Origin of the sequence: Prochlorococcus marinus str. MIT 0918, assembly GCF_027359415.1 — a bacterium.
Classification (GTDB): domain Bacteria; phylum Cyanobacteriota; class Cyanobacteriia; order PCC-6307; family Cyanobiaceae; genus Prochlorococcus_E; species Prochlorococcus_E marinus_C.
Genome location: NZ_CP114780.1, coordinates 167,304 through 224,974, shown reverse-complemented (window position 1 = coordinate 224,974; position 57,671 = coordinate 167,304). Strand labels below are relative to the sequence as shown.

Annotated in this window: 49 protein-coding genes (2 of these 49 cut by a window edge); 30 read left to right on the top strand and 19 right to left on the bottom strand. The window is 34.4% G+C overall.

The window, feature by feature from the left end:
* The 3 genes from thrB to O5636_RS01280 all read left to right on the top strand — a co-directional run.
* On the top strand, positions 1–654 hold the 3' portion of the coding sequence (gene thrB, locus O5636_RS01290) for a homoserine kinase (RefSeq protein WP_269622822.1). The gene continues 291 nt to the left of window position 1, outside the view; only the last 654 of its 945 coding nucleotides appear in the window; its start codon lies beyond the left edge, outside the window; it ends in the stop codon at positions 652–654.
* Between the two features lie 62 nt (positions 655–716).
* On the top strand, positions 717–2,282 hold the full coding sequence (locus O5636_RS01285) for an NAD(P)H-quinone oxidoreductase subunit 4 (protein ID WP_269622821.1): 1,566 nt from the start codon (positions 717–719) through the stop codon (positions 2,280–2,282).
* Positions 2,283–2,289: 7 nt separating this feature from the next.
* On the top strand, positions 2,290–4,428 hold the full coding sequence (locus O5636_RS01280) for a M3 family metallopeptidase (RefSeq protein ID WP_269622820.1): 2,139 nt from the start codon (positions 2,290–2,292) through the stop codon (positions 4,426–4,428).
* Here the strand turns inward: O5636_RS01280 and O5636_RS01275 are convergent.
* The 5 genes from O5636_RS01275 to O5636_RS01255 all read right to left on the bottom strand — a co-directional run bounded on the left by O5636_RS01275 (position 4,387) and on the right by O5636_RS01255 (position 11,194).
* Positions 4,387–5,013: an esterase/lipase family protein gene (locus O5636_RS01275; RefSeq protein ID WP_269622819.1), complete on the bottom strand. Its 627-nt coding sequence runs from the start codon at positions 5,011–5,013 to the stop codon at positions 4,387–4,389. The genes O5636_RS01280 and O5636_RS01275 overlap by 42 nt on opposite strands.
* A 6-nt stretch (positions 5,014–5,019) precedes the next feature.
* Positions 5,020–5,388, bottom strand: coding sequence for a dihydroneopterin aldolase (folB, locus tag O5636_RS01270; protein ID WP_269622818.1), 369 nt, complete (start codon positions 5,386–5,388; stop codon positions 5,020–5,022).
* A 17-nt stretch (positions 5,389–5,405) separates the two neighbouring features.
* On the bottom strand, positions 5,406–6,716 hold the full coding sequence (locus O5636_RS01265) for a glutamate-5-semialdehyde dehydrogenase (RefSeq protein ID WP_269622817.1): 1,311 nt from the start codon (positions 6,714–6,716) through the stop codon (positions 5,406–5,408).
* 110 nt (positions 6,717–6,826) lie between these two features.
* Entirely contained in the window at positions 6,827–7,207 is a 381-nt protein-coding gene (locus tag O5636_RS01260) for a hypothetical protein (protein WP_269622816.1), read from the bottom strand.
* A 3-nt stretch (positions 7,208–7,210) separates the two neighbouring features.
* Complete coding sequence (locus tag O5636_RS01255) at positions 7,211–11,194, bottom strand: translocation/assembly module TamB (protein ID WP_269622815.1); 3,984 nt, start codon at positions 11,192–11,194, stop codon at positions 7,211–7,213.
* Positions 11,195–11,264: 70 nt separating this feature from the next.
* Between O5636_RS01255 and O5636_RS01250 the strand changes: the two genes are divergently transcribed.
* The 8 genes from O5636_RS01250 (at position 11,265) to clpB (ending at position 21,698) form a co-directional block, all read left to right on the top strand.
* Positions 11,265–11,855 (top strand): Ycf51 family protein, encoded by a 591-nt coding sequence (locus O5636_RS01250; RefSeq protein ID WP_332299710.1) that lies wholly within the window; start codon positions 11,265–11,267, stop codon positions 11,853–11,855.
* A gap of 201 nt (positions 11,856–12,056) precedes the next feature.
* A complete protein-coding gene (locus O5636_RS01245) occupies positions 12,057–12,326 on the top strand; it encodes a hypothetical protein (RefSeq protein WP_269622814.1) in 270 nt (89 codons plus the stop codon).
* Positions 12,327–12,336: 10 nt separating this feature from the next.
* Entirely contained in the window at positions 12,337–13,917 is a 1,581-nt protein-coding gene (locus tag O5636_RS01240; protein WP_269622813.1) for a CocE/NonD family hydrolase, read from the top strand.
* 56 nt (positions 13,918–13,973) lie between these two features.
* Positions 13,974–16,271 (top strand): 1,4-alpha-glucan branching protein GlgB, encoded by a 2,298-nt coding sequence (gene glgB, locus O5636_RS01235; protein ID WP_269622812.1) that lies wholly within the window; start codon positions 13,974–13,976, stop codon positions 16,269–16,271.
* A gap of 129 nt (positions 16,272–16,400) precedes the next feature.
* Positions 16,401–17,456, top strand: coding sequence for a uroporphyrinogen decarboxylase (gene hemE, locus O5636_RS01230; RefSeq protein ID WP_269622811.1), 1,056 nt, complete (start codon positions 16,401–16,403; stop codon positions 17,454–17,456).
* Positions 17,453–18,460, top strand: a complete 1,008-nt coding sequence (locus tag O5636_RS01225; RefSeq protein WP_269622810.1) for an NAD-dependent epimerase/dehydratase family protein — start codon at positions 17,453–17,455, stop codon at positions 18,458–18,460. Before hemE ends, O5636_RS01225 begins: the two co-directional genes overlap by 4 nt.
* 21 nt (positions 18,461–18,481) lie before the next feature.
* The gene (petE, locus tag O5636_RS01220) at positions 18,482–18,841 is read left to right on the top strand and encodes a plastocyanin (RefSeq protein WP_269622809.1); all 360 of its coding nucleotides are present in this window, start codon (positions 18,482–18,484) and stop codon (positions 18,839–18,841) included.
* A 262-nt stretch (positions 18,842–19,103) separates the two neighbouring features.
* Positions 19,104–21,698 (top strand): ATP-dependent chaperone ClpB, encoded by a 2,595-nt coding sequence (clpB, locus tag O5636_RS01215; RefSeq protein ID WP_269622808.1) that lies wholly within the window; start codon positions 19,104–19,106, stop codon positions 21,696–21,698.
* 18 nt (positions 21,699–21,716) lie between these two features.
* On the opposite strand, the gene O5636_RS01210 is transcribed toward clpB, so the two are convergent.
* Positions 21,717–22,478, bottom strand: a complete 762-nt coding sequence (locus tag O5636_RS01210; RefSeq protein WP_269622807.1) for a response regulator transcription factor — start codon at positions 22,476–22,478, stop codon at positions 21,717–21,719.
* A gap of 74 nt (positions 22,479–22,552) precedes the next feature.
* Between O5636_RS01210 and O5636_RS01205 the strand changes: the two genes are divergently transcribed.
* Positions 22,553–22,825, top strand: a complete 273-nt coding sequence (locus O5636_RS01205; RefSeq protein ID WP_269622806.1) for a DUF6761 family protein — start codon at positions 22,553–22,555, stop codon at positions 22,823–22,825.
* 6 nt (positions 22,826–22,831) lie between these two features.
* Here O5636_RS01205 and grxD read toward each other — a convergent pair whose 3' ends face one another.
* The 4 genes from grxD to O5636_RS01185 are packed head-to-tail and all read right to left on the bottom strand — an operon-like array spanning position 22,832 to position 24,717.
* Complete coding sequence (gene grxD / locus O5636_RS01200) at positions 22,832–23,155, bottom strand: Grx4 family monothiol glutaredoxin (RefSeq protein WP_269622805.1); 324 nt, start codon at positions 23,153–23,155, stop codon at positions 22,832–22,834.
* 21 nt (positions 23,156–23,176) lie between these two features.
* A complete protein-coding gene (locus O5636_RS01195) occupies positions 23,177–23,410 on the bottom strand; it encodes a BolA family protein (RefSeq protein WP_269622804.1) in 234 nt (77 codons plus the stop codon).
* A gap of 39 nt (positions 23,411–23,449) precedes the next feature.
* Positions 23,450–23,998, bottom strand: coding sequence for a hypothetical protein (locus O5636_RS01190; protein ID WP_269622803.1), 549 nt, complete (start codon positions 23,996–23,998; stop codon positions 23,450–23,452).
* Positions 23,999–24,030: 32 nt separating this feature from the next.
* Positions 24,031–24,717 carry a lysophospholipid acyltransferase family protein gene (locus O5636_RS01185; protein ID WP_269622802.1) on the bottom strand — a complete coding sequence of 229 codons (687 nt, stop codon included), beginning with the start codon at positions 24,715–24,717 and terminating at the stop codon, positions 24,031–24,033.
* Positions 24,718–24,867: 150 nt separating this feature from the next.
* Between O5636_RS01185 and O5636_RS01180 the strand changes: the two genes are divergently transcribed.
* The 8 genes from O5636_RS01180 (at position 24,868) to O5636_RS01145 (ending at position 39,029) form a co-directional block, all read left to right on the top strand.
* Entirely contained in the window at positions 24,868–25,608 is a 741-nt protein-coding gene (locus O5636_RS01180) for a pyridoxine 5'-phosphate synthase (RefSeq protein WP_269622801.1), read from the top strand.
* A gap of 24 nt (positions 25,609–25,632) precedes the next feature.
* A complete protein-coding gene (locus tag O5636_RS01175) occupies positions 25,633–28,932 on the top strand; it encodes an exodeoxyribonuclease V subunit gamma (RefSeq protein ID WP_269622800.1) in 3,300 nt (1,099 codons plus the stop codon).
* Between the two features lies 1 nt (position 28,933).
* A complete protein-coding gene (locus O5636_RS01170; RefSeq protein WP_269622799.1) occupies positions 28,934–29,470 on the top strand; it encodes a methyltransferase family protein in 537 nt (178 codons plus the stop codon).
* Positions 29,471–29,473: 3 nt separating this feature from the next.
* Positions 29,474–33,268 carry a UvrD-helicase domain-containing protein gene (locus tag O5636_RS01165; protein WP_269622798.1) on the top strand — a complete coding sequence of 1,265 codons (3,795 nt, stop codon included), beginning with the start codon at positions 29,474–29,476 and terminating at the stop codon, positions 33,266–33,268.
* Positions 33,265–34,950 carry an exodeoxyribonuclease V subunit alpha gene (gene recD / locus O5636_RS01160; RefSeq protein WP_269622797.1) on the top strand — a complete coding sequence of 562 codons (1,686 nt, stop codon included), beginning with the start codon at positions 33,265–33,267 and terminating at the stop codon, positions 34,948–34,950. The genes O5636_RS01165 and recD overlap by 4 nt, the downstream gene beginning before the upstream one ends.
* A 153-nt stretch (positions 34,951–35,103) precedes the next feature.
* Positions 35,104–36,921 carry a DEAD/DEAH box helicase gene (locus tag O5636_RS01155; protein ID WP_269622796.1) on the top strand — a complete coding sequence of 606 codons (1,818 nt, stop codon included), beginning with the start codon at positions 35,104–35,106 and terminating at the stop codon, positions 36,919–36,921.
* 13 nt (positions 36,922–36,934) lie between these two features.
* A complete protein-coding gene (locus O5636_RS01150; protein WP_269622795.1) occupies positions 36,935–37,219 on the top strand; it encodes a hypothetical protein in 285 nt (94 codons plus the stop codon).
* 25 nt (positions 37,220–37,244) lie between these two features.
* Positions 37,245–39,029 carry an ABC transporter ATP-binding protein gene (locus O5636_RS01145; protein WP_269622794.1) on the top strand — a complete coding sequence of 595 codons (1,785 nt, stop codon included), beginning with the start codon at positions 37,245–37,247 and terminating at the stop codon, positions 39,027–39,029.
* 46 nt (positions 39,030–39,075) lie between these two features.
* On the opposite strand, the gene psbP is transcribed toward O5636_RS01145, so the two are convergent.
* Entirely contained in the window at positions 39,076–39,633 is a 558-nt protein-coding gene (gene psbP, locus O5636_RS01140; protein ID WP_269622793.1) for a photosystem II reaction center PsbP, read from the bottom strand.
* Between the two features lie 117 nt (positions 39,634–39,750).
* On the opposite strand from psbP, the gene recR reads away from it, so the two are divergent.
* On the top strand, positions 39,751–40,350 hold the full coding sequence (gene recR, locus O5636_RS01135) for a recombination mediator RecR (protein ID WP_269623602.1): 600 nt from the start codon (positions 39,751–39,753) through the stop codon (positions 40,348–40,350).
* Between the two features lie 19 nt (positions 40,351–40,369).
* Entirely contained in the window at positions 40,370–41,293 is a 924-nt protein-coding gene (gene lipA / locus O5636_RS01130) for a lipoyl synthase (protein ID WP_269622792.1), read from the top strand.
* Between the two features lie 7 nt (positions 41,294–41,300).
* On the opposite strand, the gene O5636_RS01125 is transcribed toward lipA, so the two are convergent.
* Genes O5636_RS01125 through lysA form a run of 6 tightly spaced genes read right to left on the bottom strand, consistent with a single transcriptional unit; the run spans position 41,301 to position 46,870 of the window.
* Positions 41,301–41,807, bottom strand: a complete 507-nt coding sequence (locus O5636_RS01125; RefSeq protein ID WP_269622791.1) for a hypothetical protein — start codon at positions 41,805–41,807, stop codon at positions 41,301–41,303.
* Positions 41,804–42,769, bottom strand: coding sequence for a rhodanese-related sulfurtransferase (locus tag O5636_RS01120; protein WP_269622790.1), 966 nt, complete (start codon positions 42,767–42,769; stop codon positions 41,804–41,806). Before O5636_RS01120 ends, O5636_RS01125 begins: the two co-directional genes overlap by 4 nt.
* The gene (gene bioB / locus O5636_RS01115; protein ID WP_269622789.1) at positions 42,759–43,760 is read right to left on the bottom strand and encodes a biotin synthase BioB; all 1,002 of its coding nucleotides are present in this window, start codon (positions 43,758–43,760) and stop codon (positions 42,759–42,761) included. Before bioB ends, O5636_RS01120 begins: the two co-directional genes overlap by 11 nt.
* 17 nt (positions 43,761–43,777) lie before the next feature.
* Positions 43,778–44,572: an isoprenyl transferase gene (locus O5636_RS01110; protein ID WP_269622788.1), complete on the bottom strand. Its 795-nt coding sequence runs from the start codon at positions 44,570–44,572 to the stop codon at positions 43,778–43,780.
* Positions 44,573–44,584: 12 nt separating this feature from the next.
* Positions 44,585–45,475, bottom strand: coding sequence for a diadenylate cyclase CdaA (gene cdaA / locus O5636_RS01105; RefSeq protein ID WP_269622787.1), 891 nt, complete (start codon positions 45,473–45,475; stop codon positions 44,585–44,587).
* Between the two features lie 24 nt (positions 45,476–45,499).
* Positions 45,500–46,870, bottom strand: a complete 1,371-nt coding sequence (gene lysA / locus O5636_RS01100) for a diaminopimelate decarboxylase (RefSeq protein ID WP_269622786.1) — start codon at positions 46,868–46,870, stop codon at positions 45,500–45,502.
* 91 nt (positions 46,871–46,961) lie between these two features.
* Between lysA and O5636_RS01095 the strand changes: the two genes are divergently transcribed.
* From O5636_RS01095 to O5636_RS01075, 5 genes are all read left to right on the top strand, one after another.
* On the top strand, positions 46,962–47,399 hold the full coding sequence (locus tag O5636_RS01095; RefSeq protein WP_269622785.1) for a GNAT family N-acetyltransferase: 438 nt from the start codon (positions 46,962–46,964) through the stop codon (positions 47,397–47,399).
* A 182-nt stretch (positions 47,400–47,581) separates the two neighbouring features.
* A complete protein-coding gene (locus O5636_RS01090; protein WP_269622784.1) occupies positions 47,582–50,155 on the top strand; it encodes an ATP-dependent Clp protease ATP-binding subunit in 2,574 nt (857 codons plus the stop codon).
* 20 nt (positions 50,156–50,175) lie between these two features.
* Positions 50,176–51,291, top strand: coding sequence for an iron-containing alcohol dehydrogenase family protein (locus O5636_RS01085; protein WP_269622783.1), 1,116 nt, complete (start codon positions 50,176–50,178; stop codon positions 51,289–51,291).
* Positions 51,291–52,196, top strand: a complete 906-nt coding sequence (locus O5636_RS01080; protein ID WP_269622782.1) for an alpha/beta fold hydrolase — start codon at positions 51,291–51,293, stop codon at positions 52,194–52,196. Before O5636_RS01085 ends, O5636_RS01080 begins: the two co-directional genes overlap by 1 nt.
* 2 nt (positions 52,197–52,198) lie before the next feature.
* Positions 52,199–52,834, top strand: coding sequence for a hypothetical protein (locus tag O5636_RS01075; protein WP_269622781.1), 636 nt, complete (start codon positions 52,199–52,201; stop codon positions 52,832–52,834).
* 2 nt (positions 52,835–52,836) lie between these two features.
* On the opposite strand, the gene O5636_RS01070 is transcribed toward O5636_RS01075, so the two are convergent.
* Positions 52,837–53,721, bottom strand: a complete 885-nt coding sequence (locus tag O5636_RS01070) for a phosphatidate cytidylyltransferase (protein WP_269622780.1) — start codon at positions 53,719–53,721, stop codon at positions 52,837–52,839.
* Positions 53,721–55,118: an aminotransferase class I/II-fold pyridoxal phosphate-dependent enzyme gene (locus tag O5636_RS01065; protein ID WP_269622779.1), complete on the bottom strand. Its 1,398-nt coding sequence runs from the start codon at positions 55,116–55,118 to the stop codon at positions 53,721–53,723. The genes O5636_RS01070 and O5636_RS01065 overlap by 1 nt, the downstream gene beginning before the upstream one ends.
* A gap of 100 nt (positions 55,119–55,218) precedes the next feature.
* Between O5636_RS01065 and O5636_RS01060 the strand changes: the two genes are divergently transcribed.
* The 3 genes in view from O5636_RS01060 to O5636_RS01050 are tightly spaced (at most 57 nt apart) and all read left to right on the top strand, a layout consistent with a single transcriptional unit that may run on beyond the window.
* Positions 55,219–56,865, top strand: a complete 1,647-nt coding sequence (locus tag O5636_RS01060) for an ABC1 kinase family protein (RefSeq protein ID WP_269623601.1) — start codon at positions 55,219–55,221, stop codon at positions 56,863–56,865.
* Between the two features lie 57 nt (positions 56,866–56,922).
* On the top strand, positions 56,923–57,633 hold the full coding sequence (locus O5636_RS01055) for a pseudouridine synthase (protein ID WP_269622778.1): 711 nt from the start codon (positions 56,923–56,925) through the stop codon (positions 57,631–57,633).
* A gap of 33 nt (positions 57,634–57,666) precedes the next feature.
* Positions 57,667–57,671 carry the 5' portion of a helix-turn-helix domain-containing protein gene (locus O5636_RS01050; protein WP_269622777.1) on the top strand. The gene runs 529 nt beyond the window's last position, so 5 of the gene's 534 nt are visible here — the first part of the coding sequence; its start codon is at positions 57,667–57,669; the stop codon falls past the right edge of the window.

Genomic DNA, 57,671 nt, shown 5'->3' with positions numbered 1-57,671 from the left:
CCTGCAAGGGGTTTAGGTAGTAGTGCTACAGCAATTGTCGCTGGTCTTGTAGGAGCAAATGCTCTAATTGATGCCCCTCTTAGTAAGGAAAAACTTCTTGAACTAGCCATAGATATTGAAGGTCACCCAGATAATGTCGTGCCTTCTCTACTAGGAGGGTTATGTTTTACTGCGAAAGCCGCATCCCAAAGATGGAGAATAGTTAGATGCGATTGGGATGATTCAATCAAAGCTGTCGTAGCAATACCATCTCTTCGGCTAAGCACCAGCGAGGCAAGAAGAGTCATGCCCAAAACTGTTCCTATAAGTGATGCTGTAATCAATTTAGGATCACTTACCTTGCTATTGAATGGACTCAGGACAGGAAGAGAAGACTTGATAACTGATGGAATGCATGACCGACTTCATGAACCATATCGATGGAAATTAATCAAAGGAGGTCCACAAGTATGCGAAGCAGCTATTTCTGCAGGTGCATTTGGATGTGCGATTAGTGGTGCAGGACCAAGCATCCTTGCATTATGCAAAGAAGAAAACGGGAAAAGGATTAGTCAGGCCATGGTTAAAGCTTGGGAGAAGGAAGGAGTTGCAAGTAGAGCTCCTTTATTGAATCTACAAACCACAGGATCCACTTGGTCCCCTGTCATGAAATAAGTAGTTTTACTTACTAAAAGATGCTTAGACTGATAAAGTTCATTTTCATCATCTTCTAGATTATGGACGCAACTTCAATTACAACTGCAGCGTCCAGTAATAACTTCCCTTGGCTTTCTCTAATAGTATTACTTCCTTCAGTTGGTGCACTAATAATTCCATTTCTTCCTCAAAATCAAGATGAAAACCCCTATTTATTCAGAAATTTAGCAATAGGCTTTCTAGCTTCTGATTTCATAATAATATTATTCGTTCTAAGTAATTTCTTTGATAAGCAAACAAGTCATCTACAGTTAACCGAAAGGATAAGCTGGCTACCTTCTATTGGATTAGAGTGGTCTTTAGCAGTTGATGGAATTTCAGCACCATTATTAGCACTAAGTGGTTTAATAACACTTTTATCAGCAACAGCTAGTTGGAATATAATAAATAAACCTAAGCTTTATTTTGCATTATTATTAATTCAAGCATCAGCTCAATCATTAGTATTTCTTTCTCAAGACTTTCTTCTTTTCTTTTTAGCTTGGGAATTAGAACTTGTACCTGTTTATTTATTAATTGCAATTTGGGGGGGTAAAAAAAGGCTTTACGCAGCCACGAAATTTATTCTTTATACAGCACTAGCTTCTTTATTAATTCTTATTAGTGGACTTGCATTAGCATTGTCAGGTAGTGAATTTTCATTAAATCTTTCTGAGTTAACAGCTCGCTCTCCTTCTGGAACATTTGGATTACTTTGTTATTTAGGTTTCTTAATTGGCTTTGGAGTAAAGCTTCCTATTTTCCCACTTCACACATGGTTACCTGATGCTCATGGTGAAGCAAATGCTCCAGTATCAATGCTATTAGCAGGCATTCTTTTGAAAATGGGTGGTTATGCATTAATAAGGTTTAATGTACAAATGTTCCCTCAGATTCATATTCAATTAGCTCCTGCATTAATAATAATAGGAATAGTAAATATAATTTATGGTGCATTAAATGCATTTGCTCAAGATAATGTCAAAAGAAGAATAGCCTGTAGCTCAGTAAGTCATATGGGTTTTGTACTCTTAGGAATAGGAGCAATCAATACTCTGGGAATCAATGGTGCAATGCTACAGATGATTAGCCATGGTTTAATTGCTGCAGCAATGTTTTTTATTACTGGATCATTTTACGAAAGGACCAATACTCTCTCTATTCCAAATATGGGAGGCCTAGCCAAGGCTCTTCCAATAACCTTCGCATTATTTCTTACAAGTTCACTTGCGTCATTAGCTCTACCAGGCATGAGTGGTTTTGTAAGTGAAATAACTATTTTTCTAGGAATAACTAATCAAGACATATTCACTTCAACATTTAGATCTATCTCAATATTAATTGCTGCTATTGGTCTCGTACTTACTCCAATATACCTTCTATCAATGTGTAGACGTGTATTCTTTGGGCCAAGAATTCCTGCATTAGCAATAGTAGATGAAATGAACACCAGGGAATTATTTATAGCCTTGAGTCTTCTAGTGCCTACATTATTTATAGGTTTTTGGCCTAGAATAGCAACAGATCTTTTCGAAACAACAACTAATGCACTTTCTAATTATTTAACCTCTCAAAGTCTTATGGCTATTACTAACTCAATACTTTAAGTATCAAATGAAAAAAGCTAAATCTCATCCAGCAATTCTAATTGGAAAAGGATTACCTGAATTTGAAAACATAAGTCCTAAAGACATTGAGAAATATATTCCTATTCTATTAAAAAATTTAAATATAGATTTAAATCATTTAGAAATTAAGTTTATAGAATTTATAAATACTAATAAACCTTTAAGTTGGGACGAGATAATTACTCCAATAAGTGAAATAGAAGAAAAGCTTAGATGGAGTTGGGGAGCTGTATGTCATTTAAATGGAGTATGTAATTCAACAGAATTAAGAAAGGCATATTCTTCTCAACAACCCAGTATCGTTCGTTTTAACAACCGACTTGGACAAAGTGAAGCAATTTTTAAAGTACTTTCAAAACTTTCTCTTTCTCAAAGCAGCCAAAGCTCATTAAATAAAACACAACAAAGAATTATAAATTCAGAGTTATTATCTATGAAACATCGAGGTGTAGGTCTTATAGGAAGAGACAAAGAAACCTTTAATAGCAATAGTGAACGTTTGGCAGAATTGTCTACTGTTTTCAGCAACAATGTTTTAGATGCTACAAAAAAATGGACCCTACTTTTAACAAAACCTGATGAAATTGATGGTTTACCTAAACGTAGTCTTGAGGCTATGTCAAAAGCCGCCAAAGAAGCTGCAAAGTCAACAGGCGACTCTATTGAAAGCAACCCTGATAAAGGGCCTTGGCTACTAGGTTTAGACATACCAACTTATATATCTTTTATGACATATTCAAATAACAGGTCTTTGCGTGAAACCCTATATAAAGCCTTTATAAGCAGAGCAAGCTCTGGAGAAATTAGTAATAATAATATTATCGAGCAAATTCTTATTCTAAGAAAACAACAAGCACAATTACTTGGATATAACAACTGGGCCGAGGTAAGCCTTGCCAACAAAATGGCTAAAAATGTTACTGAAGTTGAAAAATTACTAGAAGAGCTTAGGAAGGCTGCAATGCCTACTGCAAAAATGGAACTAAATAGGCTACAGAGTTTTGCTGCAAAAAACACTGCAGATAATGATTTCCAGCTATCTCCCTGGGATATAAGTTTCTGGTCAGAAAAACTTAGAAAAAAGATTTATAATCTTGATCAAGAATCACTTAGACCTTGGTTTCCTTTACCACAAGTACTTGATGGATTGTTTAAACTTTGTGAAAGGTTATTTGAAATTACGATAAGTCCTCAAACTGATTCATATCCTACATGGAATAAAGATGTCAAATTATTCAATGTTTTAGATAAAGACAACTGCCATATTGCCTCATTTTATTTAGATCCATATATACGACCAGCTAGTAAACGAGGAGGGGCTTGGATGGATGAATGTCTAATTAAACAAAGATTAAAAAACGGGGATCTTGTTTTACCTGTAGCTTATTTAATTTGCAATCAAACGCCTCCCGTTGGGGCTTCGCCAAGTCTTATGAGTTTCGAAGAAGTGAAAACACTTTTCCACGAATTTGGTCATGGTCTGCAACATATGCTTACTACTGTTGAATACCCAAAAGCAGCTGGTATTAACAATGTTGAATGGGATGCTGTAGAGCTTCCTAGTCAATTTATGGAAAATTGGTGCCTTGATAAAAAAACAATAAAGAATATCGCAAGACATTGGGAAACAAAAGCTCCTCTACCAGATAATGAACTTGAAAAACTAAGAAAAAACCAAACTTTTAATACAGGTCTAGCTACCCTTAGACAAATACATTTTGCACTTACAGATATAAAATTGCATAGTGAATGGGATAAAAGTATTGGGACGAAACCTGATGAATTAAGAAGGGATATAGCCAAAACAACAACTGTTATGGAGCCTATACCTGAAGATAATTTATTATGTTCATTTAGCCATATCTTTGCAGGTGGATATTCAGCAGGTTATTACTCCTACAAATGGGCAGAGGTTTTAAGTTCAGATGCCTACTCAATGTTTGAAGAAGCTGGTTTAGACAATGAAGAAGAAGTCCAAGCTATTGGGAAAAAGTTTAGGGATACAATTCTTAGCCTTGGAGGCAGTAGATCACCAGAAGAAATATATAAAGATTTTAGAGGCAGGAGCTCAAGTACAGAAGCATTAATTAGGCATTGTGGGCTTACAGGGAGTGCCAACAAATAAATCATTTATAAGTATTCTAATCGCTTTTGGATGTTTAATTAAAGCTTTATGATTGAAAACAGGAATAGAGATAGAAGGGCCTACTGGTAAAACTCCTGAAAGCCCTGGGATCACCATAAGATCCCAAAAACAGTAATAACTCCTACAATTAATACATTTAAGGTTTCGAGAGTTATCATTTAACGATTTAATAAATTGGCTCATTAATTTCATTTCTGCTATTCCAGGGAAAAATGAAGTTGGTACAAACTGAGCTGTAAGTGTTCCATTATGAGGAGTACCAACACTAAAGAAACGAGAAGTTCTCTCAAACCCCCTTAATTCTTGGAGCCAAACTCTACTAATCAATCCTCCCATAGAAAAACCAAGTATATCTATAACCAAATCTGAACCAAATTGGCTATTGATTTTTTTATCCAATTCAATAGCTAACTGTCTAATAGATACTCTCCCAAGGTCATGTGGTAAATGTGGCGCAAATAAAAAAGAAGGATCTTGATTTAGTTGAAGTACTAAAGCATGAAAAAGATCAGGAGTGTTCCATAAACCATGAACCATTACCAATGGGCGCTTTAATATTGACACGATTATCTAATCACACTTGAAATTTCTTGTCCTTCTTATTGAAACGCTTCCACTAAAACCATGAATAGGTGGAAAACACTTTTGCAATGTAATTTGGATTGGGACAGAGCCATATATATTTTCAATCTGATTCAAAATCTGTTCGCTAAAGTATTCAATTGTCATGCAATTAATATCTAACGCTAATTGCTGAATTTTTTGAACTGCAAGGCTATAGTCAACAGTATTTATAAGATTGTCTCCTTTTACTGCATTTTCAACATCAATCCAAATAATAAAGTCAAGTAAAAACCTTTGTCCTAAAAGACGTTCTTCTTCTAAGACACCGACGTGTGCCCAAAGGTTAAGGCCATCTACTTGAATAGAACTCTCCAAATTTAAACAATTCAAGCTTACAAGTCCCGATGAGAAAAAGATTTTTTTGCATCAGAATAATCAGCCGCTATATGGCCTTCTCCTTCCAAAAAATATCTATAAGTAATTAAACCTTCTAATCCAACTGGCCCTCTAGGGGGTAATATTTGAGTGCTAATACCAACTTCGGCGCCAAAGCCATAACGAAAACCATCAGCAAATCGTGTAGAGCAATTATGATAAACACCTGAGCTGTCAACTGATAATAAAAACTTAGTCGCTGTTTCCTTATTTCTTGTCGCAATAGCATCTGTGTGTTTGGAACTATAACAACGTATATGAGATAAAGCTTCATCAAGAGATGAAACAACTTTTATTGATAGCTTTAATTCAAGATATTCAGTAGACCAGTCGTTATCTTCAGCTTTATGTTTAACACCAAGTTCTAAGGAATGTGTATCACCAAGCAGAAGAACACCTAACTTTTCAAACGCTGGTATTCCATTCTTTAGGAATGAGGGTGCAATATCTTTATGTAAAAGTAATGTCTCTATAGCATTACACGCAGCTGGGTATTGACACTTACTATCAATTGCTATTTTCAAAGCCTGGTCTATATCTGCCTCTGAATCTACATAAAGATGACAAATCCCATCTGCATGGCCTAAAACTGGTATACGAGTGTTTTCTTGAATAAATTTAACCAACTCATTACTCCCCCTAGGAATAATTAAATCAACAAGATGATCTAAACGAAGTAAGCTTAAACTCTCTTCTCGGGTAGTTAATAAACATATAGACTCTGAACAAACATCAGTATTAACTAACCCTTCTTTTAAGGCATTTACAATGACCTTATTTGTAAGTTGCGCCTCACTACCTCCTTTAAGAATAACTCCATTTCCAGAGCGAATAGCAAGAGAAACAATCTGCATTACTGCATCTGGCCTCGATTCAAAAATAACCCCTAGCACTCCTAAGGGAACAGTGATTCTTTGTAATATAAGCCCTGAATCCAATTCACGATGTAGTTGTCTTAAACCAACGGGGTCCGGTAATAACGCAACTTGTCTTACACCTTCAATAGATTCTTTCAACTTGTCATGATTTAGTTTTAATCTTGCCAATAATGCTGGAGCAAGACCAGCATGTTCAGATCTGCGTAGATCGTCTATATTTGCATCTACAATCTCTTGAGCTCTCGCACTCAAGGCATCAGCCATTGAGTTTAAAGCTTTCTTTCTTTGTTCATTGCTACATCTTGAAAGAGCTATTGAAGCATTCTTCACCTCAAATGCACGCTTAAGTAAATCACTTGTAGGACTAGGGACTGAAGTTTGATTGTTCATTAGATTCTTACTTGTTTGTATTTTCCTTAAAAAAAAGCATATAACATATAATAATTATAAAAACTTTTAAAGATATTCATAATAATCAGGAGTTAAAGATTTTTTCAACCTTATAAAAAGAAAATTGAAACATCTTCTATTAATGCAAAAGACTTTTTCTTGAAAATCACTACCTTCCTTTTAAGTCGTATTTCCAACCAATCTGCTAAAGGGACTTCATCCCACCCTGCCCAAACTGAACAAGATTGGATTTTTCTTCTCTTATGATCAATTTCACCAGGAAATGCTAGGGAGATAAAATCAACAGAGGATTCTTTATCGATCAAATCGACTGCTTCACATGCCAACACAGTTAGAGCCCCTGGAGTTAAGGGCGAGGAAAAGCCAAAGTCTCTTTCAAAGTGCTTATTATCATTCATAATAAAATTATATGTTTTTAGCACACACCTGCCTACATCAACTCCTATTAATTGTCGATATTTTTCGATCATCTATTAATATCTCACAAATAATTCTAATTGGCTCTTCCAATTACCATTCTTATCTAAAGAGCCTAATACTCCAAGATTCGGGTTGAATTGGTATGTAATAGTACCTTGGGGTGGAATATCTTTACGGTTTGGAGTCGTCTGAATTGAAAAATTAATTTTTTCTGACAAATCCAATCCAACTTCAGCTATCCAAGCTTGTTGAGGAGATAGGTCATCAGAAGAAGTCTCAGATGTAGTCATTTGATTATCTTCATTGTCTTCATTATCTTCGTTAGCAGCCTTTGAATTACTAACATAAGCAGGGTATAAAGAGACTTGTATTCGTTCGCTAAAAGCTCCACTTAAGTTTCCTAATACAGGTGAAAGGAATGATCTATTTAATAAGTCAACTAAGACCTCCCTTTCACTTCCACTCATAAGCATAGTCAATGAGTTACCACCTATAAGGTCAAGAAGTTGACTTCTAGGCAAAGGAGGTGAACTACGTAATTGGAAATTATCTGCTACACGATCAGCTGGACCAGTGGCTATTAATTCTACTTTTACAAATCTAGAACCTCCTATACCAACAGACCCAGCACCATTTAACGCCAAATCATTCGAAGATTCTAATTGACTTGGCTCTTGAATAACATCTGCAACACGACTAGTCATTGTTATATCTAAATAAGGGATCAGTCCCATAGAAGGAGCAAATAAAGCAATGTTTGGTTCTCCTTTATCAAGATCAAATGTTGTTGTAAATAAATTGACCCGTCCTTTTAGTAGACGCACAAGACCTCGCAATGCAAAATCGTCAGATAGTCCTCCATCTAGAATCAATGATCCTGTAGTGTTAAAACTAGCTATAGGTTGAGAAACTATTCGAAGATCTGGGCCTAGATTAAGCTTCAAATTATCAAAACTTATAGACGATAAACTCTTGGGAATTCCTGTATTCAGAATCTTAGTCGCCGTTGAATCTTGATCTTGAATAAAAAGTAACAGAGGGTCTTTATAATCCCAAGTTTGTTCAGGCAATCTGGTTCTTGTATAGAATTTATTTTCTTTTACAGAAGATTTTTGTTTCTGTACTGATCCCTTCTTCCCAGAGCGTGATCGTTTAGTAGATATCGATCCATCTTCAATTCTCATTTCCCCAGCAAGTATTGGCTTTAAAATTGAACCTTTAATTTTAAGTTTTGAAGAAACTTTAAAATCTAAGTTTTGTTGATTTATTTTTACATCTGTAAGATCTACATTTAAGACTTCTTGGGTTTCCTGATCATCTCTAAATATAGACATGGAGCCTTGAGATTTTATTGTTCCTATAGGACCTAGATTTGCATCTAATTTCTGTACTTCTAAACGATTGAAATCAAAAACTATTTGACTGGAGAAATTTTCAACTAACTTATTATCCAAGAGAAACTTACCTTCTTTAATAACTAAATAACCATTAGCAATTGGCTTTAATAGAGTACCTCTAACCAATAATTTAAGATCTATATTACCTGATTCCCATGCAAATACCCCTCCAGAAAGTCCATCAAATATACTAAGTCCGTCACCATGACTTTCAACTTTAATATCAAAAGGAAGGCTTGGAGACAAAGGAATGTCTCCATGAATAGAGACATTCTCCTTAGAAGAAACACCTTTAATAGCTATGTCGGCTCTAACAACAGAGTTGGCTATATAAAGGTCCCCCTTTTCTAATAGAAATTCCTTATCTGCAAAACTTGCATCAGCCAATACAAGTTCGGCAGTAATCTCTGGATATTTTTTCTTATAGATATAACTACCAGATAGGCCAAACATACCTCCTAAAGAAGAAGGCGTCGGAATAAATAAAGTTAACATTGAAAAAGGAATATTTATTAAAGAGAAGTTGCCACTTCGTTTTAGAGCTGTGGATCTGAATGTAGCTGTAAAAGGCTTAATCTTAACTCCATTATCCCTATCCCCCTTGAGCCAAGTTTTCCCGGAAGCCAACATATCAAGTTTAAGGTCAGATAACATAGAGCCTTCTAATTTTGCTTTTATATCTACTTCACCTTTGAGCTTAGATGGATCGACAATCTTTTTACTAGCATTTTTCCTTTTATATTTTTCTAAAAACACTCTTGATATATCCCAATTACTTAATTGACTGTCTAACGAACTCTTTTGTGAAAGGATTGAAATTCTCTTCAAATCCTCTGCGCTCCCTTTGGCGAACTGGGGGCTTAAATTGTTTTGGAGTATTTTCATACTGCTATCTGTCAACCAATTAGGAGTTATTCCTTTTGCAATTGCATTTCCTTTAAACGAACCGCCAATTCTCCCATTAACATCAATTAATATTTTTCCTTTATCTGGAGGAATTATTTCGCCATTTAAAGAGTAATTTTTCCCTGAATAATTACCTTTAATTGTTGCTTCTTTTAAATTAACTCCAAAAAGCCTAGGGAACCTATAAGTTAACTTTCCATCAATAAGAAAAGGATCTATCTCTATACTTCCATTCCCTAATAACTTCCCAAAAGTGCGCTTAAAACTCTTTTCAGGAGGCAATGCTACTTCTAAACGATCAAGCCTAAAGTTATCTGCTTCCCAACTATAACCTTTTTGATTAGCAGTTAAAGATATTTTTCCGCCTAATCTATTAATTTGTAAATCTTTTAATGACCAATCCTTCTGTAGCGTTGCCTCTAATTTACCTGGGACAGCCGGAGTCATAGAAGTCATTTTAAGACTTGCTCCCTTACCTGATAAAGACTTAAAGTTTCCCTGCCATTTTTCCTGTAATCTAATTAAATTTATTTGAGGATTTTCTACCTCTAGAGAAAGTTCACTATCCAACGATGAAAGAGGCCCACTGATAGTGCCATTAGTAGATATATTTCCTCCAACTGAAGTTCCCAGCATAGAACTTAAGGAACTTATTGGAAATTTATCTAACTCTAGTTGTGCAAATAATTCACCAAAAGAAAACCCATTCCTACCAATAGATAAAGGCAAATTCGCATCTATATTCAATGGGGTATTGGACTCATATTTAGATCTAATGGATGAAATTAAATTGATATTATAGGTTGATGGTTGGCTAATAGGCATATAAGCATTTAAATCAAAATCCCAATTGCCATAGTTTATTCTAGTGGTTGGAAAGACAATTTTTCTATCTATACAATTAATACCTGAGTATTCTGTAGATAAAGATCTATTTTTTACTACCGTAGAAGTTAAGTCTAAATCATCAAAAAACATATTGCCTCTACATAAAATACTGGCTCCTTGTAACCCAAATTGAATATCCGAGTTAATTCTTCCATTAGCTATTAGATTATATTTATTGAATATTATGGATTGAAAGTTATCTAACCCAAAGTTTTTAAATCTTGCTCTAGCTTTAAAACTTAATTGATTCAAATGCCCGCTTCCCTTTAAACTAAATGATTCATTATTTGGAAATAAGAAAGATAATGTTCCTTTAACTTTCTTCTCTAACAGTAATATTGATGCTTTGCCAGAAGTTTTAACTTCGGTTTTTCCTGAATCAAGAAATATACTAGAAGCTTCATCTATTCTAATTCTTATATCTAAATTAGGAGTACTACCATTCTCTCTATCTCCTAGTACCCAATAAGAACCTGATTCATTAGGGTTTAAAAATAACTTCGCTTGATTAATGCTAAATATTAATACTGGACGCCAGGAAAAAAGACTAGAAATTGGAGCAAATTGAACTTTTAAGCCCGAAAGTTTTGCACTAGATGTATCTTCCTCGCCTTGTAACAACTCAGAAGATCCAATGGAAAAACCCCAAGGTCGTAAGCCTTGATATGAGCCGATTTTTATTGGATGACCAAGGTTCTGAGAAAACTGCCTTTCAAGGCCAGGGCGAGACTTATTAAAGAATGTTTTAAAAAAATGATTAGTTGCTATAGATATTGCACAGCCGCCAGAAACTAATAAAGCTCCAAAAAGCCAAATCTTTTTAATTTTTGTTGGTTTAATTTTCACTCCTTTAGAACTTTTATATCTTTTAGGGAGCAGACGAACTATAAGGAGTGAAAGGACTCTTAACCAGCAAATGTCAATTTCTCAATTTCTTCAAGAAGTAACTACCTGGCTCGCGTGGTCAGGACTAGGCCTTGGCATACTTACAATAATTGCATTTTTAATCAAATGGGGGGCAAAGTTCAGGCTAGTTGGGGCAACGATTTTTACACTACTTCTGTCTGGAAGCTGTTGGGCTTTTCAACAAAGTTATACACCACCTGTGACAGTTGAAGGAGCAATGTCAATTCCTGTTGTATATGACAATGGAGGCGATTTAGTCGTGGCTCAGGCTACTGAAGATTTTCCTAAGGAAGCTATAAAGCCAACGCTAGAACAAATTGCTGGAAATCTAAAGGGAGGTGGAAGAAATGGTTCAAATGTAACTGTACGTATTAGAAAATTAGAAGCAAAAGGTGAAGGATTAAGTCAACCTGTAATTCTTGGAGAAGTTACGAGAGATTCATTTAACAATGTTTCTATACCTATCATTAAGCAAAAAACAATCAACCCATTAGAAATAGATTTTTCAAATGATGATATTGCAGGAGAACAATTTAATCCTGAAAATGATTTATCAGATTTATTAGATGATAATAATATGAAAATCAATGATATCAATTAAATTAACAATTTAATTATTAAGAATATTTTCTTTCATAGTTTTATTAAAATGAATAGATTTACTAATTTCTTAGAAAAGGTCCAATCGTAAAAACTTGGGCTCATTTAGCAAGGTTATAAGCAAAAATAGCAATGAAATCACAAAAGTTTTATAAACAAGAGTAATATAAAGTCAAGTTAAACAATTAATCCTATATTACTAATGCGCTATTTAACTCCCTTATTAATAGCCTCTTCATTGCTATCACCACAATTTGCTTATGGACAATCAAAACTACTAGAGAATGTAAAAAGGAATCCTAAAGAAGCTATTGCTTTATGCCAAAAATTTAGAGGTCTTAATTCAAGAGGCATATCATCAGGATCTAAAGAGGTAATTGAAGAACTTAGCCGTGAAAAGAACTTATCATTTACTGATGCTGAGATACTAAGTATCTATGTTATTGCAATGAACTGTCCTGAAATAAAGTAATTAACAACAAGTGTTTTCAGTTAATTACCACGATAAATCTTTAATTCTTAAAGATGGTGTAAAACTTAGTTCAAGGATATGGCAGCCCATTGAAGAAGGTCCATGGCCAGCACTCTTAATGAGACAGCCATATGGAAAACAAATCGCTTCTACAGTGACATATGCTCACCCATCCTGGTGGGCGAGCCAAGGCTATTTAGTAGTTATCCAAGACGTTCGCGGACAAGGTTCTTCAGAAGGAGAATTTTGCGGGTTTGAGCAAGAGGCTTCAGATACAACACAAACTCATAAATGGATCAGGTCATTACCAGAATGCAATGGCCTATTAGGCACTTATGGTTTTTCCTATCAGGGGCTTACTCAATTGCTAGGAGAGCTAAATAGTCAGCCCCCAGATTGCCTTGCCCCAGCGATGACAGGAATTCACGAAGGTGAACATTGGAGTTGCGAAGGAGGAGCGTTTTGGTGGGACATTGGTATTTTATGGGGGCTTCAATTAGCTTCACAAAAACTTCTTAGAAAAAAAGACCATAAAGCTTGGAATGAAATAAGAGAAAGTCTAGAAAAAGGGGAATATTTACGAAATGGAGCCGATTTATTAAAAAAACATGACCCAACAGGAATGGCATCTAAATGGCTATTAATTTCAGAAAACAATTGTCAAGAATGGAAAGTTCATAAACCATTGAAATCATGGTTAAGTCAGCCAATGATTTTGATTGGCGGGTGGAAGGATCCTCATTTAAAAGGAATCTTAACGATTTACGAAGACTCGTTACGGGAAGGAGGCTCTCCAGAACTACATATAGGTCCGGCATCTCATCTTGATTGGTGGGAAGGAACCAATCTAATTCAGCTGAATTTCTTTAATAAACACCTAAAATTAAATAAAACAATAGACAAAAAGCCCTTAAAAAGAATATGGAATATAACCAATAATTCTTGGCATACATGTAATCAATCACATGAACCAAAAAATAAAAATAATTGGGTTCTTTGCTCTAGAGGATTAGCCTGCTCAAATACTCAAGAAGGGACTATAGAGTCAGCATTAAATGGCAAAGGAGAAATACATATTGTTCATGACCCTTGGAGACCTGTCCCTAGCATAGGAGGGCATTTGTGTTCTATCCCAGAAGGAAATGATCGATCTAAAATTGACCAAAGAGGAGATGTGGCTACTTTCACCAGCTTGCCATTCACAACAAAAAGGCTTATTGAAGGTATTCCTAAACTTAAATTGGCAGCAAAATCAGACACAAAAGGATTTGATCTTTGTATTGCTTTATCAATAATTTATAAAAACGACTTAAAAGTCAATCAGCTTTCCACAGGTGTATTACGAATAAGAGGAGATGAATCTCAAACTAATTTAAATAGAGAAATAACATTACAAGCACTTTTTGCTGATTTTCCAAAAGGATCTCAATTGCGTTTATCAATCTCAGGGGCATCATGGCCAGCAATAGCAATTAATCCAGGGACCAACCAACATAAATGTGGTCCCCCTTCTCCAGATTGCTTGATTACAACAATTTCAATAGATCTTTCTAAATCTAAACTCTCTATCAAGCCTTTTTTTCTTAAATAAGTTCCCAAGACCACCTCCAATCAGATAAGCTCCTCTTTCTATTCGCTCTTTATGTTATGTCCCCCAGTATTACTATGGACTGGATGGCAGGCGAAGGGCAAAAACTTGCAGAATGTCGACATGAAAATCCTTTCAGTGTCCTTGGCCCTCAAGCATATGAAAAGAAATGGATAGTTAGGGTATGGATGCCTGAAGCTGACGAAGTAAATCTTATTTTAAACAATCAAAAAACAATCCTGACAAACCTTAATCATCCATGGATATTTGAAGCACTTTTAGAAGAAAACCCTGGAGTCGACTATCAGTTATTTATTAAAAGAGGTGGAATTTCTCACACTCAAAAAGACCCATGGGCATTCAGAAAAGAGTGGATGGGGGAAATTGACAGGCATCTTTTTGCCGAAGGCAATCATCACCACATTTGGCGTCGAATGGGTGCTCATAAAACTAATATAGAAGGGACTGATGGTGTAATGTTTTGTTTATGGGCACCTAATGCAAAAAGTGTCTCTGTAATTGGAAATCTAAATTCATGGGATGGAAGACATCATCCCATGCAAAAACGTCTTGGTGGAATTTGGGAGCTTTTTATACCTGGCCTAAATAAAGGTGATCTATATAAATATGAAATTCGTACACAAGAAGGGCATTGCTATCAAAAAGCAGATCCATATGGTTTTCAACATGAAGTCAGACCAGCTCAAAGCTCAATAATTTCTTCTTTAGATGAATATGAATGGAAAGATGAAAAATGGATATCTGAAAGAGACAAAACTGATCAACTTAATAAACCAATTTCAGTCTATGAAATGCATCTAGGAAGTTGGTTGCATGCATCAAGTAATGAGCCTTTTAAAGAAAAAGATGGATCTTCAAGAAAACCCGTACCTGCTGCAGATTTAAAACCAAACTCAAGGTTATTAACTTATTCAGAACTAACTGAAAAACTAATCCCTTATGTAAAAGCAAGAGGTTTTACTCATATTGAATTAATGCCGATATCAGAGCATCCATTTGATGGGTCTTGGGGATATCAAGTAACTGGATGGTATGCCCCAACTAGCAGATATGGCAATCCAAACGAATTTCGTGCTTTTGTTGATAAATGTCATTCTGAAGGAATAGGTGTAATTCTTGATTGGGTGCCAGGACATTTTCCTAAAGATGAACATGGGCTTGCTTATTTCGATGGCACACATCTTTATGAATATTCAGATCCGCGTATAGGTGAACACAAAGAATGGGGGACATTGATATTTAATTACAGCAGAAATGAAGTACGTAATTTTCTTGTAGCAAATCTCGTGTACTGGTTTGAACAATTCCATATAGATGGAATAAGGGTAGATGCTGTTGCATCAATGCTTTATAAAGATTATTTAAGACCAGATGGGGAATGGATTCCTAATGAAGATGGAGGAAATGAAAATTTCGAAGCCGTTAAATTCTTACAACAAGCTAATCATGTTCTTTTTGAACATTTCCCTGGTGCTCTTTCAATTGCAGAAGAATCAACTACTTGGAAAGGTGTAACCGACCCTACTGATATTGGAGGTTTAGGTTTCAACTTAAAATGGAACATGGGTTGGATGCACGATATGCTCGACTACTTTGAAATAGATCCTTGGTTTAGACAATTCCATCAAAATAACGTTACTTTTTCAATTTGTTATAACTACACGGAAAATTTCATGCTCTCGCTAAGTCATGATGAAGTTGTTCATGGAAAAAGTCATCTATTACACAAAATGCCAGGAGATGACTGGAAGAAATATGCAAATACCAGAGCTTTACTAGCATATATGTGGACACATCCTGGCAAAAAAACCATATTCATGGGTATGGAATTTGGGCAAAGACAAGAATGGAATGTTTGGGACGATCTTCAATGGGAACTGCTAGAATATGATCCCCATAAAGGTGTTAGAAACTTAATTGATGATTTAAATTCTTTATATAAATCTCAACCAGCCCTATGGAGAGATGACTTTAAAGAGTATGGCTTCCAATGGATTGATTGCAAGGATAATAGAAACTCAGTAATTAGTTTCATGAGAAGAGAAAGTTCAACAGGAGAGTGGCTAATAATTATTGCAAATTTCACTCCTGAATCTCATCAAAACTATAAAGTTGGTGTCCCTGTACAAGGTTATTACCAAGAAATTTTTAATACTGATTCTTCTAGATATGGTGGCTCAAATACTGGAAATCTAGGAGGGAAGTTTACCCAGGGTTGGAATATTCATAATTATGAAAATGCTCTCGATCTCTCTCTCCCACCATTAAGCGTTTTAATTCTCAAGCACGACAAGAGAAAATCATCTAAAAACTCTAAGCAGGGAGATATGATCTAAAAAATATTATGATCTGGACAATAAACCCAAGAGAAATCCAAAAACGTGTGAAGAAGATGCGCTCTAATCAAAATTATTTGACTATTAGAGTTCATGCTCCAGTAAATTTTTGATTAATCGGCATCACGAATGACTGAATCCCTTCCATTGTTGCTCCGTGCTGCTCGGGGTGAATCAGTAAGCAGACCTCCTGTATGGATGATGCGTCAAGCAGGCAGGTATATGAAGGTCTACAGAGAGCTAAGAGAAAAATACCCTAGCTTTCGCGACAGATCAGAAAACCCTGATTTGTCATATGAAATATCCATGCAGCCTTTTCTAGAATTTGAACCTGATGGTGTAATTCTCTTCTCAGATATTCTTACCCCACTTCCTGGAATGGGAATTGACTTTGATATCGTTGAAAGCAAAGGTCCACTAATAAACAATCCAATACGTAATTTTGACCAAGTTAAAGCATTAAATCCCTTAGAACCAAAGGCATCTCTTCCTTTTGTAGGAGAGGTTTTAGGAAGGTTGAGAGAAAGCGTTGGCAATAAAGCTGCTGTTTTAGGTTTTGTAGGAGCTCCTTGGACACTTGCCGCTTATGTTGTTGAAGGGAAAAGCAGCAAAAATTATTCAGTTATAAAAGCAATGGCATTTAAAGAGCCAGAGTTATTGCATATGCTGTTGGATCATTTTGCCGTATCAATAGCAAATTATTTGAATTTTCAAATTGATTCAGGAGCTCAAGTTGTTCAAATGTTCGATTCTTGGGCAGGTCAATTAAGCCCTATTGATTACGACACATTTGCCGCACCATATCAAAAAAAAGTTGTAGATCTTGTAAAGCAAGTTCATTCTGATACTCCATTTATTTTATATATTTCTGGCAGTGCAGGTGTTATAGAAAGAATGGCCTCTACTGGGGTAGATATAGTTTCACTTGACTGGACGGTAGATATGGCAGAAGGATGCACAAGACTTCCAAAAGATATCGGAATACAAGGCAACGTTGACCCAGGCCTTCTTTTTGGATCTCCAGAAATAATTAGAAGCAGAATCATAGATACTGTAATAAAAGCCAAAGGAAGAAAACATATTCTTAATCTTGGTCATGGCATTCTTCCAGGTACTCCTGAAGAAAACGCAAGAGTTTTCTTCGAAACAGGCAAAAACATCAATGAACTAATAGCTAAAATTTGAACAACGCTATAATTCTTATAACTGGAGCAAGTGGTTGTGTAGGTCAATACACATCTTCCTGGCTATTAAGAAATACAAATGCGAAATTACTTTTATGGCTTAGAGATCCAAAAAAATTAACCTCTATAGATCAATCTAATCCTAGAATAAAGTTACTTATAGGTGACTTAAGAAATCCCACTCTCTTTGCAAAAGAAATTTTTAGTGCAACTCATGTTATTCATACAGCCACAGCTTGGGGGGATATCAAAAGAACCAATGAAGTGAATATAATTGCTGTAAAAAAATTATTATCTTCATTAAACCCAGAAATCCTTGAAAAGTTTGTATATTTCTCAACCGCAAGTATTCTTAATAAAAACCTAAAGCCTCTTCCAGAGGCAGTTAAATATGGGACAGAATATATACAAACAAAGGCAAAGTGCTTGCAAGAACTAGAAGAGCATAAGCTTTCTTCAAAAATAATCGCTGTTTTCCCTACACTTGTTTTTGGGGGGAAATTCGACAGCACAGGAATTTTTCCATCAAGCTATTTAACTCAAGGTTTAAAAGAAGCTTTTAATTGGCTTTGGCTTGCTAGATGGTTTAAAGGGTTTTCAAAATTTCACTTCATTCATGCTGAAGACATAGCCTCTGTATGTGGTCATTTGTTGAATGAGAATTTATTGATTTCTAAAAATAATTCACAAAAGATTCCTAAATTTGTTCTTGGCCAACCTTTAATCTCAATTGATCAAGCTATCAAAACTCTCTTGAAATGGAAAGGAATGCATCAAACTCCAAGAATTCCTTTATGGGGATGGTTAATAGAGGGACTTGTTACTTTCTTACCAATAAAAATTAATGCTTGGGATCGCTTTAGTATTAAGCAACGTCATTTCATTCATGTACCTGTTACAAATCCCGAAGCCTTTGGAAATATTAGTTATGCCAAAACATTTAATGAAATTCTTTATAAATCTGAAGCTCCAAGAGGTAAAAAGCCTATTAAGCAGGTAAGATAATATATATATATAAAGAACCAAATGTTTTCAATGCTACGTTCATTAGTTGCTATGAGCTTTGCACTGCTTTTAGTACTTGTCTTTGGCGTCAACTCAGTACAAGCTAAAACAGTAGAAGTAAAACTAGGAACAGATGCAGGAATGCTAGCCTTTGAGCCAAGCTCTGTAACCATTAGCACAGGTGACTCAGTAAAGTTTGTGAATAATAAACTTGCTCCTCACAATGCTGTTTTTGAAGGTCACGATGAGTTAAGTCATCCTGATTTAGCATTTGCTCCAGGTGAATCATGGGAAGAAACATTCACATCAGCTGGAACTTATGATTACTACTGTGAGCCTCATAGAGGTGCTGGAATGGTAGGAAAAGTTGTAGTTCAATAAAAAAGTTAAACCTCTTAAAAAAGCTAGTTAGATTAATTTCCAACTAGCTTTTTTTATGCACTTTTATATTTTTACTTACTATTTCGAATAATTTAATTATATTTATATAAAATATATCTACTGGTTAGAGATATTCCAGCAAGGAAATTGATCTTACGAAATAACCGAATAGGCATAGTTACCTCTCTATAAAAATTCGGTTTACCCTCTATAGAATAAAAGCCTGTATGAGGATAATTAAATAATCTATAGGGATAGAGTAATGGAGTTTATTCCTGAAAATTTTACAGAACATTCTTGGTCATCCATTATTTTTTCACAAGAACTAGCGAAAGAGTTTTTTCAACAATATATAGAAACTGAACATCTCTTACTGGCAATTATAGAAAAGAGTGATCTTGTAAAAAGAATATTGGAAAAAGAAAAAGCCTCTATTGCATCTATCAAAAAGTCTATATATAAGTTTAAGGATCTTCAGCCTAAGATGAAGGTAGTTCCAAAAGAAGTATTTATAGGCAAAAACCTTCAAATTACATTAAATGAAGCTAATCAAATCAAAGAGTCTTATAATGATGAATTTATTGCTATAGAACACCTTCTAATAGCATTAGTAAAAGACCAAAGAATCTGCAAAGAAATACTTAATAGTGAAAAAATAGATAAACACACACTTATTTCAAGAATCAATGAAATCAGAGGCAATCAAAAAGTGACTGATCGAAACCCAGAATCAAAATATGAATCACTAATAAAGTTTGGAAGAGATCTCACACTAGAAGCTAGTGAAGGGAAACTCGACCCTGTAATAGGAAGAGATGAAGAGATAAGACGAACTATTCAAATATTAAGTAGAAGAACTAAAAATAACCCTGTTTTAATTGGTGAGCCAGGTGTAGGGAAAACTGCAATAGTTGAAGGACTAGCTCAGAGAATAGTTAATGGAGATGTTCCTTCTGCACTTGAAAATCGTCAATTAATTGCTCTGGACATGGGGGCTCTTATAGCAGGTGCAAAATATCGAGGCGAATTCGAAGAAAGATTAAAAGCTGTATTGAAAGAAGTCACATCATCAGAAGGTAAGGTAGTACTTTTCATTGATGAAATTCATACAGTTGTAGGAGCGGGGGCTACTGGGGGTGCCATGGATGCAAGCAACCTTTTAAAGCCGATGCTTGCAAGGGGAGAGTTAAGGTGTATCGGTGCAACAACATTAAATGAACATCGACAACATATTGAAAAAGATGCTGCATTAGAGAGAAGATTCCAACAAGTAATTATTAATCAGCCTTCCATTGAAGATACTATTTCGATACTTAGAGGTCTTAAAGAAAGATATGAAGTTCATCATGGAGTAAGAATTTCAGATAACGCTCTAGTAGCTGCTGCTGTTCTAAGTGATAGATATATTGCAGATCGTTTCTTACCTGATAAAGCTATAGATCTTATTGATGAATCAGCATCTAAATTAAAAATGGAAATAACTTCTAAACCAGAAGAAGTTGATGAAATTGATAGACGAATAATTCAATTACAAATGGAAAAACTTTCGTTAGGGAGAGAATCTAATGATGCTAACCAAAATAAATTAATGCAAATTGAGCAAGACTTAAAAGACTTAACAGAAAAACAAATATATCTAAGTGAACAATGGAAAAGAGAAAAAAATACAATAAACGAGATTTCTACAATTAAAGAAGAAATAGAGAAGACTCAGCTTCAAGTTGAACAAGCTAAAAGGAATTATGATCTAAATAAGGCTGCTGAACTTGAGTATGGCATACTTGATTCCTTACAAAAGGATCTAAAAATCAAAGAGGATGCTTTACTTTTTGATACTACAAATAATGAAAAGAAATTCTTATTACGTGAAGAAGTAACTGAAAATGACATTGCTGAAATTATTTCAAAATGGACAGGAATTCCAATCACAAAGCTTGCGAAATCTGAAATTGATAAACTTATAAATCTTGAGCAAGCACTTTCAGAAAAAGTCATTGGTCAAGATGAAGCAGTAAATTCAATTTGCAATGCCATACAACGTTCAAGAACAGGATTAAGTGATCCAAATAAACCTATAGCAAGCTTCTTATTTTTGGGTCCAACAGGTGTGGGCAAGACAGAATTATCTAAATCTTTAGCTTATGAATTATTTGACAGTGAACAATCAATGATACGTATAGACATGTCAGAATATATGGAGAAACATACTGTAAGTCGTTTAATCGGAGCACCTCCTGGATATATAGGTTTTGAAGCAGGTGGTCAATTGACAGAAGCCATTAGAAGGAATCCTTATTCTGTAATTTTATTTGATGAAATAGAAAAAGCACACAGTGACATATTAAATATTATGCTTCAGATACTAGATGAAGGAAGAGTAACTGACGGTCAAGGGAAAACAATTAATTTTAAAAATACAATAATTATATTAACAAGTAATATTGGCAGTCAATTAATTATAGATTTCAATAAATCAAATGGAAACTATAATAAACTTAAACAAATAGTTAAGGAAGAAGTTATAAAAAATTTCAAGCCCGAATTTATTAACAGATTAGATGAGCAAATACTTTTTAAAAGTTTAGGTAAAGAGCAATTGAATAAGATTGTGCTTTTACAGTTGAATAGAATCAATAAAAGATTAGAAGATAAAAGTTTGAATATTAATTTCAATCAGAGTGTAATTGAATGGATAGTGTCTAAAGGTTATGATCCTTCATATGGTGCAAGAACTATTAAAAGGACACTTCAATCAGAAGTAGAAAATAACTTGGCAAAGTTAATCTTAAAAAATAAATTTGGTCAAAAGTCAACAATCAACTTAGATATAAAGAATGATGAGCTTACTTTTAATTAATTCTTTGATTCAAAACAACTATGAAGGCAAGCTATCAAGACTAAATCTATATCCCTGTTGCCTAACTGTTGTAATTCCACCTCCATCACCCAGGCCAGCCTGTTCAAGTTTTCTTCTCAAAGTTAGCACTTGAGTATCTACTGATCGTGGTCCACCACTAAAAGGTGGCCAAGCCATTCTTAATAGCTCATGCCTACTTCTAACCATGCCTGGGGGCATAAGGAGGGCACAAAGCAAAGCAAACTCTCTAGGACTTAATTCAACAGGTTTTTCTCTAAGGGTTACTTGACGAAGAAGCAAATGGACCTCAAGAGGGCCAACAGTCACTCTTTCCTGAAGACCTATACGGCCTCTTTTTAATAAAGTTCTACATCTAGCTGCTAATTCTTCAAGCCCGAAAGGTTTACGTAAAACATCATCTGCTCCATCATCTAATAAACCTACTAATGTTTCCACTCCTGCTCTAGCTGTTAAAACCATTACTGGACAGCCAAGCTGCTGTCCTAGATTTAAAGCTGAACTTTGCTCTAGGAGTTCAGCACTAACTAATAAATCAGGTGATTGGTCTCTACATAAATCAATTGCTTCTGCCACTGAACCAACCGCCGCAGCAAGATGACCATCCTGCCTAAGTCTTTGAACAAGAACAGTCCGCAATGTGGGATGAGGCTCAACAACAAGAACTCTCGATGGAGACTGAGTAGTTGGCTGAAGAGAGGCACCACCTAATGAGGGCTGTGAACTTTGTTCTTCAGAAAGTAGATCTGGAGTTAATGTCACAAGCCGAAACCAAGTTGTTTTAAGATAACTAATCCAGTGCCCAACTGTAAGAAATACCTAAAGATCATCGCAAAATGACATCCCAAGTTTTTGAGCATCCAGAATGTATAAAGCATTTTCAATCAATATGCGATGCGTGTCAGCAACTTATCAATACTTTTCACACACCTTCAGAATTGAAGCTCTATACAGATGGGTATTTAGATGCTCTTAGAAAAGAAAGGGCACTAAGTAGCAAAGATCAAGAAAAACTTGAAAAACTTGTCCTGCAATGGATAATGGACCCTTCTAGTTTTGTAGGACCCGATGGTGATTTAAATAATCTTTATTTTCAAAAAGAAATTTGAAGTGAATTATGAGGCAAGTGCGATTTCAATTTTTTCGCGAAGTTCTCCTGAGTTATACATCTCAATCAAAATATCAGATCCTCCTAAAAACTCCCCTTTTAAATAAATCTGAGGAATTGTTGGCCAATTAGAAAAGTCTTTGATGCCTTGTCTAATTTCCATATCAGAAAGAACATCAAAAGTCTCGAAATCTAACCCAAGAGAATTAAGGATTTGCACCACATTATTTGAGAAACCGCATTGTGGCATCAATTTAGTTCCCTTCATAAAAACCATTATTGGATTGGAATTGATTAAATCCTCAATTCGTTTTTGTGTACCCATCTCCATAATAAAAAAAAAATAAGATAGCTAAGGGGTAGAAGTTTTTAAAGCCAATGCATGAATGGCTTCTGTAGCAAGCTCATCTTTAAGAGCTTTATAAATTAATTGATGTTGCTGGACTCTTGTCAGTCCTATAAATGCTGAAGATACAACATTTACATTCAAATGATCACCACCACCTCCACTCAAATCCTCAACATCAACCTGGGCATCTGGGAGTGCCTCTTGTATTGACGAAATCACTTCTTCAGAATGAACCATATCATTAACATAGATCGCATTTATTCTAATTCATTAAAATCATGGTCTTTTTTGTGCACCTCTATAAGGGGTATTAACAAAACCTAAATCTACAAGGGCCTGATAAGCCTGTTGACCTTCAAGTGAAGATGCGCTAGAAACTCTTACTACATCAACCAAAAGAGGTACTGCCATAGCAGGTTTGTTATCTTTCCTGAAAAGGGCGGCTAAACTAACTCTTGCCTTGGAAAGTAACTTAGTAACTTCACGGCTATTATTATTCATCTCTCTTGGTATGCGAGCATCAAGACCACGAAAAGAATTTCTTAAATCAGCATAAAAGTTAAGTAACAAATTTGACATTGTTATAGCATCATCAAATTTTTTCTTAGCTTTTACCAAATCATTTCTCAAAAAAAGCTCATCTCCTTCCTTAATAATCTTTTCAAGAGCTGTTATCCCGAGCCCAATATCTTCTTTAGATAAAACCCTATAATTTTCAGCAGACCCCTTAGAGTTAAAAGGATTAGCTAATGCTATAGAAGAAAAATCTGAAAAAAACAATCCACTGTAAAGTGCAAGAACAGTAAAAGGAATGCGCCAGACCATTGAACAAAGAAAAATATACTTTGACTTTATATCTATCTGGAAATTCGGCCAACCGCATTAAGGGCAGCTTCCTCAGCTGCATGCATCTTCTGAGTAAGTTTAAGATTAAATTCTTCTACAGAATCTCTACTTATTTTAGAAATTCGTAATGGCTCTCCAATGCAAATAGCAGCTTTGCCAAACGGTTTGGGATAAATTTCACTATAACCTAATCCAATAGGTAATACATTGACATTCACTCCCCTTTTAGAAGCAAGCTGAGAAAGACGAACCAAACCATTTTGAAGTTTAATTGGTTTACTTTTACGATTGATCATTCCTTCTGGAAAGACCACTAATTGCTCACCTTCAATTAAAAGGTCAATGCAATATCTGAGAGAAACTAAAGATGGTCTCTTTTGATCAATAGGAAAACAACCTAAACGATTCAAAAACCAACCTTGTATTCCTTGCATTTCTGATAGGGTCACCATAAACCTACAATCTCTATTACTAACCCTTCTCCCTGCAGCCATAGTCAACATTAAGGCATCCCACCTTGATCTATGAGTAGGTGCAAGTACAACTGGTCCATTTAAGAGCAAGTTTTCTCTGCCAAGTACAATTTTTTTCTTAAAGTAGTGCCTTAAAACAAAATCTTGAGTAACAACCATTGCCAGCTTGGCCCATACAGGATTTATCCCTTTACACAAATTTCTTTCTCGGGGAACTAAAGCCAAAGCCTAAAACTACTAAAACCTTTAAATAGAACTTAACGATGAAAAGAATGATTTAAGGGAATACATTGTGCAGTTAAGTCAGCGGCTAAACGTCTATAAAGAAATAAATACAAATTTGCCAATAAAATTAGTTTGTATTGACAATTTAAAATGGCAAGTCTTGGAGTAAACATCGATCACATCGCAAATGTCCGTCAAGCTCGCCTTACAAATGAACCAGACCCTGTTCAGATGGCATTCCTTGCAGAGCTTGGAGGAGCAGATGGCATAACAGTTCATCTAAGAGAAGATAGGCGTCATATACAAGAAAGAGATTTAGAGCTATTACGTAAAACAATTAAATCAAGGTTAAATCTGGAAATGGCTGCCACTAAAGAAATGCTTGATATTGCATTAAAGATAAAACCCGACATGGTTACATTGGTTCCAGAAAAGCGCGAAGAAATAACCACAGAGGGAGGTTTAGAAGTCAATGGGAATCAATTAAAAATAAACAAAATTGTAGATAAACTGAAATCATCAAAAATTTCAGTAAGTTTATTTATAGATCCAATTCCTAAACAAATCAAAGCATCATCAGATTCAGGAGCTGAAACAATAGAAATCCATACAGGTTCGTATGCACTGGCATCCCGAAAAAATCAAAAGGTTGAGTTAGCCAAAGTTGAAGAAAGTGTTAATAGAGCTAGATGCCTTGGTTTACATGTCAATGCAGGCCATGGACTTACATACCAAAATGTTGAGCCAATAGCAGCTATTAAAGAAATGGAAGAACTAAATATTGGTCATAGTATTATTTCCAGGGCCTTAGCTATAGGTCTTAAAGAAGCTGTGAAAGAAATGAAAAACCTTATATTATATCCTCGTAAAGATAGATTATTTAGCTCTTAAATTCGATGTTTTAATTTAGGAATCTTGTTAACAATATACCGAAGCAATAGGGCAGAGTGGTTAGCGCAAGTGCTTGCAGAGCAATTGCGAGTAAATCCTCCTCATCCATTTGAGAAAATAGAGGTAATGGTAAATACATGGCCAACAAGTAGATGGCTTGGTGAACAGATAGCTATTAACAATGGTATAAGTGCACTAATTGATTTCCCTTTTCCCAATTCTCATTTAAAAAAATTTATTCAAATACCCCTAGGCATAGAAATTACAAACGATGATAACTGGAAATCAAATAAATTAGTTTGGACAATAATTAAATTGCTTCCAGAGTTTTTAGAATACAAAGAAGCAAGGCATCTCAAAGATTGGTTAAAAAAAGAAACTTCATCTAATAATAAAATAAATAAAAAGCAATGGGAACTGGCTAAAATTATTACAAATACATTTGAAGAGTATTTTTTATATCGACCTGAGTTTATTTGTAAATGGTGGGAGTTAAATCCAGTAACAAATAATTCAATCAAAGATCTTCCTAATGAAGTTCAATGGCAACCTATTTTATTAAATTTACTAAAAAAGAATATCAACAGTGAACCAGTAACACTACAAATCAAAAATGTTATAAACATGCTAAAACAAAATAAAAATTCACTAAATAGATTTGACCTTCCTAAACAACTAAGAATCTTCGGCATTAGCAGCCTTGCTCCTATTCAAATAGAGCTTATCCAAGCATTATCATCTGTTGTAGACGTAAAAATATACCTTCTTACACCATGCCAAGATTTATGGAAGCGATGTAAAGATAGAAGAAAAGCATTGGGTTATGCTTGGAAAGCACCAATTGAAGGATCATGGTTGCTAAAAGCTCCACGTTTGGAAGCAAACCTAGGTCGGATGGGAGCAGAGTTTCAACAATTACTAGAAGGAAGTGGCGAATATCAATTAGGTGAGTTCAAAGAAGAAGATCTTTTTGCAAGGCCCGTAAAAATAGCCCAAAACAACGGAGAAGAGCCAACTTTATTAGAACAGTTACAAGAAAGTCTTATCGAAAATAATCCAAATTGGAAACTTCATAGAAACATAACGGACAATTCATTAATGTTTATGCCATGTCCAGGGCAAAGACGGCAAATACAACTTATTCGCGATCAAATTATTCAGTGGCTTGCTGAGGATGAAAGTCTACAGCCTAGAGATATATTAATAATGACTCCTCAGATTGAAAAATTAGCTCCATTAGTAGGATCTATATTTAATGATGTTGTTGCAACTAAAGTTAATCTTCCATGGAAAATTACAGACCGTACTCAACTTGAAAAGCCAGGTCTGATTGAATTTATATTGGAGCTATTTAATATTGCTTCTGGTCGACTAACATCCATAAATCTTGATCAACTTTTATCAAATCAGGTAATTCAAAGTCAATTTAATTTTAGCCAGGAAGATTTGGATAAGATGATTGATTGTCTACAGCAAACAGGTTTCATTTCGGGAGTTGATGAAAATGAACGGAATGGAGATAAAACACATAGTCTTAGTTGGTGCCTAGAAAGATGGTTGATTGGTTTAGTTCTTCCTAGTCGTCCAGGCATCGCTCCAAATAATATCGCACCATTTTCTCCAATCTTTTCTATAGACGAAATCTCCAAATGGTGGGGAATATTATCTCAAATATGTAAATATCTACAGGAAATGAGATGTCCTCGTAATTGTACAGAGTGGGTTAAACTACTAAAATTAATTGTATTAGATTGTTTTTCAGGTGAAGGTGATTGGATATGGGAACGAGAGTTATTTCATTCACTGTTAAATGATTGGCAAAAAGATGTAGGTGAATGCGAATTAGAAATAGAGACCTCTATTGTTAAAAATATTATTCAAGAATCTCTATCACTTGAAAGTGGTAGGTTTGGTCATAGAAGCGGCAAAATAACAATTAGTGCTCTTGAACCTATGAGAGCAATACCTCATAAAGCGATTATAATTATGGGTGTCGATGAATCTATATTCCCTCAAAATAAATATCGTCCTGGCTTTAATTTGTTAGAACATAAACGTCTACTAGGTGATCCTAAACCTAATGAACAAGATCGTTATGCTTTACTAGAAGCACTTATGTCATGTCGACAAAAACTTTTAATTACCTGGAACTCCAGAGATGAAAAATCAGGTGAAAGACTTGCCCCTCCTGCTCCTATCCAACAATGGATTGATTATCTATCAACAGAATTAGATGAAAATAATTTAACAGGCTTAATTAATACTCCTTCACCTAATCCATTAAGCGTTAAAAATTTTCTGTCTATAAATTCCCGCCCACCAATAAGTTGTGACAACCGTTATCTAGAAGCCAAGCTAAGAGTTGATAAGCTTCCTATACCCAAGCCTATTGCTCTTGCAATACCACTAAAATGGCCAAAAAGTTTACCAATAGACAATAATTCTCTTGACAATGAAACAATATCAAAATGGTTAATAGCACCACAAGTTATATGGCTGAACCAAATACAAATAAATCCAAAAGAGAGGTTCAATACTATTAACATTTTAGAAAAATTTGAACTCAACGAACTACAAAGATATAAGCTCATAAAAAATCAATTCAATGAAGATAGCTATTCAAAACTAAACGCAACAGAAGATTGGGATATGATTCTTAAAGGTCAAGGTGTACTCCCTCCAAATACAGCCGCTGAAATAGAAAGTCAAATTCTAAATACTCGTTCCAAAAGCCTTGCATCAGTTATTAACAATCTTGGGGAAACAACAGAAAAACAACTACTTATGAAGAAGGAGCGGATCGAAATAATTTTAGCGGGGAAAACCCATCTCATTGTAGAAATAGGAAGGGTAAAAGCAAAATCAATAATGAAAACATGGTTAAAGCATCTTCAAGTTTGCACATATGACTCCATTCCTAGAGACACATTATTAATAGCAAGAGCCAACTCAAATAATAAGCAAAACCTCTATGAAATATCGGCTAAAATAAAAGCAATACCTCAAGAGAAAGCAAAAGAGATACTTAAAGCAATCGAGTCATTGGTAGAAATTGGTCTAAAAGAGTGTTGGCCTGTTCCACCAGAAAGTGGTTGGCAACTCTCTAAGGCTAGGTATTACAAAAAAACAAATGCAGATAATTACTTCTCTCGAAGCTGGAATGGGGGTTTTAAGCTTATGGGAGAAAAAGATAAACCAGAAATGGAAATTTGTTTTGGCGAAAATTGTAACGCAGAGTTTTTCCTAGAAGATCAACTATTTAATGAATGCTTAAGCACCCTTTATCACCCATTGTTAGATAACTGTTTTCTAAATAACATTTAATATGAATTTCAAAAATAATTTATTAATCAATATATTCTCAGAATGGGGATTTAGTAGAAAAGGTTTTCTAAATAATCAAAATGGTGAATGGTGGTTATTACTTCAAATATTTATTATAATATTTCACTTAATACCAGCATGGCCTTCATCCGCAGGCTCTCCTATTTCTATACAAATTACTTCATCAATTTTTTTTACGATAGGTCTTTATAGATCAATTTTATCTCTAATATCTCTTGGCGCTAGTCTATCTCCACTTCCAGAGCCAAAGAAATCAGCTAATTTAGTAACTACTGGATTATACAAATACTGCAGACATCCTTTATATCAAAGTATATTAATAATGTCAGCAAGTTATGGTTTTTATAGATTTAGTTTAATCCATTTAACACTATTTATACTTTTAAGTGCTGTATTAATTATCAAAGCAAGAATAGAAGAAAATAAACTAAAACAAATTCATAAAGAATATAAAAACTATATTTTCGATGTGCCGGCTATATTTCCAGGGATTAAATTCTATGATTGGCGAATATAAAATATGAATAAGAAAGAACTCCAATTTATCTTTGATCCGAATAATTATCCTCTTGAACCAGGCATCAGGCTTATAGAAGCAAGTGCTGGAACTGGTAAAACATTTTCATTAGCACATATTGTTTTAAGGCTATTAACAGAAAAGGAATATTCAATAAATGATATGCTCGTAATTAGTTTTACAAAAGCAACAGCCTCAGAGTTAAAAAACAAAATATGTACAAGGTTAATATCTGCTCTAAATGGACTGGAGAGCATCCACAAACAAGTAGATGGTTTTCTAACAGATCAAGTACTTTCCAAATGGCTGGAAAATAATGTGACTGATGAAAAAATAATATTTGATTGGTCAAGTCGTCTTTTAGAAGCATTAGAAAGTATAGATTATGCAGATATAACAACAATTCATAGTTTTTGTAGTAAAAGTCTTAGACAAGAAGCAATTAAAACAGGTAGTCATATTCAACCACAATTACTCTCTGAAGAAGAAAATACTAACTTAATTATTGAAATAATTCACGAATATTGGCGAGAATATATCTTAAAGCTTCCTCTTATGGATTTAAAGGGTTTGCAAGCTGCTGGTTTATCAATAGATACTCTAATAAATACACTAATTAAGATTGACAACGACCCCTCAATTAATTTTGATGTAAGTGAAGAAGCAATTGATTTCTCACTTCCACTTCATAATCAATTTAATAAATGGTTAGAACATTACTGGGATGATTTTACAAATCAATGGGAGAAAGATGGTTTCACTCTGGAAGAGGAGCTAATAAAGCAAGCAAGGATATGGAAGGGAATGGGAGTAGATAACATAAAGCCATTTTCACAAAAGCCGAGAAAAAAAAGAGCCTTAGAATTAACATCTTGGATTAACACTTTTAGTGCTTCAGGATTGGAGACTAATATGAGAGTACTTCCGAATTACTACAATATAAGGAGCAATAATTTATTAAAAGATTATTTTCACCCCATTAAAATATATGAAATAGAAAAAGCAAATCATATCAATACCTCCTCACTCTTATTACCAAAATTACAAACTTGTATTGCAAATTTGTGGGATAGACCTGCAGAAATGACTTGGATACATGCACTAAAATGGGCAAAATTAGAATTACAAAAGCGAAAAACTGAAAAAGGTTTTGTAAGTTATGGAGATCAACTTAGATCGTTGGACCCTGGAACAAACATTTCAGAGAAAGTTTCATCCAAACCTTTATTAGAAAAATTACGTCAAAAATATAAGGTTATTTTAGTAGATGAGTTTCAAGATACTGACCCTATTCAATGGAGAATTATCAATCAAGCATTTAATCATAGTGATAGTCATTATCTCTTAATGGTAGGAGATCCCAAGCAATCGATATATAAATTTCGTGGAGGTGATCTTTCAACTTACTTAAAAGCCAGAAAAGACGTCGATAGAATCGACTCACTTTTAACTAATTTCAGAGCCTCCTCAGATCTAATTCAAGGTCTTAATACTTTGATGAGTCCAGGTCTAAAATATTCATGCTTAGCAGTTCCTTCTCTATCATCTTCTTCAACAAATTCAAATCAATCATCAATAGCAAAGACAACACCTATTAAAATTATTAATGTTGATAAATCATATGCTCGAACAAACATTGAGAATACTCATTTACCAACAAAGTCTCAAGTAGAAGAATATATTCCAGATGTTGTAGTCAACTCTATATTTGAAGTCCTTCAGACATATAACAACGAAATTTGTCTTAACGATATCTGCATACTTGTACATCGTCACGAACAAGCAGAAAAAATTAGAGCTAAATTAAGTCTAGCCAACTTTGCAAGTCGATTATTAAATCAAGGCGATGTTTTTCATACACAAGCGGCTAAATATCTACAGATATTCCTGGATTGCCTAGCAATGCCTACTCAAACTAACAGTATTAGGCTTCTTACTTGTTCCCCTTTAATGCAATGGAACATACAAAAGCTTAAAGATGCAGAAAATAATGATGATATTAATCAATTAAGTTTAAAATGCATTGAATGGTCACAAGAGCTAAAGAATATTGGTCTTTTAGGATGTTTATCTGAACTATTAGGAAGCAAAAACATCGCTAGTCTTTCAAAAAGAGGTAGGTTATTTAGTGACCTTCAACAATGTGCAGAATTAGTACAAGAAGCTATTCACACACAAAAGCTAGAGGCTAAAAGTGCATCAAGATGGTTAAGGCAACAAAGATCTCAACCAATATCTCCAACTCCTGAAAGCCGTAAGTCCAACAGTGATCTTGAAGAAAATGCAATAAATATAATAACAATACACAGAAGCAAAGGCCTTGAATATAAAATCGTTTTATGTCCTTATCTTTGGCAATCTCCTCCTATACCTAAAGGTCCGTTATGGAGGCTAAAGAAAAATAATTCATGGTTTTTTTCTCTCACTCCAGGATGGGGAGAAGGAAAACATATTTTAGAAAATGCAATAAATGAATCAATAGAAGAGTCAGAAAGGCTCGCATATGTTGCTATGACTCGTGCTAAAGAGGAGCTAATTGTAATTTGGAGTATGGCGAAAGGACAAGAGAAAAACCCTCTTACATACCTACTCTTTGGCTTAACTTCAGACAACTACAACATAAAAGAACTAAATAACGAAACGATGCAGAAATGGGTTAGTAACAAAAACAAATTTTTAATAATTAACAATCTAAATCAGGCAATTAAACCACAAATATGGAAACCGTTTAAAGAAACTAATATACGACTAGAGACTGGTCCAACTCCCAAGCGATCACTAGACAAAAGCTGGGGCAGATATAGTTACTCATCATGGGTTTCAACAAAGAAAAATGGACAGAATTATTATCCAAACCTACAAATCATCGAAACAGGAAAAGACATTGAGCAGGAACAGCCAATCACTACAAAGATTTTCACCGACAAATTAGAATCTAATAGTTTGAATAACCACTACCAGAAAAGCCCACTACAAGATTTTCCACGTGGTCCTATTGCTGGTGATTGTCTACATAAAATCTTGGAAAGATTAGATTTTACAGCCCTTGCAACAGATCATAAAAACACACTTTTAATTGAAGAAGAGTTAAATAAAAGTGGAATAGATATGCAAATGCTTTCTAATGTTCAAATTGCTCTAAACAGAATTATTAATATTCCTCTAGGAGGAGAATTAGGGAAACTTAAATTAAATGAACTCAATGATAATCAACGTATTCATGAACTTAGGTTTGATCTGTCAATGTCAATAGATGGCAATCCAGTTCAGTCAAAGGATATATCTCATGCATTTAATATAGATCCTAGTGCACGTTTTGGTGAATCATATGCTAAGTCACTTGGTGATTTAAACATTTTCAGTAAAGGATTTTTAACTGGTTCTATAGATCTTATTTTTATAGATTCTAAAAATATTAATGAAGCTAAATGGTGGGTTGTTGATTGGAAGAGTAATTGGATAGGAGAGAGTTCAAACGACAACTCTGGAAACAATTGCAATCCCAGCAACTACTTAGGAAAATCAATGGAAGAACAAATGCATCTCCATCACTACCCTCTTCAAGCGCATCTGTACCTTGTGGCTCTACATAGGTATCTACTTTGGAGATTAGATAATTACAATCCTAAAAAGCATTTAGGGGGATATATATATTTTTTTCTTAGAGGAGTCCCAGACCCTAATGAAATTGACAATAAAACATTAGAAACTATAACCCCTGGGGTACTCGTTGAAAAGGCTCCAATTAATCGTGTCATAAAATTAGATGATTTACTTACTTCAGGTAATAAGAAATGAATAACAACGAAAAACTCCAACATAACTTAAAGTCGGAATTATTTAAAACACTGATAAAGAATTTTCCAACGACTAATAGTTATAGTCATCTTAAAGACATTATCTCATTATTAATGGAAGCATTATCAAAGGGTAATATTTATATAAGAGTTGACAAACAATATCCTCTTACAAAATTTTTGGGCAATGGATGGCCTACAGAGCATATTAAAGAACTAACTGCTAGCGGTTGGCTAAAAGGGAATGACTCTCCAGTAATTTTAACTGAAAATCGCCTATATTTTAGACGTTGGCATGAAGAAATGAATGATATATTAGATACTTTAATTTATAAATCACAACAAAAGCCAGATGAATTTTACTCGGGTTCAGAAACATTAATACCTATTTCTCATCTTAATTCAGAACAACAATTTGCAGTGAATGCTATTAGCAATCACAATGTAATTCTGCTTAGTGGTGGTCCAGGAACAGGAAAAACAACAACAATAGTACAAATGATAATGAATGCAATTTCAATTAACAAAAATCTTTGTATTGGTCTTGCCGCACCAACAGGTAAAGCAGCAAGGCGTTTAGAGGAAACTATTAAAAAATCTATTGATAATGTCGATGGTATATACAAGGATATATTATTAGGTTTTCCTTGCTTAACCTTACATAGGTGGCTAAAAGCAACTGAGAGTAGTTTTCTAAGAAACAAATCAAATCTATTACCTCTTGACATCCTAATTATAGATGAGATGTCTATGGTAGACATTCCCTTAATGCAGGCTGTTTTAAACGCACTCCCTAAAATGAGTCAATTAATTCTTGTTGGTGATCCAGACCAATTACCACCTATAGGTAGTGGTGCGATCTGGCAAGAATTGCAATGCAAAGACGTACGTACTAAATTTGGTACTAGTGCTATCCATTTAGAAAAACTATATCGCAACAAAGAAGAACTAGCAGATTTAGCAAGTATTGTTCGTACAAAATCACTACGTTTTTTCTTTTCAAAGCTTTCAGATATACCTACCTCAACAAAACTCAGAATAAGTTCATCGACTATAGATAATATACCTTCTTCTATTCTTAAAATAATAACACAACATCAACAAAAATTATCCGAATTATCTAACCAAATAGACCTCAATGATTTCGATTCCATGCATTTAAATAAAATCCATTCTATAAATAAATTGATTAATTCTCTTGAAGAGTTAATAGTACTTTGTCCAAGAAGATACGGTTTATGGAGTGTAGATCATATAAACAAACTAATTTTAGGGAGTAAATTAGATGGAGGCATTAATAATTGGCCACAAAGTACACCAGTAATATGTGGGGAAAATCAACCTGAATTAAACCTTTCAAATGGAGATGTGGGAATAATACTTGGCGAAGGAGAATTTAAAAGAATATTATTTAAAGTAAACTTAAGTGATAATGAATTAGGAATACAATTAGTTCACCCAATAAGGCTTAAAAAAATCGATCCCGCCATTGCAATAACAATACATAAATCTCAAGGTAGCGAAGCTAATCATGTAATTTGCCTTTGGCCAGATGCATTCGAGAGTATGTTTCTTGATAATCAATCAAAGTACGATGAAGATTATGCTAAAAGGTTAATTTACACCGCAATTACAAGGGCAAAAAGCAAGCTTGACTTAGCAATTCCATTTCAAAATCAATAGAACATATCATAATAAAAACGAAGTATCTGACGCGTCAAATGATAGATTAAGGAGTCCCCCTTTTTAAAGGCGAGTCAACAAAGCACGGTTAATACCGAAAGGAGGTTGTCTGCCTGAAATTTTCAAGGGTTATCAGGTGTCCAATCTTTATTAATGACTAAAAAGAAATCAAACGAGGTTTTAACTTCATCTTCTCCTGATCTAGATACCAACAATGGTCAATCATTAGAAGAAGCAGATCCTAAAATAAATACTCAATTGGAAATAAATTCCAAATCTTCTGATGAGCCGATAAATCAAAAAGGTTTTGATAACTTTGGGTTTAGCGAAGGTCTTGTAAAAACACTTGCAAACAAAGGTTATGAAGAACCTACTCCTATTCAACAAGCAGCTATTCCAGAGTTAATGCTTGGAAGAGATTTACTCGGACAAGCTCAAACAGGCACCGGGAAAACAGCTGCATTTGCATTGCCACTTCTTGAGAGAATTGATGAAAAAGAGCATCATCCTCAAGTTTTAGTATTAACACCTACTCGGGAACTTGCAATGCAAGTTGCAGAGTCTTTTCGAGCATACGCAGAAGGGCATCCCAATATAAAAATTCTAGCCGTCTACGGAGGTTCTGATTTTAGATCGCAAGTCTATTCTCTAAAAAGAGGAGTTGAAATCATTGTAGGAACTCCTGGTCGAGTAATGGATCATATCCGTCAGGAAACCTTTAGACAAACCACACTTCAGTGTCTTGTTCTAGATGAAGCTGATGAAATGCTCAGAATGGGATTTATAGATGATATTGAGTGGATTTTAGAACAATTACCAAAAGAGCGTCAGATGGTTTTCTTTTCTGCCACTATGCCACCTGAGATAAGAAGATTATCAAAAAGATACTTGAAAGATCCAGCTGAAATAACTATAAAATCACGCAAAAAAGAATCTCAACTAATTAGGCAACGGTATATAACAATTCAAAATAGCTATAAATTAGAAGCATTAAAAAGGGTTCTTGAGCTTAGTCAGGGAGAAGGAGTAATAATTTTCGCTCGTACAAAAGCTATAACACTCAAGCTAGCAGAAAGTCTTGAGGCTTCAAAGCATAATGTAGCCGTATTAAATGGAGATGTTCCACAAAACCTAAGAGAAAGAACTGTTGAAAGACTACGGCAAGGAGGAATAGATATTCTTGTTGCAACAGATGTTGCTGCTCGTGGTCTAGATGTAGAACGGATAGGTCTAGTTATAAATTACGACATGCCTTTTGACTCCGAAGCATATGTTCATCGCATAGGTCGAACAGGAAGAGCAGGTAGAACTGGTAATGCCATTTTATTTATTAGCCCACGAGAAAGGTCCTTTCTCAGTAATTTAGAAAGAGCTGTTGGGCAAAATATTGAAAAAATGGAAATACCTAATAACGATACAATTAATAAATTTCGAATTCAGAGAATAAAAAATGACCTATTACAAACAGCTACAAAAGATACTCTCTCTAATGAAGATGATAATGAAATTAATCTTCTAAAAACTGTTGTTAATGAAATAGAGAGTGAGCTAAGTATAACTCCACAAAATATTGCATTGGCAGCTATACAACTTTCAAATAGAGGCTCTAGCTTATTAATTAATGATGATGAAAGCTGGATAAGTCAAGCTGAAAGACACCGCCGAAGCTCAGAGCGTCGTGATGTTCGAGGTAAATATCGTAGAAGAAACGAATCTGACCATTCAGCAACAGATAGAGATAAAGAAAGGTTCAGAGTAGAAGTTGGTTATAGAGATAAGGTAAAGCCAGGTAATATAGTTGGTGCAATTGCTAATGAAGCAGGTATAAATGGACGGCTCATTGGACGAATACAGATTTTTGATAACTATAGCTTTGTAGACCTACCAAAAGGTATGCCAACCAACATTTTTAAAAGCCTTAAAAAAGTAAAAGTTATGAACAAAGAATTAAATATAAACCGTCATAAATAAAATATTGAAATCAATGAATTATAAGACTTCATACCTAATTAAGTTAACTATTGTTCTCACTAATATGTTTCTAAATATCTTTTATAGTCAAGCTTCTAGCCAAGAAATAAATAAGCTAATTAAAAGTATATGTTTATATGAATTCAACCAAGAATTATTGAACGCCAAAAAAAATATTCCTAAAGGGTCAGCAGAATTTACTTGTGATTGCTTTATTAATAGAATAAATAACGGTAAGAAATTAGATAAAGCGAAAGTAATATGTAAAGACGAAGCTACAAGAAAATATAACCTTTAAGAAAAATCATAAATCTTCAAATAATATGATCTTAAAAACCAACTTGATAAGTGAATCACTACTTAGACTTTTAAAAAGCCAGTCTGAGCAAAAATCAACTATCTATTTAGCAATAGCTTGTTCAATATTTAATAAACTTTTTGATCTAGCACCACCTGTACTAATAGGTATATCAATTGATGTAGTAGTAAGAGAAGAATCATCATGGCTTGCAAGTATTGGGGTTAAAGGAGTTCCATCTCAATTATTTACACTTGCTATTGCTTCTTTTATTATTTGGACAGCTGAATCATTTTTTGAATATCTATATGGCATATTATGGAGAAATTTGGCACAAACAACGCAACACAATTTGAGAATCAAAGCTTATAATCATTTGCAAGATCTTGAAATGTCTTTTTTTGAAAGTGATAGCTCTGGGCGTTTATTAGCTATTTTAAATGATGATATTAATCAACTAGAAAGATTTTTTGATCAAGGAGCAAATCAATTACTTCAACTATTTGTCACTGTTATATTAGTTGGAAGTGCAATGGCATTCTTAGCACCAGGTGTTGCCTTACTTGCATTTTTACCTATTCCAATAATTCTATGGGGATCAATAATATTTCAAAAAAGACTCGCTCCTAAATATAAAGATGTAAGAGAAAAAGCGGGTGATTTAGCTGCCCGCTTAAGCAATAACCTCGGAGGAATGTTAACAATTAAAAGTTTTGCCACTGAATCATGGGAACTTCAAAGGCTCAGTATAGATAGCCATGCATATCAAAAAAGCAATAAACAAGCAATTAGATTATCTGCTGCATTTATACCTTTAATTAGATTTGCAATTTTGTTTGCTTTTCTTGCAATATTATTAGTTGGTGGGTTTCAAGCCTGGAGAGGAAGTTTAGAAGTTGGAATTTATAGTTTTCTTGTATTCATCACACAAAGATTACTATGGCCATTAACAACACTTGGGCACGTTCTTGACGAATATCAAAGATCTATGGCCTCAGCAAATAGAGTTCTAAATCTTATAGATAAGCCAATAAGAATTTCTGGAGGATCAATGAGAATTAGCCCAAATAATATCAAAGGAAATATAAGTTTTAAAAATGTATATTTTAAATATAACGACAGGTCTGATCTGCTTAATAATTTCAATTTAAATATAGAAGCTGGAACAACTGTAGGAATTGTAGGATCTACAGGATCTGGTAAAAGTAGTTTAGTTAAATTAATCCTAAGACTTTATGATATTGACTCAGGTGAAATAAAATTAGATAATATCGCTATAAATAAATATAATCTTTCTGACTTAAGAAGATCTATAGCTCTGGTAAGCCAAGAAATATATTTGTTTCATGGAACAATAGAAGAAAACATTGCTTATGGTAGTACTCAAGCATCTTTCAATCAAATTAAACATGCTGCAAAACTATCAGAAGCTGCAGAATTTATTGAGAATTTACCACAAGAGTATAAAACTCTTGTTGGAGAAAGAGGGCAAAAATTATCTGGTGGACAATGTCAACGAATAGCCCTGGCAAGGGCAATTCTTAAAAATGCTCCTATTTTGATACTTGATGAAGCAACTGCATCTGTTGACAATGAAACAGAAGCAGCGATTCAAAGATCACTATCCAAAATAACATCGAATAGAACCACTATAGTCATTGCTCACAGGCTTAGTACTATAAAAAATGCAGATAAAATTGTAGTTTTAGATAAAGGATCTATTATTGAAGTAGGCAATCATTTTGACTTATTAAAACTTAAAGGTATTTATTCTCAACTTTGGAAAGTTCAGGCTGGTGAGATAATATAACTGAAACTTAATTTTTCCTAGAACTACTTCATAAGTAAGAAAATATTTATATAAAGAAACTAAACGAACTTATAACACGTTTAAAGATATTCTCAACTTTGTTCCATCTAATTTCATTGGTGCCAGCAGCAAAACTAAATAATGAACCTCTATCAACTACAACAGTTGCTAATTCATGACGATCTTTCTCTGGGAGATGAATCAAATATTCAATATCATAAAAAATATGCCCATCAACTTCTCGAGAAGAAGTATCTATTAATTCTGCTTGTCTGTCACCTCCAGAAGGTGCCAATAAGTCATTTATCATTTTTTCCCCCACCTCTTCTGGACTTCCAATGTTCTTAAGCTCAATATCATTAGAAAGATCAGATACAACAAGACTTAAAGTCTCATCACTATTTATTAGATCGTGAAAGACTACTTCAGGCCCATCTTGAATGTTTATGCGTGTCCAGCCTGTAGGATAAAAGAAACCATAACGTCCATCATTGCTTTGAAAGGCTTCCAAGCCTGCTGTAACCCCTGAGCTGCAGGCCCCAATGAATAAAGCAATCACAAGCAATACAACAAACCTCAGTGAAGACTTCATAAGATTTCTCATAGGATTTATGTATAAAAACTATCAATAACAACAATTTACTTACTTATAGAAGAATTAGTAAATTCCACTTTAAGTTCCAAGAGAGATTAAATTCTTATTATATCTGCCTAAAGAACCCTGAGCAGCTTTACACGCCCATTAGCCCACCTTATAGATCAATTCGAACAACTGCCTGGGATTGGTCCAAGGACAGCACAAAGACTAGCGCTACATTTATTAAAACAGCCAGAAGAAAAAATCAAAACTTTTTCTTCTGCACTTCTCAATGCCAGAAACAAAGTAGGGCAATGTGAAAAATGTTTTCATCTCACAGCACAAACTGTATGTGAAATATGTCTGAATTCGAAAAGAAACTCATCTTTAATTTGTGTTATCGCTGACTCAAGAGACTTAATTGCTCTAGAAAGAACTCGTGAATACCAAGGGGTATATCACGTACTTGGAGGCCTTATTTCCCCTATGGATGGGATTGGACCAGAATTATTAAACATAACTGCATTGGTTAAAAGAGTAAGTAGCGAAAATTCATCAGAAGTAATACTAGCTCTTACACCAAGTGTTGAAGGGGACACCACAAGTCTTTATCTTGCAAGGCTATTAAAGCCTTTTGTTAAGGTAACGAGAATTGCATATGGTTTACCTGTAGGTAGCGAACTTGAATATGCTGATGAAGTAACTTTAACGCGAGCAATTGAAGGGCGCAGGGAAATTGAATAACTACAAAAATAAAACAGCTATGTCTCAAAAAACTAAACCAAATAAATTCACTGAAATTCTTCCCACTCAAAGGCTTCCAAATTGGATAAAACCTTCTATTGGAACAGCGTCTCAATTAGAAAGGATGCAAAAATTAATTAAAGAAAACCAATTAAATACCATATGTGAGGAAGCTCGTTGTCCGAATCGTGGAGAATGCTATGCCTCTGGAACAGCAACATTTCTTTTGGGAGGATCTATATGCACTAGAAGCTGTGCTTTTTGCCAAGTAGAAAAAGGAATGACTCCATTAAGACTTGATCCTAATGAAGCAAGACGAGTAGCAGATGCAGTTAATCAATTAAAGCTTAAATATGTAGTATTAACCTCTGTCGCTAGAGATGATCTCCCTGACCATGGGGCTTCTCTATTTACAAAAACAATCTTTGAAATCAGAAAGATTAATCAACATATAGACATTGAAGTGTTAACCCCTGATTTCTGGGGTGGCCATGTTAAAAACTCCGAAGGAGTTAAAGCTCAAAAAGAAAGGTTAAAAACAGTCCTTGATGCAAAGCCTATTTGCTTCAATCACAACATTGAAACAGTTGAACGTCTACAGAAATCTGTCCGCAGAGGTGCAACCTACAAAAGATCTCTTGATCTATTACAAGCCGCCAGTGAACTTGACAATAGTATTCCAACAAAGTCAGGGTTAATGGTTGGTCTGGGAGAAAACGAGCGCGAAGTTGTTCAAGTACTGCAAGATCTTCGATCAGTAAATTGTCAACAAATTACTATTGGCCAATATTTACGGCCTTCACTTACACATATACCAGTTCAAAGGTATTGGCATCCAAATGAATTTGAACATTTAGCTAAAATAGCTAATAGCTTAGGATTCAAAAAAATAAATAGTGGACCTCTAGTAAGAAGTAGTTATCATGCTTCAGAGCAAAAATAATAAAAATTTATCCATTATGAACTTGCCAAAGATGTTTACTGTATTCATAAACCTCATTGCAATCTCCAACCATAAGGCTGCCTGCTCCCCCCCAAACTAATCTATATGGCAAATCAAAAAAAGAGGCTCCAACCTCTTTAACTATTCTAAATTTTCTTCTTTGAAAATAACGAATTAAAATCTTATGCTGCTGATCATCATCATGAATAGCTAATAATCTTGCTTTTTTACAAGGTGTTTCTTCAAGGGCCCAAGCCATTGTTGCAGCCCATATTAAATGCCCAACTGCTGCCGGAGCACTATCTTTCACCAACATAGTATCAAGTTGCAATCCACTAAAATGTTGATAAGCCCAACCTTTCATCTCACCCAAAAGTTGTACCTTTTGAGGGTTTAAATACTTACCAACTACTAATCTCATAGTCCATAAGTTAAGTGGACGGCCAACTTGAATCCTCAGAATAAGACCTGATAAAGAGGCTTCTTTCTCGAGGTTTAAAAGTGCAGAAGTCATGCACTAGGCCAATTATTATTACTAGGTTGACGATTTTTAATTTCAGTAATATATTTTTGTCTTTCTCGAAAGCGATCACGATCATCATCACTAAAAAGTTCTTTACAATAGTGACATTGAATACCTGGTAAGTAATTTGTTTTTTGAATATCTTCTGGGGAGAGAGGCATCCCACATGCAAAACACAGCCGATGAACTCCTGGGCTCAATGAATGATCCAAAGCAACTCTATGGTCAAAAACGAAACATTCTCCATGCCAACGACTCTTGTCAATTGGGACTTCAGCTAAATAATTAAGAATACCACCATGGAGATGATAAATCTCTTCAAATCCTTCCTTTATCAACAGGGAAGTTGCTTTCTCGCAACGAATACCTCCTGTGCAGAACATAGCAATTTTCTGTGGATGTTTTTGGTTGAGAAGAGGTCGTAATTTTTTTTCAACCCATCTAGGAAATTCACTAAAAGACTGAGTATGAGGGTTTATTGCACCCTGAAAACTTCCTATCCCCACTTCATATTCATTTCTAGTATCAATTACAAGAGTTTGAGGGTCATCAATAAAAGCATTCCAATCTTTTGGTTCAACATACTTTCCAGAAAACTTATTAGGATTTATTCCATCCATACCCATAGTCACAATTTCATTCTTTCGGCGAGCTTTAAAGCGTCGAAATGCTTGCTTTGAAGTAAAGCTGAACTTGATATCTAAGGGAGGAGCAAGCATTAAAGAATTCAATTGCTTATGCATAGCTGTAATTCCATTATTCGAGCCACAAATCGTTCCATTTATTCCTTCTAAGGCAATAATAATAGTTCCTCGTAAATCATGTTCCTGGGCTAGACTTCTTATTTGAGACAATAATGAAGGTATTAACTCTTCATTAATAGGTGAGAAACTATAAAAGGCTGCTACCTTGTACTTATTGTCTATCTCTTCTTCTTTTATATTATGAATCATATAAATCCCAGTTAACTGATACTCCTGCCGAAGACAATAAATCTCTATCAGACTGAACGGATGGATTGCTTGTTGTCAGTAAAGAGTCTCCATAGAAAATAGAATCAGCTCCAGCAAGCAAACAAAGAATCTGTGATTCTTTACCAAGTTGCTCACGGCCAGCACTAAGTCTCACGCGACTTTTTGGCATAAGTATTCTTGCAGTAGCAACCATTCGAACCATCTCTAATGAATCTACTTCTTGAATATTTTCCAAAGGAGTTCCTTCAACAGGCACTAAAGCATTAATAGGAACACTTTCCGGATGAGGATTCATAGTAGCAAGTACTTTAAGCAAAGAAGCTCTATCTTTAATTGTTTCCCCCATACCAATAATTCCTCCACAACAAACTGTTATCCCAGCATTTCGAACTTTGTTCAATGTTTCTAAACGTTCTTGATATGTACGTGTAGAAATAATATTTTCATAATATTCGGGACTTGTATCAAGGTTGTGATTATAAGCATTCAACCCAGCCTCAGCAAGACGTAAAGCTTGTTTATCAGTAAGCATTCCGCCGGTAACACAAGCTTCTAATCCCAAAGATCTAACACCTCTAACCATTTCAAGCATTGAATCAAAAGGCTTTCCATCGCGTATTTCACGCCAAGCCCATCCCATGCAAAATCTATCGGCTCCAGCTTGTTTAGCAGCTTTAGCTCTATTCAAAACACCTTTAACATCGTAATCAATCTGGTTAGTTACATCACTACTGTTATGAATAGACTGGGAACAATAAGCACAATCCTCTTCACAGCCACCTGTCTTTACGCTTAAAAGAGATGCAAGTTGAACATTGTACTCTGGATTTACTTTTCTATGTATAACCTGAGCTTCCCAAAGCAAGTTAAATAAGGGCTTTTCCAAAAGCTCTTGTATCTCTACTAAAGTCCAATCAAAACGAAGTTTAATGTCTTGAGATATTTGATTAGTTGAATTAATTAAAGTCATAATATATAAAGCTAAGGCTATATATCATTAGGGGGCATAGGTTCCACCCCACCAAATCTTCTCGTTCTTGATTGATAATCAAGAAGCGCACTAGTTAAATCCTTAACATCAAAATCAGGCCAATATATATCTGTAACATGTATTTCTGAATATGCTAATTGCCATAACAAAAAGTTACTTAACCTTCGCTCTCCACTTGTACGAATAAGTAAATCAGGGTCTCCTGAGTTAGCTGTTAAAAGTTCAGAAGCAAAAATGTTCTCATCTATCAAATTAGGATCTAAATCTCCTTCAACAGCTTTAAGAGCTAATCTTTGTGCTGCTAAAACCAATTCACGTCTGCCGCCATAATTAGTGCATACATTAAAGCAAATCCCATTATTTTTTGCAGTAACTTCAGTAGCCTCATTAATAAGATCTTGCAAACGACTTGGAAGTTGATCCAAATCTCCAAGAAAATCAATACGAACTTTCTTTAAATTTAAAGATTGCAACTCTTTCTTAAGAACTCTCTCGAAAAGAGACATTAGAAAATTAACTTCCTCTCTTGGCCTAGACCAATTCTCGGTAGAAAAAGCATATACAGTTAAAACATTTATTCCCCAATCACTACATAAACGTAAAGTTCTTTTTAATGCATCAACTCCAGCGCTATGCCCCATAGCCCTAGGCAACCTCCTTTCATTAGCCCATCGACCATTACCATCCATAATTATGGCAATATGATTTGGCAATCGATGAGGATCTAAAACCCTTGGCAAAGGTGATATAACAACTTCATTATCAGCACCAATTGCAGAAGATCTTGTCATTTGAAAGTATCCTTATGTTTGGTCAGAAGATAAATCAGACTTTTTATTTATAGAGGGGGCATCCGAACTATAAGGCAAAGGCTTAGAAGAATTACTAGAAGCTTGTGTCGCTTTGGAAACTACTGAGACACTCGAAGCGCTCATAAACTCCTTAAGAAGATCTAAAAGCCTACTGCTTGTAATAGGTCTTTCTAATCTTCCCTGATTTGCCAATGACAGTGTACCTGTTTCTTCTGAAACCACTACACAAATACATCTATCAAATCTTTCTGTAATCCCCAGCGCTGCAAGATGTCTAGTCCCATATCGACTAATACTTTGCCTAGATAAAGGAAGAATAACCCCTGCAGAAATAATCCTATTTCCTTTAAGCAAAACAGCTCCATCATGCAAAGGGGTTTCTGCAGCAAATAAATTTAATAATAATTCTGTAGACACTTCAGCATCTATTGGTACTCCAGAATACAGAAAGTCCTCTGGTCTCAAATCACTTCCCATATCTAATACAATTAAAGCTCCTCTTCTGTTTTGAGAAAGTCTTCCTGCTGCTTCAGCTAATTGTGTAACTGTACTTGTATTAGATTGAAAACCTTTTTGAGTATTACCTAAAAGAACAGCCAATCGACCTGTTCCAAGCAATTCCATTAATCGCCTAAGTTCTCCCTGCCATAAAATTGCTAATGAAAGTGAACACGCAAGGAGAAGTGCATCAACCAATTTTGAAGTAATTGGAAGATTCGCATATCTTTGAACACACCAAGCTAATGATGCAAGAAATAAGTAACCTCTAAGAAGCCAAAGGGTTCTTGGCTCCTTAACTCTAGAAAAAAGTACAATTGCTAATGCTGAAGCAAAAACAGCATCTAGCAAAAAGCGCAGATTTATTAACCACCAAATGTTCAATCCATAGGCCCAATTTCCCCTAACTTAACTAATATTTTGAATAAAGCGATCCGGAAGAATGTCATATCGCAATAGATCTTCAGGTAATTCTCTACGTTGAATTAATTCAGACTTCCCGTTTGCAACAATTATGGCTGCTGGTTTGGGTATTCGATTGTAATTAGAACTCATTGAAAAATTATATGCACCAGTACCAAAAACACTCAAAACTTCTCCAGTTTTACAATTTGGCAAAGAAAAGTCTTTCAACAACACATCGCCTGATTCACAATGTTTACCAGCAACAGTAACTTTTCCTTCAGACTGAGCTAATGGTCTATCGACAAGACAAGCTGAATACAAAGATTCATATGTTATTGGTCGAGGGTTATCACTCATTCCACCATCAACAGATACATATGTCTTGATTCCAGGGATATTCTTTTTTGCACCTATTCTGTAAAGAGTTAATCCTGCTGTAGCAACAATAGATCTTCCAGGTTCACACATTAATAAAGGCAGCTTAAGCGACCTTTTTTCACAAGCCACACATACTTCTTTTGAGATAACTTCAATCCAGTTCGCAATCGAAGGTGGGTCATCTGAAGAAACATATTTAACTCCAAGCCCACCTCCAATATTAAGTTTTTCTAACGAGTGCCCGTAGGATTTACCTAGCTCCAATGCGTTCACCATAACTTCAACAAGATCAATATGAGGTTGCAATTCAAAAATTTGCGAACCTATATGAGCATGTAAGCCAATTAATTCGCCCCACTTTATTTCTTTAAATTGAACAAAAATATCTTCTAATTCATCAGGATCAAAACCAAATTTACTATCTATACGTCCAGTCTTAATGTATTCATGAGTATGGCATTCTATTCCTGGAGTAAACCTCAACATAAGTCTTGCTTTCTTAATATTTTGACTAGCTATATCTTTTAAAAGTTCAATATCATTCTGATTATCAATAACAATAATCGAACCATTTTGATATGCGAGATTTAACTCACATTTTGACTTATTGTTACCATGAAAAACAATATTCTGACTAGGCACACCCCCTCTTATTGCAGTAATCAATTCCCCTTCAGAAACAACATCAATACCCATTCCCTCTGATGAAATAATGCTGCTTAAAGCCAAAGAACTATTTGCCTTTGAAGCATACAATGGAAGTGATTCACCTTTATAATGTTTATCCATTGCTTCTTTATAAGCTCTACATGATTTCCTTATCGTTAATTCATCAAGTACATAAAGGGGTGTCCCATATTCCTCAGCCAAATGACTCAACCTACATCCACCAACTACTAATCTTTTCGCATCATCAAGTTCGGCTGTGAGTGGAGCAATATTTTTATTAGGACTTGCTTTATCCTGACACTCTTCAAAAGGTATTGAGGTAGACATGAATTTTTTTAATAGACTAAAGTTTTGAGCATTGTTTCTCTCATTTTGAATTCTATTAAAAAAAACATATCAAACAAAAAACTATATATATATGCAAACACAAGTACTTCAATTAAAAATAAAACATTTAGATTTATGTGTTTGTCTAGATCTTATTACCCTTCATGGCATCTGGAACAAGAATCAGTGGCGTAGTGCATTAACTGATCCTTCTAGGATTTGCCTTGGAATAATAAAACATGAAAAGTTAATTGGCATATCATGCGGTTACCTAGTTTTAGATGAGTTAGATATCACTTTTGTAGCAGTTCACCCCTTATATAGGAAACAAGGAGAAGGGAAGAGACTTATTTCTTCTTTATTGGATAGAGCAACTATTAATGGAGCTAAAACAGCATTTTTAGAAGTTAAGGAAGACAACTCTGCGGCAATATTACTTTATAAAAGTCTTGACTTTACAAAAATAAGTTGCAGAGAAAAATACTATAAAGACCATAAAAATGCATTTATATATAAGCGTGTTCTATAAAATCAAAATTAATAAAATACATACTCGAGTAATATTTGATATGTTTTTTACTTCTGGAAAAGCTTTTTCAAGGCATAAAACATTTAGATTCTAAAAAATTACGGTATATACGAAAGCTAACCTCAAACACATTCTTAGCTTAATCCTGATAAATTAGATATATATGCATAAATGCGTAGACCATGTTCGAAAGGTTTACCGAAAAAGCCATCAAAGTGATCATGTTGGCCCAAGAAGAGGCCAGAAGACTTGGTCATAATTTTGTAGGCACTGAACAAATCCTTCTTGGCCTTATTGGAGAAGGAACTGGTGTTGCTGCAAAAGTTTTAAAATCCATGGGTGTAAACCTTAAAGATTCAAGAGTAGAAGTTGAAAAAATTATTGGCCGGGGTTCAGGTTTTGTAGCTGTAGAAATTCCATTTACTCCTAGAGCAAAAAGAGTTCTTGAACTTTCTTTAGAAGAAGCAAGGCAATTAGGACACAATTATATAGGGACAGAACATCTCTTACTTGGCCTAATTCGTGAAGGAGAAGGCGTAGCCGCAAGAGTCTTAGAAAATCTTGGTGTTGACCTAACAAAAGTAAGGACTCAAGTAATTCGCATGCTTGGTGAGACAGCAGATGTATCGACAGGTGGTGGTGGTGGTGGTGGCTCCACTAAAGGTTCCTTAAAAACAGCAACCCTTGATGAATTTGGAACAAACCTAACTAAACTCGCAAGTGAATCTAAACTTGATCCAGTAGTTGGACGTCATGATGAAATAGACAGGGTCATCCAAATATTAGGAAGGAGAACTAAAAACAATCCTGTATTAATAGGTGAACCAGGCGTAGGCAAAACTGCTATTGCAGAAGGTCTAGCTCAAAGAATTCAACAAGGAGACACCCCAGATATACTTGAAGAGAAAAGAGTATTAACTCTTGATATTGGTTTATTGGTTGCAGGAACAAAATACAGAGGTGAATTTGAAGAAAGACTAAAAAAAATTATGGAAGAAATAAAATCAGCTGGAAACGTTATTCTTGTTATAGATGAAGTACATACCTTAATTGGAGCTGGTGCAGCAGAGGGAGCAATTGATGCTGCAAATATACTCAAACCTGCTTTAGCCAGAGGTGAACTCCAATGCATTGGAGCCACAACTTTAGATGAATATCGTAAACATATAGAAAGAGATGCTGCCTTAGAAAGAAGGTTTCAACCAGTAATGATTGGTGAACCCTCTATAGAAGATACTGTAGAAATACTTCGTGGACTTAGAGAACGATATGAACAACATCACAGATTAAAAATTACTGATGAAGCATTAGATGCCGCAGCGAACTTAGGTGATAGATATATTTCAGATCGATTCTTACCTGACAAAGCTATAGATTTAATAGATGAAGCAGGAAGCAGAGTTAGACTTTTAAACTCGAAGCTACCTCCAGAAGCAAAGCAAGTTGATAAGGAATTAAGAAAAGTACAAAAAGAAAAAGAAGAAGCTGTAAGAGAGCAAAATTTCACACAAGCAGGTGAGCTAAGAGAAAAGGAAGTTGATTTAAGAAATCAAATTAGATCCATTTTAGATAATGCAAAGCAACAGCCAACTACAAACAAAGCTCAAATAAATAATTTAAATGTAGATAAAGATAAAAATCAAACAATAGAAAAAGATATTGATGATAACAATCAAAACATGCCATTAGTAAATGAAGAAGATATTGCTCATATAGTTGCATCATGGACTGGTGTACCTGTACAAAAACTTACAGAAAGTGAATCAGTAAAACTGTTAAATATGGAAGATACTCTTCATCAAAGATTGATTGGTCAAGATGAAGCCGTTAAATCAGTTTCCAAAGCAATAAGAAGAGCAAGAGTTGGCCTTAAAAATCCAAATAGACCTATAGCAAGCTTTATTTTTTCAGGTCCTACTGGAGTAGGAAAAACAGAACTAACAAAAGCACTTGCAGCATATTTCTTTGGCAGTGAAGAAGCAATGATTCGTTTAGATATGTCTGAATTTATGGAAAGACATACTGTAAGTAAGTTAATAGGATCCCCCCCTGGATATGTAGGGTTCAATGAAGGTGGTCAACTTACAGAAGCTGTTAGGAGAAGGCCATACACTGTTGTTTTATTTGATGAGATTGAAAAAGCTCATCCAGATGTATTTAACCTTCTTCTACAATTATTAGAAGAAGGTAGACTGACAGATTCAAAAGGAAGAACTGTTGATTTTAAAAATACACTTATAATAATGACCTCGAATATAGGCTCTAAAGTTATTGAAAAAGGCGGTGGAGGATTGGGGTTTGAACTAGAAGGGGATAGTGCAGAAGAAAGCCAATATAATAGAATTAAATCCCTTGTAAATGAAGAGCTAAAACAATACTTTAGGCCAGAATTTCTAAATAGATTAGATGAAATAATAGTATTTAGACAACTTACTAGAAATGAAGTTAAAGATATCGCAGAAATAATGTTAAAAGAAGTATTCTCTAGAATTCAAAGCAAAGGAATTTGTTTAAATGTATCAGAATCTTTTAAAGAAAGGTTGGTAGAAGAAGGATACAACCCATCATATGGTGCTAGGCCTCTGAGAAGAGCTGTAATGAGACTTTTGGAAGATAGTCTTGCAGAAGAATTTTTATCTGGAAGAATTAAAGATGGCGATGAAGCTGAAGTCGATATTGATGAAAATAAAAAAGTCATTGTTAAGTTACTTAAAAAAGGTCAAAACAAAAATGAGCTTGCTACTGCAAGTGTTTAATTAAATAGAAGTAATATAATATGCAAATCAAAAATATTTTGCATAAGATAGCTCCTGAAAATGTTATACGTGGCGAAAATGCTTGGGAACAAGCAAAAACAATTATCCCTCAGATTTGTAAAAAGCCTCTATTTCTAGGTAGAAGTAAAGATACATTAGGCATTCGTAAACTTTTAACTGATCAACTGAGAAATTGTCATGTAGTTTCTATTAACGCCCAACTCAAATTTGATTGTTGTGAAATAGATCTAAAACGTATATATGAAATCGCAAATGAAAATAATTGTGATGCAATCATTGCATCAGGAGGAGGGAAAGTATTAGATGCTGGAAAGTTATTAGCTTATAGACTGAATTTACCTTGTATAACAATTCCTCTTAGTGCTTCAACTTGTGCTGGTTGGACTGCTTTATCTAATATTTATTCTTCAAAGGGAGCATTCATTAAAGATCAAAGCCTGAATACATGTCCCAAGCTTATAATCTTCGATCATCAATTAGTAAGAAAAGCACCAAAAAGATTACTTGCAAGTGGTATAGCAGATGCCCTTGCAAAGTGGTATGAATCTTCAATTAGCAGTGGCAAGTCAGATGATGGTCTAGTTCAACAAGCTGTACAAATGGCAAGGGTTTTGAGAGATCAATTATTACTTGATGGCTATGAAGCACTAAAGAATCCTTATAGTAAATCATGGGAGAAAGTAGCCGAGGGGTGTTCACTTACTGCTGGGCTTATTGGTGGTATAGGCGGGCCTAAATGTAGAACATCTGCTGCTCATGCTGTACACAATGGGCTCACTCAATTAAGTTTTTCAAAAAAACCTCTTCATGGAGAAATAGTTGGGTTTGGAATATTAGTTCAACTTAGACTAGAAGAACTCTTTTCAAATAACCAATTAGCTTATCAATCAAAAAAACAAATCACAAAATTACTTAAAGAGCTAGATTTGCCAACCAATCTAACATCATTAGGACTAGAAAATTATAGCCTCAGAGAGCTTGACAATGCTTGTTCTTTTTCTTGTAATAAAAACTCTGATATACATAATATGCCTTTTAAAATTGATAAGGAAATTCTCAAGAAAGCAATACTCGATATAAATAAAACAACAATAGATGTAGTAAAGACTAAGTAATGGAACTTAAAGATATCTTCTTCAATAAAGAGTTAACAACGTCTAAGAATGAACTAAATAAAATTGAAAAAGAATTATTAGATCCTCTTGCGGTCAACTTAACTAAGTGTGTCAAATGGGCCTATCTTGATGGGTTATCAGATAGCAAAAGTGAACTTTATCCAATAGCAGTAGTTGGGGAAGGGAAGCCACTATTACTTCTTCATGGATTTGATAGCTGTTTCTTAGAGTTTAGAAGATTAACTCCATTACTCAAAGACAAATTCATGCTAATAATTCCTGATTTATTTGGTTTTGGGTTTTGTCCTCGGCCTAAGCATACTGAATATGGAATTGACTCAATCATTACTCATTTAAAAAAAATATTAGAAGTATTAAATATAAATTCAAATGTTAGTCTCGTCGGAGCCTCCATGGGTGGAGGAATCGCTATTAAACTTGCCCGAGAAATTCCTAAAACGATCAATAAGTTATTGCTACTTTCACCTGCAGGTTTAACAGACCCTCCCAGCCCTATATACCCACCATTTGATTTATTAGGGGCATGTTTTTTAAAGCAAGCTTTTGTAAGAAAGCAATTATGTAAGCAGGCTTTTGCTAATCCAAAAGACGTAAGCGCTCCAGAATTACAAATTGCCTCTATACACACTAATATGCCTGGATGGAAAGAATCATTAGCTGCTTTTGCGAGAAAAGGTGGGATTTCTAATTGTGGCTTACCATTACCAAAACAATCAACAAAAATAATATGGGGTGAAGAAGACAGAATACTTACTAAAAGTTCCAGAGATAAATGCATAAAACTTTTAAATTGCTCACATGAGTCCATTCCTCAATGTGGCCATCTACCGCATATCGATTCTCCTTATCTTGTCGCCAAATACTGCTTAGAAGAGTTTGGTTAATAGTGAACAAAATAACTAATCTAAAAACTAAATCAAATCTTCTGGAAATAGCAATTACTTATTGGATTAAAAGTAAATGTAAATCTATTCAAAACCTAAAAGTAAACCTAGCTGGAATCTCCTTATCACTATTTAACTATCAATTCTCTTCTATAGATTTAAATGCAGAGAATATTATTTTCAAGAATTTAGACTTTAAATCAATAAAATTAATAGCTGAAGATGTTAGTTTAAAACTTAATTTGATGGCAGTTAATAATAATAAAATCAAAATCAAAAAAGAGTTCAACATAACCAGTGAAATAGTTCTGGCTAGCAACCATTTGCAAAAAATAATTCTAAAAAATGAGTTTTCTTGGTTACAAACTTGGATGAAAAGTAAATTCTTACTCCTACCTAAACTCACTTCAATAAATATTTGCAATAACCTAATAAAAATACAATCAGAGTCTAAACCTGAAACTAACTCGCAAGAAAATCTATTTGACTTAAAAACAAAACAAGGAAAATTGATAATCAAAGAAATTAAAAGCTCTAGAGAAGAATACCTACCTATGGATAAGTCGATTTTCTTTAATAAAGTTTTTCTAAAAAACCAGTTACTAACTGTTAAAATTTCATCAACTGTTAAGCCATAAAACTAATTATAAAATTCTGCAATCATTTTAATTAAATAATAAACTATAGCTGGTGTAAAAAGATAACTATCTATCCTATCAAGAATACCACCATGACCTGGTAAAGCATCTCCAGAATCTTTTAATCCTGCATCACGTTTCATCATTGATTCTATTAGATCCCCTACAATTGCAAACAAACCTACAAAAAGACCTAATATTATCCCCATAACTAATCCATGATTAATTTGAATTATAAAAGCTGATATTAGCCCTACTGCAATAGCACAAATAACCCCAAATATTGCTCCTTCTATTGTCTTCGACGGTGATATGGAAGACAAAGGGTGTTTACCAAAGAATCCTCCAAAAAAATAAGATCCAATATCTGATGCAACTATCATTAAACAAGATATCAAAGTAATAATCATGCCAAAATTCTCTATTAAAGAAATATTAGAAGAAACAAATTCTTTAGATAAAATCAAATCAATATCGGGTAAGTTTCTTAATCTAATCCAATAACTTGGTAGAAATCCTAAATAAAAAAGTCCAAAGATTGAGGCTGCTATATCAGCAATAGAACCTGCTATTGGTTGCAAAAGCAACCATCCACATATTGCAGCTCCAGAAAGTGGTAAAACAGCGTTTGCAAGTTCCTCTGGAATATAACCATTTATTCCTAAATATGTTGTTATTAATAAAATCTGACAAGTCAAAAGTGTTGTCTTTGTTGCAGGCTTAATGCCTGTAAATTCAGTCATTCGAAAATACTCAATAAGAGCAAGATGTACTATCAGCCCTAAAGCAAACGTAAACCAAATTCCTCCAAGACCTACAACAATCAACCCAAACATACCAACTAAAACACCACTTAGAACTCTTTTGCTATATGAACCTGAAGTCATTATTTAATTACCATGATTTTAGATGGGATCTGATCAGGCCAAAAAAACCTATGTTCCATCATCCAGTTAACACGATTTTGGTCCAATAACTCACCAGGTACAAGTATTGGAACACCAGGAGGATAAGGAGAAATTAAATTAGAGGAAATTCTACCAACAGCCTCTGAAAGAGGAACCATTTCCGAATCAGCTTTAAAAGCCGATAAACAAGAAATTTGAGGACTTGTTATCAAAGGAAATTTTGGTTTTTTAAAAGGAGGAAAACAATTTTTTGGAATATTTGAAGAAAGAAGCCGATCCCAATTCCTCTTAATAACTTGGCTCAATCCTCTATGTTTTGAAAATCCAAGGCAAAAAGTAATAGTTCCTGGCTCAGGCAACTCTCCTATTAAACCTCTGTTTAAAAACCAACTGTCTGCGTCTAAACCACTGATTCCTCTTGAAGCCGTATGCAAAATAATTCTTAAAGGGTCTTGATTCTCAAGTAAAGGCAATCCTAGGTCTCTTAGTTTTAATGAAATTTCCCTTGCACTAGTTAAAGTATTAGCCAGTTTATTTAATCCTGAAGGGGTTTGCCATTGATTTAAAGCTGCCTCACAAGATGCAAGTAACAATGCACTAGGGCTTGTAGTTTGCAAACAAGCTATATTTTTTTCTAAAATTTCAGGGTCTACCAAATCTCCTTGAAGCCATAATGCAGCAGTTTGTCCAAGACCTAAAGCCGACTTATGTAATGAATGCACTACAAGATCAGCCCCAGCTCTTAAGGAAGATTTAGGTAAAAGAAGATCAACTGAGGTTGAGAAATGAGTCCCATGCGCTTCATCTACTAAAACAGGTAATCCTTTTTTATGAATTAATTGGACCAGAGGATGCAAATCAGCTGAATAACCTTGATAAGTTGGGTTTGTTAATACAACAGCTGATAATTCAATAGACTCATTAGAAATACATTCAAAGATCTTCTTGAACCAAAAGATATCTGTAGGCAAAAAATGACCTCTATCCTCCAAATAAGGAAGGTCAAAGAGTACTGGTCTAATATCACCAAGAATACATGCCTGAATAATGGATTTATGAACATTGCGAGGCATTAAAATTGATTGTTTAGGCTTAGACATGGCTAAAAGAGCCGACTGCAAAAGACCAGTAGCACCATTGACTCCATACCAACCTCTATCTGCTCCAATAGCCAATGCACTCTCCTTCTGGCTTAGAGAAACTGCTCCACCTAAACAAGTTGGCCCCCCAATATCAGGGAGTTCAGGCAAGTCCCAACTTCCTGGCTTGCTTTTTAATAACTTCTTTATATCTCGAGGCAAAGCATTTCCTCTACCATGTGCAGGTAAAAATAAATTCTTACCGCGCTTTAAATTTAATAAGGCAGAAAGCCTCATGAAACCTCTTTGCACTTTTTCAAGAAAATTACATACATATGAAAATTAAACTGTGAATAAGTCTCATAAGTCATCTTCAAAACAGAGAAAATCATTAAAAATGATCTATGACCCTCAAGGTGATTTCATTTGGTTATTTTTCAGACCATGGATATGGATACCTAGACTAATACAAATTTTCAGCTCAATAATATTATTCTCAATACAACTTATAGTAAATTCTAGGAATCAAGATGAAAAGATTCAAAAAAGTCTGGCCAAAAACCTATTAAAAACAATTATAGAATTAGGTCCTTGTTTTATAAAATTAGGACAAGCATTATCAACAAGGCCTGACTTAGTAAATAAGATCTGGTTAGATGAACTTACAAAACTTCAAGATGACCTACCAGCTTTTAATCATATAGAAGCAAAAAAAATTTTTGAAAAGGAAATTGGAAAACCAACTGAAGAAATATTTGATTTCTTCCCTTTGAAATCTGTAGCTTCAGCAAGTCTTGGTCAAGTATACAAGGCAAAATTGAATTCTAATTACTGGGTTGCTGTCAAAATACAAAGACCAAATTTAGAATTTATTATTAGAAGAGATTTAGTATTAATAAGACTATTAAGTATATTTGCTTCTCCATTTCTTCCTCTTAACCTTGGATTCGGCCTAGATGAAATAGTTGATGAATTTGGCTTAAGTCTATATAAAGAAATTGATTATGAACAAGAAGCTGAAAATGCAGAAAGGTTTGCAGAGATTTTTAAGAATAATAAGCTAATAAAAGTTCCTATAGTAGAAAAAATCATTTCTTCTAAGAAAGTTATAACAACAAGTTGGATTGAAGGTACAAAAATTCAAGATAGAGAAGCACTTTTATCAAAGGGAATTAATCCCACATCAATTATTCGAACTGCTGTAATAAGCGGAATTCAACAATTACTTGAATTTGGTTATTTTCATGCAGACCCACATCCAGGAAATCTTTTTGCTCTACAAGGGGAAAAGAATTCTGAAGGGAAAATAGGTTACGTAGACTTTGGAATGATGGATTCTATTAATGATAACGATCGAATAATATTAACTGGTGCAATTGTTCATTTAGTTAACCAAGATTTCATATCCTTAGCAAATGATTTTAAAAAATTAGGATTTCTCTCTGAAAGAGAAGATATAAATAAGTTAGCGCCAGTATTAGAAGAGATTTTAGGGGGTGTTATTAATAAAGAAGTTAATTCATTTAATATAAAAACAATAACCGATAAGTTTTCAGAATTAATGTTTGACTATCCTTTTAGAGTACCAGCTAGATTTGCACTTATAATTAGAGCAGTAGTAAGCCAAGAAGGCCTAGCATTGAAATTAGACCCAGAGTTTAAAATAATTAGATTTGCATACCCATATGTAGCAAAAAGGCTTTTAACAGAACAGAACGAAGAAATGGTTTCTATTCTAATGGACATCATTTTTGATAAAGAAAATCAAATTAGAGTAGATAGAATAGAAGCTCTTTTAGATGTTATAGAAGTCAACTCATCTTCTGGCAGTACTGAATTAATTCCAGTAGCAAAAAATGGAATAAAATTACTTGTTAGTTCTAAGGGTGTTAAAATAAGAAAAAAATTTCTAATGTCTCTTATAAAAAATGATGAGTTCAATGCAACAGATGTGAAACAATTAGGCAATGTGTTGCTAAAGAAATTCATGCCAGAACAAATAGTAAATAATTTGATGGCTCGTATGAATTCTATTATTAAATAAATAAAAATATATCTACATAATTCCTTAAAGATAAATTCCTATTAAAATATATTTACGATGGAAGAAAGAATACAAAAGATTATTGGGGGCTCAGGTATATGTTCTAGACGAAAAGCTGAGATGTTAATTTATTCAAAAAGGGTCTATGTAAATAATAAACAAGCAGAGATTGGTGAGAAAGCCAATCCATTAGTAGATATAATTAGGATAGATAATTTTATTATTCCAAAAAATATAAAAAGCAAAGTAATTCTTATCAATAAGCCACAAGGTATAATTTGTACATGTAATGATACTCATAATAGAAAAACTGTAATAGATCTACTCCCTAAAGAATTAAGACCAGGTATGTATCCTGTAGGGAGACTGGATTTAAATAGTAGAGGTGCTCTTTTAATATCCAATAATGGTTTATTAACATATCAACTAACTCATCCGAAATATAATCATAGTAAAATATATCAAGTCTGGGTAAAAGGTTTACCTAACGAAGAGACTTTAAATCTATGGAGGGAAGGTATATATATTGATGGTAAAAAGACAAAAAAGGCTCTTGTGAAATTAAAAAAACAAAGTAAATATAAAAGTCTTCTAGAAATAACTTTATTTGAAGGCAGGAATAAGCAAATCAGACGCATAGGGCAACAGTTAAAACATGCAGTAATCGACCTTAAGAGGGTATCAATATCAAATATCAAACTAGGTAACCTAAATGAAGGTAGTTGGAGATGTCTAGATAATCAAGAATGGGAAATGTTGCTAAAATAAAAATATCAGTAAAATACTCTTCTGATGTTAAATATGTT

Excerpts from the sequence above, each read along its gene's own strand:
- O5636_RS01285 (WP_269622821.1), top strand. The coding sequence starts at position 717 with ATGGACGCAACTTCAATTACAACTGCAGCGTCCAGTAATAACTTCCCT.
- O5636_RS01280 (WP_269622820.1), top strand. The coding sequence starts at position 2,290 with ATGAAAAAAGCTAAATCTCATCCAGCAATTCTAATTGGAAAAGGATTA.
- O5636_RS01265 (WP_269622817.1), bottom strand. The coding sequence starts at position 6,716 with ATGAACAATCAAACTTCAGTCCCTAGTCCTACAAGTGATTTACTTAAG.
- O5636_RS01260 (WP_269622816.1), bottom strand. The coding sequence starts at position 7,207 with ATGATCGAAAAATATCGACAATTAATAGGAGTTGATGTAGGCAGGTGT.
- O5636_RS01250 (WP_332299710.1), top strand. The coding sequence starts at position 11,265 with ATGTCAATTTCTCAATTTCTTCAAGAAGTAACTACCTGGCTCGCGTGG.
- O5636_RS01245 (WP_269622814.1), top strand. The coding sequence starts at position 12,057 with ATGCGCTATTTAACTCCCTTATTAATAGCCTCTTCATTGCTATCACCA.
- glgB (WP_269622812.1), top strand. The coding sequence starts at position 13,974 with ATGTCCCCCAGTATTACTATGGACTGGATGGCAGGCGAAGGGCAAAAA.
- hemE (WP_269622811.1), top strand. The coding sequence starts at position 16,401 with ATGACTGAATCCCTTCCATTGTTGCTCCGTGCTGCTCGGGGTGAATCA.
- petE (WP_269622809.1), top strand. The coding sequence starts at position 18,482 with ATGTTTTCAATGCTACGTTCATTAGTTGCTATGAGCTTTGCACTGCTT.
- clpB (WP_269622808.1), top strand. The coding sequence starts at position 19,104 with ATGGAGTTTATTCCTGAAAATTTTACAGAACATTCTTGGTCATCCATT.
- O5636_RS01205 (WP_269622806.1), top strand. The coding sequence starts at position 22,553 with ATGACATCCCAAGTTTTTGAGCATCCAGAATGTATAAAGCATTTTCAA.
- grxD (WP_269622805.1), bottom strand. The coding sequence starts at position 23,155 with ATGGAGATGGGTACACAAAAACGAATTGAGGATTTAATCAATTCCAAT.
- O5636_RS01195 (WP_269622804.1), bottom strand. The coding sequence starts at position 23,410 with ATGGTTCATTCTGAAGAAGTGATTTCGTCAATACAAGAGGCACTCCCA.
- O5636_RS01190 (WP_269622803.1), bottom strand. The coding sequence starts at position 23,998 with ATGGTCTGGCGCATTCCTTTTACTGTTCTTGCACTTTACAGTGGATTG.
- O5636_RS01180 (WP_269622801.1), top strand. The coding sequence starts at position 24,868 with ATGGCAAGTCTTGGAGTAAACATCGATCACATCGCAAATGTCCGTCAA.
- O5636_RS01170 (WP_269622799.1), top strand. The coding sequence starts at position 28,934 with ATGAATTTCAAAAATAATTTATTAATCAATATATTCTCAGAATGGGGA.
- O5636_RS01165 (WP_269622798.1), top strand. The coding sequence starts at position 29,474 with ATGAATAAGAAAGAACTCCAATTTATCTTTGATCCGAATAATTATCCT.
- recD (WP_269622797.1), top strand. The coding sequence starts at position 33,265 with ATGAATAACAACGAAAAACTCCAACATAACTTAAAGTCGGAATTATTT.
- O5636_RS01155 (WP_269622796.1), top strand. The coding sequence starts at position 35,104 with ATGACTAAAAAGAAATCAAACGAGGTTTTAACTTCATCTTCTCCTGAT.
- O5636_RS01150 (WP_269622795.1), top strand. The coding sequence starts at position 36,935 with ATGAATTATAAGACTTCATACCTAATTAAGTTAACTATTGTTCTCACT.
- O5636_RS01145 (WP_269622794.1), top strand. The coding sequence starts at position 37,245 with ATGATCTTAAAAACCAACTTGATAAGTGAATCACTACTTAGACTTTTA.
- psbP (WP_269622793.1), bottom strand. The coding sequence starts at position 39,633 with ATGAGAAATCTTATGAAGTCTTCACTGAGGTTTGTTGTATTGCTTGTG.
- lipA (WP_269622792.1), top strand. The coding sequence starts at position 40,370 with ATGTCTCAAAAAACTAAACCAAATAAATTCACTGAAATTCTTCCCACT.
- O5636_RS01125 (WP_269622791.1), bottom strand. The coding sequence starts at position 41,807 with ATGACTTCTGCACTTTTAAACCTCGAGAAAGAAGCCTCTTTATCAGGT.
- O5636_RS01120 (WP_269622790.1), bottom strand. The coding sequence starts at position 42,769 with ATGATTCATAATATAAAAGAAGAAGAGATAGACAATAAGTACAAGGTA.
- bioB (WP_269622789.1), bottom strand. The coding sequence starts at position 43,760 with ATGACTTTAATTAATTCAACTAATCAAATATCTCAAGACATTAAACTT.
- O5636_RS01110 (WP_269622788.1), bottom strand. The coding sequence starts at position 44,572 with ATGACAAGATCTTCTGCAATTGGTGCTGATAATGAAGTTGTTATATCA.
- lysA (WP_269622786.1), bottom strand. The coding sequence starts at position 46,870 with ATGTCTACCTCAATACCTTTTGAAGAGTGTCAGGATAAAGCAAGTCCT.
- O5636_RS01095 (WP_269622785.1), top strand. The coding sequence starts at position 46,962 with ATGCAAACACAAGTACTTCAATTAAAAATAAAACATTTAGATTTATGT.
- O5636_RS01090 (WP_269622784.1), top strand. The coding sequence starts at position 47,582 with ATGTTCGAAAGGTTTACCGAAAAAGCCATCAAAGTGATCATGTTGGCC.
- O5636_RS01085 (WP_269622783.1), top strand. The coding sequence starts at position 50,176 with ATGCAAATCAAAAATATTTTGCATAAGATAGCTCCTGAAAATGTTATA.
- O5636_RS01080 (WP_269622782.1), top strand. The coding sequence starts at position 51,291 with ATGGAACTTAAAGATATCTTCTTCAATAAAGAGTTAACAACGTCTAAG.
- O5636_RS01070 (WP_269622780.1), bottom strand. The coding sequence starts at position 53,721 with ATGACTTCAGGTTCATATAGCAAAAGAGTTCTAAGTGGTGTTTTAGTT.
- O5636_RS01065 (WP_269622779.1), bottom strand. The coding sequence starts at position 55,118 with ATGAGGCTTTCTGCCTTATTAAATTTAAAGCGCGGTAAGAATTTATTT.
- O5636_RS01060 (WP_269623601.1), top strand. The coding sequence starts at position 55,219 with ATGATCTATGACCCTCAAGGTGATTTCATTTGGTTATTTTTCAGACCA.
- O5636_RS01055 (WP_269622778.1), top strand. The coding sequence starts at position 56,923 with ATGGAAGAAAGAATACAAAAGATTATTGGGGGCTCAGGTATATGTTCT.